The sequence below is a fragment of the Nonomuraea mesophila genome (assembly GCF_004352805.1).
Taxonomy (GTDB): domain Bacteria; phylum Actinomycetota; class Actinomycetes; order Streptosporangiales; family Streptosporangiaceae; genus Nonomuraea; species Nonomuraea longispora.
In genome coordinates this window covers 1-56797 of the sequence record NZ_SMLD01000039.1, presented here as the reverse complement: position 1 = coordinate 56797, position 56797 = coordinate 1, and the positions used below count along the sequence as shown (strand labels likewise).

The 56797-nt window shown below is 70.9% G+C and carries 51 protein-coding genes and 1 pseudogene (1 of these 52 cut by a window edge); 29 read left to right on the top strand and 23 right to left on the bottom strand.

All coding sequences use genetic code 11. From position 1 onward, the window contains the following. Together E1295_RS17425 and E1295_RS17420 are read left to right on the top strand one after the other, a co-directional pair. Positions 1 to 771, top strand: the 3' portion of a protein-coding gene (locus E1295_RS17425) for a DMT family transporter (protein WP_132631360.1). The gene continues 105 nt to the left of window position 1, outside the view; 771 of the gene's 876 nt are visible here — the last part of the coding sequence; its start codon lies off the left edge, out of view; the stop codon is at positions 769 to 771. A gap of 45 nt (positions 772 to 816) precedes the next feature. Then, on the top strand, positions 817 to 2469 hold the full coding sequence (locus E1295_RS17420) for a fumarate hydratase (RefSeq protein ID WP_132631359.1): 1653 nt from the start codon (positions 817 to 819) through the stop codon (positions 2467 to 2469). A gap of 149 nt (positions 2470 to 2618) precedes the next feature. Here E1295_RS17420 and E1295_RS17415 read toward each other — a convergent pair whose 3' ends face one another. After that, a complete protein-coding gene (locus E1295_RS17415; RefSeq protein ID WP_132631358.1) occupies positions 2619 to 2807 on the bottom strand; it encodes a DUF5999 family protein in 189 nt (62 codons plus the stop codon). 580 nt (positions 2808 to 3387) lie between these two features. On the opposite strand from E1295_RS17415, the gene E1295_RS17410 reads away from it, so the two are divergent. From E1295_RS17410 to E1295_RS17395, 4 genes are all read left to right on the top strand, one after another. Then, positions 3388 to 3996 (top strand): superoxide dismutase, encoded by a 609-nt coding sequence (locus tag E1295_RS17410; protein ID WP_132631357.1) that lies wholly within the window; start codon positions 3388 to 3390, stop codon positions 3994 to 3996. Between the two features lie 70 nt (positions 3997 to 4066). Then, the gene (locus E1295_RS17405; protein ID WP_132631356.1) at positions 4067 to 5176 is read left to right on the top strand and encodes a serine/threonine-protein kinase; all 1110 of its coding nucleotides are present in this window, start codon (positions 4067 to 4069) and stop codon (positions 5174 to 5176) included. A gap of 35 nt (positions 5177 to 5211) precedes the next feature. Then, a complete protein-coding gene (locus E1295_RS51870; protein WP_132631355.1) occupies positions 5212 to 7689 on the top strand; it encodes a serine/threonine-protein kinase in 2478 nt (825 codons plus the stop codon). Between the two features lie 48 nt (positions 7690 to 7737). Beyond that, complete coding sequence (locus E1295_RS17395) at positions 7738 to 9123, top strand: class II fumarate hydratase (protein WP_132631354.1); 1386 nt, start codon at positions 7738 to 7740, stop codon at positions 9121 to 9123. Here the strand turns inward: E1295_RS17395 and trpD are convergent. Beyond that, entirely contained in the window at positions 9120 to 10187 is a 1068-nt protein-coding gene (trpD, locus tag E1295_RS17390; protein ID WP_132631353.1) for an anthranilate phosphoribosyltransferase, read from the bottom strand. The genes E1295_RS17395 and trpD overlap by 4 nt on opposite strands. A gap of 243 nt (positions 10188 to 10430) precedes the next feature. Here trpD and E1295_RS17385 point away from each other — a divergent pair, with 243 nt between their 5' ends. Genes E1295_RS17385 through E1295_RS17375 form a run of 3 tightly spaced genes read left to right on the top strand, consistent with a single transcriptional unit; the run spans position 10431 to position 14462 of the window. Then, positions 10431 to 11183, top strand: a complete 753-nt coding sequence (locus tag E1295_RS17385; protein ID WP_132631352.1) for a 3-hydroxybutyrate dehydrogenase — start codon at positions 10431 to 10433, stop codon at positions 11181 to 11183. After that, the gene (locus tag E1295_RS17380) at positions 11180 to 13144 is read left to right on the top strand and encodes a helix-turn-helix domain-containing protein (protein ID WP_246080104.1); all 1965 of its coding nucleotides are present in this window, start codon (positions 11180 to 11182) and stop codon (positions 13142 to 13144) included. Before E1295_RS17385 ends, E1295_RS17380 begins: the two co-directional genes overlap by 4 nt. A 31-nt stretch (positions 13145 to 13175) precedes the next feature. After that, a complete protein-coding gene (locus E1295_RS17375) occupies positions 13176 to 14462 on the top strand; it encodes an MFS transporter (protein WP_132631351.1) in 1287 nt (428 codons plus the stop codon). Here the strand turns inward: E1295_RS17375 and E1295_RS17370 are convergent. Then, a complete protein-coding gene (locus tag E1295_RS17370; protein WP_132631350.1) occupies positions 14452 to 16449 on the bottom strand; it encodes a glycosyltransferase family 2 protein in 1998 nt (665 codons plus the stop codon). The genes E1295_RS17375 and E1295_RS17370 overlap by 11 nt on opposite strands. 70 nt (positions 16450 to 16519) lie before the next feature. Continuing rightward, entirely contained in the window at positions 16520 to 17248 is a 729-nt protein-coding gene (locus E1295_RS17365; RefSeq protein ID WP_246080103.1) for an aggregation-promoting factor C-terminal-like domain-containing protein, read from the bottom strand. A gap of 263 nt (positions 17249 to 17511) precedes the next feature. Here E1295_RS17365 and E1295_RS17360 point away from each other — a divergent pair, with 263 nt between their 5' ends. From E1295_RS17360 to E1295_RS17350, 3 genes are read left to right on the top strand one after another with little or no spacing between them, the layout of a single operon-like run. Continuing rightward, positions 17512 to 18186 carry a response regulator transcription factor gene (locus tag E1295_RS17360; RefSeq protein ID WP_132631349.1) on the top strand — a complete coding sequence of 225 codons (675 nt, stop codon included), beginning with the start codon at positions 17512 to 17514 and terminating at the stop codon, positions 18184 to 18186. Beyond that, entirely contained in the window at positions 18183 to 19595 is a 1413-nt protein-coding gene (locus E1295_RS17355) for a sensor histidine kinase (RefSeq protein WP_132631348.1), read from the top strand. Before E1295_RS17360 ends, E1295_RS17355 begins: the two co-directional genes overlap by 4 nt. Beyond that, positions 19592 to 20095: a hypothetical protein gene (locus tag E1295_RS17350; protein ID WP_132631347.1), complete on the top strand. Its 504-nt coding sequence runs from the start codon at positions 19592 to 19594 to the stop codon at positions 20093 to 20095. The genes E1295_RS17355 and E1295_RS17350 overlap by 4 nt, the downstream gene beginning before the upstream one ends. Here E1295_RS17350 and phoH2 read toward each other — a convergent pair whose 3' ends face one another. The 10 genes from phoH2 to E1295_RS17305 all read right to left on the bottom strand — a co-directional run bounded on the left by phoH2 (position 20096) and on the right by E1295_RS17305 (position 29850). Further along, complete coding sequence (phoH2, locus tag E1295_RS17345; protein WP_281284756.1) at positions 20096 to 21415, bottom strand: RNA 5'-3' helicase PhoH2; 1320 nt, start codon at positions 21413 to 21415, stop codon at positions 20096 to 20098. 206 nt (positions 21416 to 21621) lie between these two features. Then, positions 21622 to 22383, bottom strand: a complete 762-nt coding sequence (locus tag E1295_RS17340) for an isoprenyl transferase (protein ID WP_132631346.1) — start codon at positions 22381 to 22383, stop codon at positions 21622 to 21624. A 155-nt stretch (positions 22384 to 22538) separates the two neighbouring features. Further along, positions 22539 to 22988 (bottom strand): SCO6045 C-terminal-like domain-containing protein, encoded by a 450-nt coding sequence (locus tag E1295_RS48745; protein ID WP_166427269.1) that lies wholly within the window; start codon positions 22986 to 22988, stop codon positions 22539 to 22541. Beyond that, complete coding sequence (locus E1295_RS17335) at positions 22985 to 23800, bottom strand: MbnB/TglH/ChrH family RiPP precursor modification enzyme (protein ID WP_132631345.1); 816 nt, start codon at positions 23798 to 23800, stop codon at positions 22985 to 22987. Before E1295_RS17335 ends, E1295_RS48745 begins: the two co-directional genes overlap by 4 nt. Before the next feature lies 1 nt (position 23801). Beyond that, positions 23802 to 24767 carry a TIGR04222 domain-containing membrane protein gene (locus E1295_RS17330; protein WP_132631344.1) on the bottom strand — a complete coding sequence of 322 codons (966 nt, stop codon included), beginning with the start codon at positions 24765 to 24767 and terminating at the stop codon, positions 23802 to 23804. Between the two features lie 72 nt (positions 24768 to 24839). Further along, entirely contained in the window at positions 24840 to 26705 is a 1866-nt protein-coding gene (locus E1295_RS17325; protein WP_132631343.1) for a phosphoenolpyruvate carboxykinase (GTP), read from the bottom strand. 248 nt (positions 26706 to 26953) lie between these two features. Continuing rightward, the gene (locus E1295_RS17320; RefSeq protein WP_132631342.1) at positions 26954 to 27475 is read right to left on the bottom strand and encodes a hypothetical protein; all 522 of its coding nucleotides are present in this window, start codon (positions 27473 to 27475) and stop codon (positions 26954 to 26956) included. A 72-nt stretch (positions 27476 to 27547) separates the two neighbouring features. Next, positions 27548 to 28816 (bottom strand): C40 family peptidase, encoded by a 1269-nt coding sequence (locus tag E1295_RS17315; protein ID WP_132631341.1) that lies wholly within the window; start codon positions 28814 to 28816, stop codon positions 27548 to 27550. A 5-nt stretch (positions 28817 to 28821) separates the two neighbouring features. Beyond that, entirely contained in the window at positions 28822 to 29322 is a 501-nt protein-coding gene (gene greA / locus E1295_RS17310) for a transcription elongation factor GreA (protein WP_132328896.1), read from the bottom strand. 108 nt (positions 29323 to 29430) lie between these two features. Beyond that, a complete protein-coding gene (locus tag E1295_RS17305; RefSeq protein ID WP_132631340.1) occupies positions 29431 to 29850 on the bottom strand; it encodes a DUF4307 domain-containing protein in 420 nt (139 codons plus the stop codon). Between the two features lie 130 nt (positions 29851 to 29980). Between E1295_RS17305 and mca the strand changes: the two genes are divergently transcribed. From mca to E1295_RS17295, 3 genes are read left to right on the top strand one after another with little or no spacing between them, the layout of a single operon-like run. After that, positions 29981 to 30865, top strand: a complete 885-nt coding sequence (gene mca / locus E1295_RS17300; RefSeq protein WP_132631339.1) for a mycothiol conjugate amidase Mca — start codon at positions 29981 to 29983, stop codon at positions 30863 to 30865. A 34-nt stretch (positions 30866 to 30899) separates the two neighbouring features. Then, positions 30900 to 31064, top strand: coding sequence for a hypothetical protein (locus tag E1295_RS48740; RefSeq protein WP_166427268.1), 165 nt, complete (start codon positions 30900 to 30902; stop codon positions 31062 to 31064). Continuing rightward, entirely contained in the window at positions 31065 to 31349 is a 285-nt protein-coding gene (locus tag E1295_RS17295) for a GNAT family N-acetyltransferase (RefSeq protein ID WP_132631338.1), read from the top strand. It abuts the gene before it with no gap. A 3-nt stretch (positions 31350 to 31352) separates the two neighbouring features. Here E1295_RS17295 and E1295_RS17290 read toward each other — a convergent pair whose 3' ends face one another. Beyond that, positions 31353 to 32498 carry a hypothetical protein gene (locus tag E1295_RS17290; protein WP_132631337.1) on the bottom strand — a complete coding sequence of 382 codons (1146 nt, stop codon included), beginning with the start codon at positions 32496 to 32498 and terminating at the stop codon, positions 31353 to 31355. A 191-nt stretch (positions 32499 to 32689) separates the two neighbouring features. On the opposite strand from E1295_RS17290, the gene E1295_RS17285 reads away from it, so the two are divergent. Together E1295_RS17285 and E1295_RS17280 are read left to right on the top strand one after the other, a co-directional pair. Further along, positions 32690 to 33874 carry an RNA-guided endonuclease InsQ/TnpB family protein gene (locus E1295_RS17285; RefSeq protein WP_246080102.1) on the top strand — a complete coding sequence of 395 codons (1185 nt, stop codon included), beginning with the start codon at positions 32690 to 32692 and terminating at the stop codon, positions 33872 to 33874. 152 nt (positions 33875 to 34026) lie between these two features. Beyond that, on the top strand, positions 34027 to 36015 hold the full coding sequence (locus E1295_RS17280) for a thioredoxin domain-containing protein (protein WP_220448763.1): 1989 nt from the start codon (positions 34027 to 34029) through the stop codon (positions 36013 to 36015). A 93-nt stretch (positions 36016 to 36108) separates the two neighbouring features. On the opposite strand, the gene E1295_RS17275 is transcribed toward E1295_RS17280, so the two are convergent. Both E1295_RS17275 and E1295_RS17270 read right to left on the bottom strand, forming a co-directional pair. Beyond that, the gene (locus tag E1295_RS17275) at positions 36109 to 38157 is read right to left on the bottom strand and encodes a transglycosylase domain-containing protein (RefSeq protein ID WP_246080101.1); all 2049 of its coding nucleotides are present in this window, start codon (positions 38155 to 38157) and stop codon (positions 36109 to 36111) included. A 216-nt stretch (positions 38158 to 38373) separates the two neighbouring features. Further along, positions 38374 to 38853 (bottom strand): Lrp/AsnC family transcriptional regulator, encoded by a 480-nt coding sequence (locus E1295_RS17270; RefSeq protein WP_132631335.1) that lies wholly within the window; start codon positions 38851 to 38853, stop codon positions 38374 to 38376. A 103-nt stretch (positions 38854 to 38956) separates the two neighbouring features. On the opposite strand from E1295_RS17270, the gene hppD reads away from it, so the two are divergent. The 5 genes from hppD (at position 38957) to E1295_RS17245 (ending at position 43267) form a co-directional block, all read left to right on the top strand. Next, the gene (hppD, locus tag E1295_RS17265) at positions 38957 to 40066 is read left to right on the top strand and encodes a 4-hydroxyphenylpyruvate dioxygenase (RefSeq protein ID WP_132631334.1); all 1110 of its coding nucleotides are present in this window, start codon (positions 38957 to 38959) and stop codon (positions 40064 to 40066) included. A gap of 34 nt (positions 40067 to 40100) precedes the next feature. Next, positions 40101 to 40544: an RDD family protein gene (locus E1295_RS17260; RefSeq protein WP_132631333.1), complete on the top strand. Its 444-nt coding sequence runs from the start codon at positions 40101 to 40103 to the stop codon at positions 40542 to 40544. 46 nt (positions 40545 to 40590) lie between these two features. Continuing rightward, complete coding sequence (locus tag E1295_RS17255) at positions 40591 to 41982, top strand: M1 family metallopeptidase (protein WP_132631332.1); 1392 nt, start codon at positions 40591 to 40593, stop codon at positions 41980 to 41982. 80 nt (positions 41983 to 42062) lie between these two features. Next, positions 42063 to 42608, top strand: a complete 546-nt coding sequence (locus tag E1295_RS17250) for an RNA polymerase sigma factor (protein ID WP_132631331.1) — start codon at positions 42063 to 42065, stop codon at positions 42606 to 42608. Further along, positions 42605 to 43267 (top strand): hypothetical protein, encoded by a 663-nt coding sequence (locus E1295_RS17245; protein ID WP_132631330.1) that lies wholly within the window; start codon positions 42605 to 42607, stop codon positions 43265 to 43267. Before E1295_RS17250 ends, E1295_RS17245 begins: the two co-directional genes overlap by 4 nt. 60 nt (positions 43268 to 43327) lie before the next feature. On the opposite strand, the gene E1295_RS17240 is transcribed toward E1295_RS17245, so the two are convergent. After that, entirely contained in the window at positions 43328 to 44344 is a 1017-nt protein-coding gene (locus tag E1295_RS17240) for an ROK family protein (protein WP_132631329.1), read from the bottom strand. Positions 44345 to 44363: 19 nt separating this feature from the next. Next, positions 44364 to 45539, bottom strand: coding sequence for an FIST signal transduction protein (locus E1295_RS17235; RefSeq protein ID WP_132631365.1), 1176 nt, complete (start codon positions 45537 to 45539; stop codon positions 44364 to 44366). 172 nt (positions 45540 to 45711) lie between these two features. Here E1295_RS17235 and E1295_RS17230 point away from each other — a divergent pair, with 172 nt between their 5' ends. The 4 genes from E1295_RS17230 (at position 45712) to E1295_RS17215 (ending at position 50423) form a co-directional block, all read left to right on the top strand. Next, on the top strand, positions 45712 to 47103 hold the full coding sequence (locus tag E1295_RS17230) for a sigma 54-interacting transcriptional regulator (RefSeq protein ID WP_181958004.1): 1392 nt from the start codon (positions 45712 to 45714) through the stop codon (positions 47101 to 47103). A gap of 61 nt (positions 47104 to 47164) precedes the next feature. Then, positions 47165 to 47917: a hypothetical protein gene (locus E1295_RS17225; RefSeq protein ID WP_132631327.1), complete on the top strand. Its 753-nt coding sequence runs from the start codon at positions 47165 to 47167 to the stop codon at positions 47915 to 47917. A 30-nt stretch (positions 47918 to 47947) separates the two neighbouring features. Further along, a complete protein-coding gene (locus tag E1295_RS17220; protein ID WP_132631326.1) occupies positions 47948 to 49921 on the top strand; it encodes a vWA domain-containing protein in 1974 nt (657 codons plus the stop codon). A 31-nt stretch (positions 49922 to 49952) separates the two neighbouring features. After that, on the top strand, positions 49953 to 50423 hold the full coding sequence (locus E1295_RS17215) for a GNAT family N-acetyltransferase (RefSeq protein WP_132631325.1): 471 nt from the start codon (positions 49953 to 49955) through the stop codon (positions 50421 to 50423). Positions 50424 to 50478: 55 nt separating this feature from the next. Here the strand turns inward: E1295_RS17215 and E1295_RS17210 are convergent, their stop codons facing one another. Continuing rightward, positions 50479 to 50901: a DUF6292 family protein gene (locus tag E1295_RS17210; protein WP_246080099.1), complete on the bottom strand. Its 423-nt coding sequence runs from the start codon at positions 50899 to 50901 to the stop codon at positions 50479 to 50481. Positions 50902 to 51040: 139 nt separating this feature from the next. On the opposite strand from E1295_RS17210, the gene E1295_RS51865 reads away from it, so the two are divergent. Next, the gene (locus E1295_RS51865; protein ID WP_281284755.1) at positions 51041 to 51166 is read left to right on the top strand and encodes a hypothetical protein; all 126 of its coding nucleotides are present in this window, start codon (positions 51041 to 51043) and stop codon (positions 51164 to 51166) included. A gap of 10 nt (positions 51167 to 51176) precedes the next feature. Then, entirely contained in the window at positions 51177 to 51608 is a 432-nt protein-coding gene (locus tag E1295_RS17205) for a hypothetical protein (RefSeq protein WP_132631323.1), read from the top strand. Here the strand turns inward: E1295_RS17205 and E1295_RS17200 are convergent. Further along, complete coding sequence (locus E1295_RS17200) at positions 51605 to 52744, bottom strand: cystathionine gamma-synthase (protein WP_132631322.1); 1140 nt, start codon at positions 52742 to 52744, stop codon at positions 51605 to 51607. The genes E1295_RS17205 and E1295_RS17200 overlap by 4 nt on opposite strands. A 126-nt stretch (positions 52745 to 52870) precedes the next feature. Continuing rightward, the gene (locus E1295_RS17195) at positions 52871 to 53065 is read right to left on the bottom strand and encodes a hypothetical protein (protein ID WP_132631321.1); all 195 of its coding nucleotides are present in this window, start codon (positions 53063 to 53065) and stop codon (positions 52871 to 52873) included. Positions 53066 to 53201: 136 nt separating this feature from the next. On the opposite strand from E1295_RS17195, the gene E1295_RS17190 reads away from it, so the two are divergent. Further along, positions 53202 to 54344 (top strand): sensor histidine kinase, encoded by a 1143-nt coding sequence (locus E1295_RS17190; protein ID WP_132631320.1) that lies wholly within the window; start codon positions 53202 to 53204, stop codon positions 54342 to 54344. Positions 54345 to 55724: 1380 nt separating this feature from the next. On the opposite strand, the pseudogene E1295_RS52795 reads toward E1295_RS17190, so the two are convergent. Further along, positions 55725 to 55949 (bottom strand): annotated as a pseudogene (locus E1295_RS52795) (winged helix-turn-helix domain-containing protein); the annotation flags it as partial. Positions 55950 to 56797: the final 848 nt, after the last annotated feature.

Below are 56797 nucleotides of genomic sequence, written 5' to 3'. Positions count from 1 at the left end.
GTGCGCTACCTCGTGGCCGCCGTCATCCTGCTCGTCATCACGCGGGTGCTCGGCCTGCGCTTCGTCCGGCTGACGCCGCGCGAGGGCCTGTGCCTGGCCGGGCTCACCCTGCTCGGCCTGGTCGTCTTCAACGTCTGCGTGATCGAGGCCACCAACGCGTCAGGTCCCGCGCTGGTCGGCACCATCCTCGGCACCGTGCCGCTCTGGCTCGCCCTGGCCGGCGGGCGCCCCGCGCCCCGGGTGCTCGTCGGCGCGTGCGTGGTGGTCGCAGGAGCGACCCTGGCGACCGGCCTCGGCAGCGGCAACCTGCCCGGCCTGCTCTGGGCGCTCGGCGCGCTCGTGGGCGAGGTCTGCTTCTCCCTGCTGGCCATCCCGCTGCTGCCGAAGCTGGGCGCGATCAGGGTGTCGGCCTACTCGACGGCGCTCGCGGTGCCCATGCTGGCGCTGGTCGGGCTGGCCTACGAAGGGCCGGGCATGGTGCGTACGCCGACCGTGGCGGAAGGGCTGGGGCTGGCCTACCTGGCGATCGTGGTGACCGTCGGAGCCTTCTTCCTCTGGTACTCCGCGCTGCCCCGGCTCGGCCCCGGGCGGGCCGGGCTGTTCGCCGGTCTCATCCCGGTCGGCGCGATCGTCACGGGGGCGGTGCTCGGGGTCGCCATGCCGACGGCGTACGACCTGCTCGGAGCCGGGCTGGTGATCGCGGGCATCACGCTCGGCCTCACCGCGGGCCGGTCCCGGGCGAGAGCCCAGGCGGCAGTCTCCAAGGCGTGAGGCCCGGGTCACCCGTTAACCTCTTGGGTGACCGAAAGGATGGACATGGGCGAGTTCGACTACACCGACCTGCTGCCGCTGGGAGCCGATGAGAGCGAATATCGGCTGATCACCACGGAGGGGGTGCGGAAGGTCGAAGCGGCCGGGCGTACGTTCCTCGAGATCGAGCCGGAGGCGCTGCGGCTGCTGACCGAGACGGCGATCCACGACATCTCCCACTACCTGCGGGCCTCGCACCTCGCCCAGCTCCGCAAGATCGTCGATGATCCCGAGTCGAGCGGCAACGACCGCTTCGTCGCCCTCGACCTGCTGAAGAACGCCTCCATCTCGGCCGGCGGCGTACTCCCCATGTGCCAGGACACCGGCACCGCGATCGTCATGGGCAAACGCGGCCGCCACGTCCTGACCGACGGGCGCGACGCCGAGCACGTCTCGCGCGGCGTCTACGACGCCTACACGCGGCTCAACCTGCGTTACTCCCAGATGGCCCCCTTGACCATGTGGGAGGAGAAGAACACCGGCGACAACCTGCCCGCCCAGATCGAGCTGTACGCCGAGGACCCCCACGGCCGTCCCGACGAGTACAAACTGCTGTTCATGGCCAAGGGCGGCGGTTCGGCCAACAAGTCGTTCCTCTACCAGGAGACCAAGGCCGTACTCAACGAGAAGCGCATGCTGGCCTTCCTGGAGGAGAAGATCCGCTCACTGGGCACGGCGGCCTGTCCGCCGTACCACCTGGCGGTCGTCGTCGGCGGCACCTCCGCCGAATACGCGCTCAAGACCGCCAAGTACGCCAGCGCCCGCTACCTCGACTCGATCCCCACGGAGGGTTCGCCGTCCGGGCACGGCTTCCGGGACCTCGAGATGGAGGCCAAGGTCTTCGAACTCACCCAGAAGCTGGGCATCGGGGCGCAGTTCGGCGGAAAATACTTCTGTCACGACGTCCGCGTCATCCGACTGCCCCGGCACGGCGCCTCCTGCCCCGTGGCCATCGCCGTGTCCTGCTCCGCCGACCGGCAGGCGCTGGCCAAGATCACCCCGGAGGGCGTGTTCCTGGAGCAGTTGGAGACCGACCCGGCGCGGTTCCTGCCCGACACCACCGGCGAGCAGCTCTCGGACGACGTCGTCCAGGTCGACCTCAACCGCCCCATGCCCGAGATCCTCGCCCAGTTGACGAAATATCCGGTCAAGACGCGGCTCTCCCTCACCGGGCCGCTCGTGGTCGCCCGCGACATCGCCCACGCCAAGATCGCCGAACTGCTCGACAACGGCGGCGAGATGCCCGGCTACCTCAAGGACCACGCCGTCTACTACGCCGGACCGGCCAAGACCCCCGACGGTTACGCCTCCGGTTCGTTCGGGCCGACGACGGCCGGGCGCATGGACTCGTACGTCGGGCGTTTCCAGGCGTCGGGCGGGTCGATGGTGATGCTGGCCAAGGGCAACCGGTCGAAGCAGGTCACCGAGGCGTGCGCGCAGCACGGCGGCTTCTACCTCGGCTCCATCGGCGGTCCCGCGGCCAGGCTGGCCCAGGACTGCATCAAGAAGGTCGAGTTGCTCGAATATCCCGAGCTCGGGATGGAGGCCGTGTGGAAGATCGAGGTGGAGGACTTCCCCGCGTTCATCGTCGTGGACGACAAGGGCGAGGACTTCTTCACCGACACGACGGGCCCGGTCCTGTCGATCGGCCGCCGCTGACGATGGCGGTGGTGGCGCCGGCGTGGGAGGCCATCGGCGGGCGGATGCCCGCGGTGGCCACCGCGGCGAGCCGGCGGCCGGGGGGTTGAGGAGCCGGGGTCAGGCGCGGGCGGGTGCCCGGCGCTTCGGCTCCGGCCGGAGGTGGGCGGTTACGCGGCCACCGGTGACCGGTGCGGCGCCACGACGGTGCCGTCGGGCAGCAGCAGGCCGGTGTCGTCGAACAGCACGACGCCGTTGCAGAGCAGGCTCCATCCCTGGTCAGGGTGGGAGGCGATCACGTGCGACGCCTCACGGTCGGGCGAGTCGGCACTGGGGCAAACGGGGTAGTGACTGCACATCGCGCACCTCTCAGATAGCGCTCCTGGTCGTGGTTTCAATAGGGCAGCAGGCGCCCCGACGGCGTGCGAAGGTCCAGTCCGGCTCTGGCCGGCTTCTTCGGCCGGCGGCGAACCTGGGTCTGGCGCATCTTCATCACGTCCTTCTGCGATCGAACATCGGCGGGAGGACCTCGGCCTGTGCCCCCCAGTCTGGTGCTCGGCACCGACATTTCCGGCGGCTCAGGAGTCGTCCCTCCCTCATGGCTTTACCATGCCCCCAACCGCTTGCGGCACCCTTACAACCCGCTGACGACGCCCCCTAGGCCCTCGTGAGCGCGCCTGTCAAGCGCCGGAAACGGCCTTCCCTCCATCATTGACGCGGCAGCGCGGCAAGGGTGTGCCCGCGGGCACACATGCCCGGCGAGCTGCGTGAACGCGCTCCGGAAAGCCGGGAAGAGGCGCGGGCGCGGGCGGCTCACCGCCGCCCGCGCCGCCGGACCAACCTGACCTCGCCGACCGGCGGAGGACCTAGGTCGCAAGTCTGATGCAACTGCGAACAAGTTGCAATAGTGTCGTCCAGAGATCAAGAAGGAGGACACACATGGGGGACTACACCCTTCCCGACATGCCCTACGACTACGCCGCGCTCGAACCCGCCATCACCGGCGAGATCCTGGAGCTGCACCACGCCAAGCACCACGCGGCGTACGTCAAGGGCGCCAACGACACCCTCGAACGTCTCGCGGAGGCCCGCGACAAGGCCGAGTTCTCCAACCTCGTGGGCCTGGAGAAGACGTTCGCCTTCAACCTGTCCGGGCACGTCCTGCACTCGATCTTCTGGCAGAACCTGTCACCCGACGGCGGCGACCGCCCGGACGGGCCGCTCAGGGACGCCATCGACCAGCACTTCGGCACGTTCGAGGCGTTCAGGAAGCAGCTCACCGCCGCCACCTCGACGGTGCAGGGGTCCGGCTGGGGCGTGCTGGCCTGGGAGCCGACCAGCCGCAGGCTCGTCGTCGAGCAGGTCTACGACCATCACGGCAACGTGGGGATGAACACCACGCCGCTGCTCGTGTTCGACGCCTGGGAGCATGCGTACTATCTTCAGTATCGGAACGTGCGACCCGACTACGTCGAGAAACTCTGGGGCCTCATCAACTGGGACGATGTGGCCGCGAGGTTTGCTGACGTGACGAGTCAGGCGAGTTGACTTAACTTCGCAACATTTTATCGGCCACGCCTCTACTGGTCGGTTTACGCAAATAGGTAAGCTGCCAGGCATGCGTGCGCCTTCCGGTTACCTACTCGCCGCGCGCTACCGGCTCCTGGAGCCCGTTGGTCGTGGCGGCATGGGCACCGTTTGGCGGGCACATGACGAGCTGCTCGACCGCGACGTGGCGGTCAAGGAAGTACGCCTGCCCTCCGTGCTCGACGAGGAGTTGCGCGCCGAGTTGTGCGCCCGCACCGAGCGCGAGGGCAGGGCGACCGCCATGGTCACGCACCCCTCGGTCATCACCGTGTTCGACGTGGTCACCGAGGACGACCGGCCATGGATCGTGATGGAGCTGCTCCGGGCCAGGTCTCTGGAGCAGCTCATCCAGGACCGCGGGCCGCTGCCTCCGCGCCGGGCCGCCGAGATCGGCCGGCAGATCCTCGGCGCGCTGCGCGCGGTGCACGCCAAGGGCATCCTGCACCGCGACGTCAAGCCGAGCAACGTGCTCGTGACCGAGGACCGCGCGGTGCTCACCGACTTCGGTCTGGCCGCACTCGAAGGTGACGTTTCCATTACCCAGGCGGGCATCGTTCTGGGCTCCGCCGGTTACATCGCGCCGGAGCGGGTGCTCGGCTCCAAGGCCAGCCCCGCGGGCGATCTGTGGTCGCTCGGGGCCACCCTCTACACCGCCGTCGAAGGCAGGGGCCTGCACGGCCGCCGCACGGCCGCCGCCGCTCTCGCGGCGCTCACGAGCGGCGAGCCCATCCCGATGAGCAAGGCGGGCCCCCTGGCCCCCGTGCTCGACGCGCTGCTGCGGATCGACCCGCAGACCAGGCTCGACTCCGTACGCGCTTCGCTGATGCTGGCCAGGGTGGCCGCGGGAGGCTCGGCGGAGGAACCGCTGACCCCGCGCAAGCCCAAGCCCGCGCGCCCGATGCCCACCCTCACGCCGCCGTCTTTCACACGCAGGCCCGCGCATCGCGGGCTGCACAGGGCCGAGACCCAGACCGTCACCGTGCCCCCGCCGAGGCAGGAACGTAAAGCCGGTGAGGGGGTCCACAGGAAGCGGGTGGAAGCGCGCCCGTCGCCGTCGGCTTATGCCCGTTTGAAAGCTGCGGTGATAAAGTTGTGCCTTCCTCGGCGGTTCTGGCCAAGAGAACTTCGCAAGCGAGGGTAAAGCACTTCCCAAGCGAGAATCGATATCTTCTTCTCATGCCGGAACAGCAGACACGCCTGCTCGCGGAGCGCTACGAGCTCATCTCCCCGCTCGGCCGGGGCACCATGGGCACCGTGTGGCGCGCACGCGACCGCGCGCTGGGGCGCGAGGTGGCGGTCAAGGAGATCCGCCAGGACCCGGTTCTCACCGAGGAACAACGGACCGAGCTGCGCGAACGCATGGTGCGCGAGGGCCGCATCGCCTCACGGATCAACCACCCGTCCGTGGCCTCGATCCACGACGTGATCATCCACGACGACAGCCCGTGGATCATCATGGAGCTCATCGAGGCCCGTTCGCTCGAGCAGGTGATCGACGAGGACGGCCCGCTGCCACCCCGGCTCGTGGCGGAGATCGGCGTCGACCTGCTCGGAGCACTGCGCGCAGCGCACGCCCAGGGCATCACCCACCGCGACGTCAAGCCCGCCAACGTGCTCATCTCCGCGAGCGGGCGCGTGGTGCTGACCGACTTCGGCATCGCCAAGGCCGAGGGCGACTCCCGGCTCACGAGAACGGGCATGGTGATCGGCTCCCCCGGCTACACGGCCCCGGAACGTGCCAGGGGCGACTACACGGGGCCCGAGTCCGACATCTGGTCGCTCGGGGCCACGCTCTACTTCGCGGTCGAGGGGCGGCCGGCGTACGAACGCTCCACCGTCGCCGAGACGCTCGCGGCGCTGCTCACCGAGAGCGCCGACCCGCCCACGCAGGCGGGACAGCTCCGTCCCGTGCTCAACGGGCTGCTGAACAAGGACTATCGGCAGCGTCTCGGCGCTGCCAAGGCGGAGACCCTGCTGCGCATGGTCGCCGACACCCCGACGAGCGAGATGCCCGTGCTCACGGCCGAGGCTCTTATAGCGCAGGAGGCCGCTTTGCCCGATCCGTCCACCGCCCGTAAAACCCCCGCCGACCAGGGCTCCGGCCCGGACGGCCAGAGATCCGGCGCCGGCCGGCCCGGACAGGGCGGCGGGGCTCCCGGACGCGCGCCCGGCGGGCCGGGAGGTCCGCACGGCCCTGGCGGCCCCGGACAGGGCGCAGGCCGTGGGCAGGCTCCCGGCGGGCAGGGACAGGGCGCGGGAGGCCCCGGACAGGGGTCTGGGGGACGAGGACAGGGCGCAGGAGCCCCCGGACAGGGGTCTGGTGGACAAACACAGGGCGCAGGAGCCCCCGGGCAGGATCCCGGGGGGCAGGGGCAGGGCGCTGCGGCGCCGCAGGGGGCGTTCGGCGGACAGGGGAACGCCGGTCCAGGTGTCCCCGGTCCCAACGCCTTCACCGGATCAGGCGCGGGGCAGGGCGGACCGCCTCCCCAGGGCGCCTTCGCCGGTCCATCATCCGCCCAGGGCACACCCCACAACGCATTCTCCGGCCCGGGTCCTCACCAAGGCGGACCCGGACGGGCGCCGGGCGGCCCGGAAACGCCTGGGCAGGGCGCGACCAACCCCATGGGCAGCCGCCCCGGAGCAGGCGGACAGAGATCCGGCGGACAAGGACCCGGTGGACAGGGACCCGGCGGACAAGGACCCGGTGGACAGGGACCCGGCGGACAGGGACCCGGCGGACAGGGACCCGGCGGACAGGGACCCGGCGGGCACGGTCCCGGCGGGCACGGTCCCGGTGCACAGGGACCCGGCGGTCGTGGTTCCGGCGGGCAGGGACCCGGCGGACAAGGGACTCAAGGCCCCGGTGGGTATGGCGCCGGCCAGGGGAGCGGCCCTCACGGGCCGGGCGCACAAGGAGCGGGCGCACAAAGGCCTGCGGGAAGTGGGCCCGGGGCACAGAGACCTGGGGCTCAGGGACCCGGCACACAGGGACCCGGCGGACAGGGACCCGGCGGGCAAGGGCCCGGAGTGGGCGCGCCTGGGGGGCAAGGACGTGCCTCCGGTGGTCAGGGAACCGGTCCTCACGGGCCCGGCGCGCAGGGGCAAGGACCCGGTGGGCCGGCTGCGGGTGGTCCGGGGACCGGGCCGCGTACGGCAGGAGGACCGGCACGGGGGGCGAACGCGCCCACCGTCCCGCAGAACCTCGGCCGCCCGCCCCAGGGTGAGCAGCGGCTCGGCGCGCAGGGACCCTCCGGGCCGCAGGGCGCGTCCGGGACCGCCTCCCCCGAGGCGGGGTTCGACCCGGAGCAGACGATCAGCATCTCGCGTCCCAAGGGCCCCTTCCCCGCGAGCCCCGAGCAGGGCAGGCCGCCGCAGGCGCAGGGCGACGAGGGCGCGTTCATGACGACGCGCATCCCGAAGGGCGGGTCTCCGGGCCAGCAGGTCTATCCGCCGACGGACCAGGAGCCCGGCTCGCCGCCGCAGCAGCAGCCGGTGCCGCAGAGCGGAGGGCTGGGCACCGACCTGTTCGCCATCGCCGGCCAGCCGGAGCAGCGGCCGGCAGGCAACCGCAACGGCATGCTGGTGCTCATGGCGGTCGCCGCCGCCGCTGCCGTGGTGATCGCCATCCTGATCGTGGCACTCATCTCCAGCTGAACGGGGGCGCTTCCCGGCGAGCCCGGGTTCGTGGGTCAGACTGAAGTCATGAGCGAGTTCAGGATCGAACATGACTCGATGGGCGAGGTACGCGTGCCGGCGGGAGCACGGTGGCGCGCGCAGACCCAGCGGGCGGTGGAGAACTTCCCGGTGTCAGGGCGGCCGCTCGAACCGTCGCACATCGCCGCGCTGGCCCTGGTCAAGGCCGTGGCAGCGGAGGTCAACGGCGAGCTGGGCGTGATCGAGAAGGACATGGCCGAGGCGATAGCGCAGGCCGCCGCCGACGTGGCCGAGAACGAGCACGACGCCCACTTCCCGATCGACGTCTTCCAGACCGGCTCGGGCACCTCGTCCAACATGAACGCCAACGAGGTGATCGCGACGCTGGCCGAGGAGCGGCTGGGCCGGCCCGTGCACCCGAACGACCACGTGAACGCCTCCCAGTCGTCCAACGACGTCTTCCCCACCTCGATCCACGTGGCGGCGGCGACCGAGGTGACCTACCACCTGCTGCCGTCGCTGCGGCATCTGGCGGAGGCGCTGCGGGCGAAGGCGATCGAGTACGAGGGCGTGGTGAAGTCGGGGCGCACCCATCTGATGGACGCGACTCCGGTGACGCTGGGCCAGGAGTTCGGCGGGTACGCCACGCAGATCGAGCACGGCGTCGTCCGCGTCACCGCGGCGCTGGAGCACGTGCTGGAGCTGCCTCTGGGCGGCACCGCCGTGGGCACGGGCATCAACACGCCGTCGGGGTTCGCCCAGGCGGCGATCGACAAGCTGCGCGAGGCGACCGGCATCCCGTTCGTGGAGGCCCGCGACCATTTCGAGGCCCAGAGCGCGCAGGACTCGATGGTCGAGCTGTCGGGGCAGCTCAAGGTGGTGGCCGTCTCGCTGAACAAGATCGCCAACGATCTCCGCTGGATGGGGTCGGGCCCACGCGCCGGGCTGGGCGAGGTCAACCTTCCTGACCTGCAGCCGGGCTCGTCCATCATGCCGGGCAAGGTCAACCCGGTGATCCCCGAGGCCACGAACATGGTCGCGGCGCAGGTCATCGGCAACGACGCGGCGATCACCTTCGCGGGCGCGTCGGGGAACTTCGAGCTGAACGTGCAGCTGCCGGTCATCGCCCGCAACGTGCTGGAGTCCGTCAGGCTGCTGGGCAACGTCTCGCGGCTGCTCGCCGACCGCTGCGTGGCCGGCATCACGCCGAACGTGGAGCGTCTGCGCGAGTACGCCGAGTCGTCTCCGTCGATCGTCACCCCGCTGAACCGGTACGTCGGCTACGAGGAGGCCGCCAGGATCGCGAAGCAGGCCCTGGCGGAGCGGAAGACCATCCGCCAGGTCGTCATCGAGCGCGGCCACGTGGCCGACGGCACCCTGACGGAGGAGCAGTTGGACGCCGCGCTCGACGTACTGTCGATGACCCGTCCCTAGGACGGCCGCGCCTGCTGCGTGGCCTGCGCCCAGCGGGTGAGCAGGGCCGCCGCGGCGCCGGAGTCGACGGCGTCGGCGGCCCGCTTGCGCGCCGCGCCGAGTGCGGCGGTGAGCTCGTGGGCGGGCGGCACCCCGTCCGCGGCCACCATGGCGGCGGCCGCGTTGAGCAGCACGACCTCCCGCACGAGGCCCGGCTCCCCCGCCAGCACGGCCCGCGCCACCGCGGCGTTGTGCCGGGCGTCGCCGCCGCGCAGGTCGTCGGGGCGGGCACGGGGGATCGACAGGTCGGCGGGGTCGAAGGCGGTCCGGGTCACCCTGCCGCGCCGCACCACCCAGACGGTCGAGGGGCCGCACGTGGTGAGCTCGTCGAGCCCGTCGTCGCCGCGGAAGACGAGGGACGAGCCGCCGCGTTCGGCCAGGACGCCCGCGATGACCGGCGCCATCGACGGGTGGAAGACGCCGACCGCCTGCGCGGCGGGCAGCGCGGGGTTGGTGAGCGGGGCCAGGAAGTTGAAGACCGTCGGCACGCCGAGCTCGCGGCGCGGCCCCGAGGTGCGTTTCAGCGCCGGGTTGAACGCCGGCGCGAAGCAGAACGTGATCCCCACCTCCTCGGCGACGGCGACGACGGCTCCGGGCGGCAGGTCGACGACCACGCCGAGCTCTTCCAGCACGTCGGCGGCGCCGGACATGGACGAGGCGGCCCTGCCTCCGTGTTTGACCACCTTCGCGCCCGCGGCGGCGGCCACGACGGCGGCCATGGTGGAGATGTTCACGGTGCCGGCGCGGTCGCCGCCGGTGCCGACGAGGTCGACGGGGTCGCCGGACACCCTGATGGCGGCTGATCGGGCCAGCATGCCGTCGGCCAGCCCCGACACCTCGGTCACGCTCTCGCCCTTGGCCCGCAGCGCGACGGCGAACGCGGCGATCTGCGCGTCCGTGGCGGCGCCCGACATGATCTGGTCCATGGCCCAGGCGGCCTGGCGCGAGGTGAGCGACACGCCGTCGAGCAGCAGCGTGAGCAGCTGCGGCCAGCCAGTGCCGGCGGTCGTGGTGGTGCTGGTCATGGTGGGCGTGCCTTTCCGTCAGTGCTCGACGGGGGGCCGCGTGCCACACGGGAACGGCCGCCTCGTCGAGGCGGCCGTGTGCGTATGCGCTGGAGGGCCCGCCTAGGAGGCGGGCCACCACAGGAGCGAATACGCGATCATGCGACTCAAGATAGCAGACCACATCATCCACATAAGACGGCACGGTTCTATGGCGCTTCCACATATGCGTCCGTGAACCACGAACACCTAGAGTCAGGGGACATGGCGAAGGAGCTGACGGGGCGGACCGCGCTGGTGACGGGCGCGGGCGGCGGCATCGGGGCGGCCTGCGCGCGGCGGCTGGCCGCGGCAGGAGCCAGGGTGCTGGTCGTCGATCTGCGGGCCGGGGCCGCCGCGGAGGTGGCGGACGAGGTCGGCGGCGTGGCCGTCGTGGCCGATCTGAGCGAGCCCGGCTTCGTGGCCGCGCTGCCGGACGAACCCATCGACATCGTGGTCAACAACGCGGGCTTCCAGCACGTCGCGCCGGTCGAGGAGTTCCCGCCCGAGGTGTTCTCCGCGATGCTCAGGGTCATGGTGGAGGCGCCGTTCCTGATCGCGCGCAAGGTGCTGCCCGGCATGTACGCCAGGGGCTGGGGCCGGTTCGTGAACATCTCGTCGGTCCACGGGCTGCGCGCCTCCCCCTACAAGTCGGCGTACACCACGGCCAAGCACGGGCTGGAGGGGTTCTCCAAGGTGGTCGCGCTGGAAGGGGCGCCCCACGGGGTGACCTCGACGTGCGTCTGCCCCGCATACGTGCGCACCGGGCTGGTCGAGGCGCAGATCGCCGACCAGGCGAGGGTGCACGGCATCGCGCCCGACGAGGTGGTGAGGGACATCATGCTGGAGCCGGCCGCGATCAAGCGGCTGATCGAGCCCGAGGAGGTGGCCGAGCTGGTCGCCTACCTGTGCGGGCCGGGCGGCGCGTTCATGACCGGGGTGTCGCTCCCCGTGGACGGCGGCTGGACGGCGCGGTGAGCGCCGCCACGTTCCTCGAACTGCTGGCCAGGGAGGCGTCGGCGGTCGAGTTCGAGGGGCCGATCATCGCGGCGAGGGCCGCGGGCGCCGACCCGGCCGCGATCGAGGAGCTCGAACAGGCCAAGGTCGAGGCGCTCAAGGTGCGCGACCTGCTCAAGCGGCGCGCGCGGCGCGAGGCCGAGCTGTCGGCGCTGTACGACACGGCCGGCGACCTGGCGGCCCTGCGCGACCTCGACGCCGTGCTGGAGGCCATCGTGCGCCGGGCCAGGCAGTTGCTGGCCACCGACATCGCGTACATGACGCTGCACGACCCCGAGCGGGGCGACACGTACATGCGGGTCACCGACGGGTCGATCTCGGCGAAGTTCCGGGCGTTGCGGCTGGCCATGGGGGCGGGGCTGGGCGGCCTGGTGGCGCAGACGGCGGTGCCGTACGCGACGGCCGACTATTTCGCCGACGCGCGGTTCCGTCACAAGGACGACATCGACGAGGCCGTCACCGAGGAGGGCCTGGTCGCGATCCTCGGTGTGCCGCTGCGGCTGGGTCAGCGGGTGATCGGCGTGCTGATGGCGGCCAACCGCAGCGCGCGGCCGTTCCACCAGGAGGAGGTGTCGCTGCTGGCCAGCCTGGCGGCGCACGCGTCGGTCGCGATCGACAACGCCAGGCTGCTGCAGGAGACGAGGAACGCCCTGGAGGAGCTCTCCCACGCCCACAGGACGGCGCGGGCGCACGGCGAGGCCGTGGAGCGGGCCGCGCTGGCGCACGACAGGATGACCTCGCTCGTGCTGCGCGGCGGCGGGATCGAGGACGTCGCGGCGGTGGTGACCGACGTGCTCGGAGGGTCGCTGGCGGTGCTGGACGACCTGGGCAGGGCGCTCACGGGTGACGTCGGCGAGCTCGACCAGGAGGTGTTCGAGGCGGCGCAGGCGTCCAGGGCGCTGGGCCGTACCGTGCGCAGGGGCGACCTGCTGATCGCGTCGGTGGACGTCGGCGGGGAGCAGCTGTGCACGCTGGTCCTGCGCAGCGACGACGCCGACGAGCGCATCCTGGAGCGGGCGGCGCTGGTGTGCGCGCTGCTGCTGCTGTTCCGCCGGAGCGTGGCGGAGGCCGAGGGGCGGGTCAGGGGCGAGCTGCTCGACGACCTGATCGCGCGGCCCGGCTCCCCCGGCCTGGCCGACCGGGCGCGCCGGCTCGGCGTCGATCTGAACGCGCCGCACGTCGTCGTGGTGGCCAAGCACGCGGGGCAGCGCGAACGGGCGGCGTTCTGGGCGTCGTCGCAGGCCACGATGCGGCACGGGCTGGCCGCGGGGCGGGGCGAGGAGGTCGTGCTGCTGCTGCCGGGCGACGACGCGGGCGGCATCGCGCAGCGGGTGGCCGCCGAGCTGAGCGCGTCCCTGCACGGCCCGGCCACGGCGGGCGCGTCCGGGCTGCCCGGCGGTCGCGGGCCACGATCCGGACCGGAGTCAGGACCAGGGCCGGGCCCACGGCAAGGGCCGGAGACCGGGCCAGGGTCGGGGCCACGATCCGGGCCGGAGCACGTCGCCAGGGCCTACCTGGAGGCGCGGCGGTGCGCGGAGGCGCTGCTCGCGCTCGGCCGGGCGGGCGAGGGTGCGAGCGCCGCCGAGCTGGGCTTCGTCGGCCTGCTCGTCGGCGACGGCCGCGACGTGCGTGGTTTCGTGCGCGCGACGCTCGGCCCGGTGATCGAGTACGACGCCCGCAGGGGCACCGCGTTGACCGCCACGCTGGCCGCCTACTTCGGCTCGGGCGGGTCGCCGTCGCGTACGGCCGAGGCCATGCACATCCACGTCAACACCGTCACGCAGCGGCTCGACCGGGTCGGCAAGCTGCTCGGCGAGGGCTGGCTGGAGCCGGAACGCGCGCTGGAGATCCAGCTCGCGCTGCGCGTGCACCGGCTCGGCCACACATCGACCCCGCAGACTGTGGACGCCGACGCCATATGAGTGACGCCGGTCACTCCCTACCGTGACCGGCATGGCCACATCCATCAAGAAGGTCGTCGCGGCGAGCCTGGTCGGCACCACCATCGAGTGGTACGACTTCTTCCTCTACGGCTCGGCCGCCGCCCTCGTGTTCAACCGGCTCTTCTTCCCTGACTCCGATCCGCTGACCGGCACGCTGCTGGCGTTCCTCACCTACGCCGTCGGGTTCGTCGCCCGCCCGCTCGGCGGCCTCGTCTTCGGCCATTTCGGCGACCGGCTCGGCCGCAAGACGCTGCTGGTCGTCAGCCTGCTGATGATGGGCACGGCGACGTTCCTGATCGGCTGCCTGCCGACGTACGAGACGCTCGGTCCCGCCGCGGCGCTGCTGCTGACGGGGCTGCGGCTGGTGCAGGGGTTCGCACTCGGCGGCGAGTGGGGCGGCGCGGTGCTGATCGTCTCCGAGCACGGCGACAGCGAACGGCGCGGCTTCTGGGCCTCCTGGCCGCAGGCCGGCGCCCCTGGCGGCAACCTGCTGGCGACCGGCGTGCTGGCGGCGCTGGCCGCCTGGCAGTCGGACGCGACGTTCCTGGCGTGGGGGTGGCGCGTGCCGTTCCTGCTGTCGGGTGTCCTGGTGCTGGTCGGGTTGTGGATCCGGTTGTCGATCAGCGAGTCGCCGGTGTTCCAGCAGGCCGAGCCGGAGGAGCGGGCGCCGATCGTGGGCGTGCTCCGCCATCACGGCAAGGACGTGATCATCGCGATCGGCGCCCGGCTGGCGGAGAACATCTCGTTCTACCTCCTGACCGTCTTCGTCATCACGTACGCCAAACAGGTGCGGATCGACAACGCCACGGTGCTCACCGCGGTGCTGGTCGCCTCGGCCATCCACTTCGTCACGATCCCGCTGTGGGGCGCGCTGTCCGACCGCGTCGGCCGCCGCCCCACCTACCTGGCGGGCGCGGCCGGGATCGGCGTGTGGATCTTCGTGTTCTTCCCGCTCGTGGACACGGGCAACTTCCTCGCGATCACCCTGGCCGTCACCGTCGGCCTGCTCTTCCACGGCATGATGTACGGCCCGCAGGCGGCCTTCTTCTCGGAGTTGTTCGCCACGAGGACGCGCTACACCGGCGTGTCGATCGGGGCGCAACTGTCGGCCATCGTGGCCGGCGCACTGGCCCCGATCATCGCGGTCGCGCTGCTGCGTGAGTACGGAAGCAGCGTCCCGATCTCCGTCTACCTCGGCCTGGCGGCGGTGCTCACGCTCGTCGCCGTGTACGCGGCGCGCGAGACCCAGGGCAGCGACCTGGCCGAGCGCAGGCCGCAGGGCAGGCTCACTCCTTGAGGTACCGGTGCCCGCCCGCGCGCGCCAGGCGCACCAGGTGGCGCGCGCCGGGCAGCCGCCGGCCGATCCGGTGCAGCAGGGTGTCGCGGCCCATGGGCGAGCGGCGTTCCGGGTCGGCCGCGGCGGCCGGACGCACCTCGACCCGGCCCCTGCGCATCTCCAGCGCGAACCTGAGCCCGTACTCGCCGTCCGAGGAGCGCAGCGACGACACCCAGGTGCCGGGGCCGAAGTGGTCCTCCTCCGGCATGACGCGCTTGACCGGCACCTTGGCCACGAGCTGCCCCGCGATCATGCCGGGCACGCCGGCCTCGACCAGCGCGGGCGCGCTGACCTCGCGGGCCCGCCGGCCGCTGCTGCGCAACACCAGCTCCAGCGGCGGCCCTCCGCTCGGCGGCACGTACGGGACCGGCAGCACGACGTACAGGTGGCCGTCGAGGTGCTTGACCGTCACGCCCGGCGACACGAGCGCGATCGACTCCGAGAACGAGCGCGGCTCGACGACCAGGCCCAGCTCGCCCTGGTCGGTCCAGCACGGCACCACGAGCCGCATCCTGGGCCGCTGGGCCAGCACGCCCAGGCAGTTGAGCGGCCCGTCGGCGCAGCCGACGCGGCTCCTGGCCTGGTTGGCGCCGCCGAACATGCGTACGTGCACCTCCCACTGACCGGGCCTGAGCGGCTCGCCCAGCGCGGCGCTGGTGACGTCGAGTCTGGCCTCCCCCTTGATCCGCACGCGGAAGCGGCGGCGGCCGTCCTGGATGCGCTCCACATGCTGGGTCAGCGGCAGGAAGTGCACCAGCCCCGTCTCGGTGTGGCGGACGTAGACCTCGATGCGCGCCCGTTCGACCACGTCGGTGACGTCGGTGACGCTCTCCGGCAGGCGCCTGGTGTCGATGGAGCGCGGCGGGATCCAGTGCAGACGGTCGCCGTCGGTGCGGTACCTGTCGGGGGTGCCGTCGCTGCCGTGGACCTCCACGCTCAGCCCGAGCACGAGGACGTGGGCGTCCCAGCGCACCTCGGTCAGCTCGGAGCGCAGGCCCGCCCGCCTGGTGGAATTGGCGAGGAGCACGATCTGGTCCAGGCGTCCCGTGCGCACGTACGCGGCCACCACCCGCATCTGCACGGGCAGGTGGGCGTCGAGCCGCTCGGGGAAACGCTGGAAGACCAGTTCCTGGACTGTCCGGAAGTGCATGCCGCGGTCGACGGACGAGTCGGCGAACTTGCTGGTCAGCAGCGGGCGCAGGACGACGGAGCGCAGCCAGTGGGCGTACATGCGGTCGCGCCGGCGGCCCTCGCCGACGTAGACGTCGATGTCGTCGAGCAGCGCGTTCAGCTCCTTGACGATCGTGCGCGGCTCGTCCTCCGTGACGGGCCGCGGGCCGAGGTGGCAGCAGACGTGCTCGGCCAGCACAGCGATGACCTTGGCGTGCAGGTACGCCCGCATCACGAACGCCTGCTCCCCCATCAGCCCGCCGGGCACGGAGAAGCCCAGCTCGTACTGCTCCAGGAAGGCGCGCCGGTAGAGCTGCTGCGGCAGAAGCAGCGTGAGCAGCTTGTCGCGCAGGACGTCGGCTCGGGCGGTGCTGCGGCCGAACGCGGTCGTCGGCGGCCCGTAGTCGCGGACGAGCCGGCCGATCAGCACGTCGGCGTCGGTCTCGATCGCACGGTCGTGCATGCGCTCGACGGCGTCACGTTCGAGGCGGTCGCCCTGGTCGAGGAAGTAGACGTAGTCGCCGGCGGCGGCGGCCAGGCCGACGTTGCGGCCGCGCATCGGCGTGCCCGTGTGCGGCAGGTGCAGCGTGCGCACGTTGGGGCGGGCTGAGGCGATGGTGTCCAGCCGCTCGCCGATGCCGTCGGCCGACCCGTCGTCGACGAAGATCACTTCGTAGTCGTCCGCCGGCATCGTCTGCTCCAGCGCGGAGCGGATGCACGCGTCGGCGGTGTCACCCGGATTGCAGACAACGACGATCACACTGACCTTCACACCCATGCGGCCAGCGTGCGCCGATATACCCGTTCAGGCGCGGCGGCTTGCCGATTAAGGGGGGAAAGTTGACCTGTTAGTACCAGCCCACCGACTGTGAATGGGCCCACGCGCCGCACGGCGTGCCGTAACGGCCCTTGATGTAGCCGAGGCCCCACTTGATCTGGGTGGCGGCGTTGGTCTGCCAGTCGCTGCCCGCGCTGGCCATCTTGCTGCCGGGCAGCGACTGCGGGATGCCGTACGCGCCGGAGTAGCGGTTCATCGCCCGCTCGTTCCAGCCGCTCTCCTTCTGCCAGAGCCGTTCCAGGCAGCCCCACTGGTCGTTGCCCCAGCCGCTGGCGGCCAGCATGGACTTGGCCGTGGCCTTGTTGCTGCCCGGGGAGGGGTTGCTGCCGGGCGGGAAGTTCGCCTCGGGGAACCCCTCACCGCCGGGGGCCCGCTCGGGGACGACCCAGTCGAAGTCCTTCTCCTTGTCCTTGCCGGACCGGCCCTTCTTGAGCTGGTCGGCGCGGTAGGCCTGCTCGGCGGCGTTCTTCAGGGCGTCGGTCTCGGGGTCGGGCCCGGACAGGTCGCCGCCGGCCAGCTTGGCGAAGTCGTCTACGGAGAGTGCGGCCTGCTGCGGTCTGTTGGCGTTCTCGACCGCGCGGTAGGCGACGAACCCGCCGCCGCCGAAGACGATCACCAGGGTGACGGCGGTGATGACGACGCGCTTGGGCGTGACACGCGAACGCCGTCGCGCCGAGGGAAGGGATTCCTTCGGAGGGCGCGCTCGGCGGCGCTCTCTCAACTGCGGACCGGGGCTCACGATCCCTGAGCTTGCCCTGTCCTGGGGGGTGGTCCGCAACCGAAACGCGGGAATCGCTTGGCGTAAGTTTGGCTGACTGTCGGGTTAGCGTGGCGTTTCCCGATCATTGTGATATTCGTCACATCGACGTGACGCCTGCGGCAGCTCGTTCACGACGGGATGCCTCGCAGAGCCGTCCGCCGGAGTTCCCGGACCAGGGCGACGGAATGTCACAGTTTGGTGACGGAACACGGATATTTCAGACATGCAACAATAATATGCGCGTGGCTGGCATCCTCCTTGTTGAAGACGACCCCTCCGTCCGTACGGCACTCGAACTGGCGCTGACCCGGCAGGGGCACTCCGTCACGTCCTACGCGACGGGCGAGGAGGCGCTCGACCACATCAGGTCCCGCCGCCCGGAGATCGCGATCCTCGACGTCATGCTCCCCGGGATCGACGGCATCGAAGTGTGCCGCCGCGTACGCAAGCTGGACCAGCTCCCCGTCATCCTGCTCACCGCCCGCGGCGACGACCTCGACGTGGTCGTCGGGCTGGAGGCCGGAGCCGACGACTACGTGGTCAAGCCGGTCGAGCCCAGGGTCCTGGACGCCCGCATCCGCGCCATCCTGCGCCGGGCGGAGTCGGCCGCCTCCGACCGCATCTCCTTCGGCGACCTCGTGATCGACCGGGGCGCGCTCAAGGTCATGCGCGCCGGCAAGGAGATCCACCTGACGCCGACCGAGCTGCGGCTGCTCCTGGAGCTCATCCGGCACCCCGGGCAGGTGCTCAACCGCCGCTACCTGCTGCGCGAGGTGTGGGACCACACGCACATCGCCGACTCTCGGCTGGTCGACGCCTGCGTGCAGCGGGTACGCGCGAAGATCGAGCCCAAGCCGGGCGAGCCCGTGTTCATCCACACCGTGCGCGGATTCGGCTACCGGTTCAGTCCTCCGTGATCCCCCTGCCGACCGGCCTGCGCGCCCGCCTGGTCATCACGTTCACGCTCGTGGCCGTGGCCGCCTCACTGCTGGTGGCCACGATCGGCTTCGAGCTGGCCAAGACCGCGCTCGTCACCCGGGCCGAGACCACCGCGCTCGACCAGGTCACCAGGGAACTCGGCAGCATCACCTTCCCCATCGGCCGGCTCAGGCCGGGCGAGGCCGCCCCCACCGCCAGGGACCTCGGCCGCGTCGCCCACGCGCTCAACGGCCCCGGCCGCAGCGTGCTCATCGAGTACGGCGCCCAGATCGCCTCCGAGGGCCCGATGTCCATGAGCGACGTGCCCAACGAGCTCCACGGCCGGGCCAAGCAGAGCGTCGTCACCCAGCGGAAGATCATCCGTGGCGAGCTCTGGCTCATCGTCGGCGCCGAGGTCTACCGGGAGGCCGGCAAGCGGATCGAGGCGACGGGCCTGCGGGCGTTCGTCTTCTTCCCGCTGAAGGACGACGAACGCCAGCTCGCCAGGCTCAGGATCACCTTCACCCAGATCGGCGTGGTCGTCGTGCTGATCGCGCTCGTCGTGGCGCTGCTGTCGGCGCGGCAGGTGCTCCTTCCGGTACGGCGGCTCAGCGCGGCCGCGCAGGCGCTCGGCGAAGGACGGCTGGACACGCGGCTGCCCGTGCACGGGCAGGACGAGCTGGCCGAGCTCACCAGCAGGTTCAACGACGCCGCCGCGGCGCTGGAGCTGAGCGTGTCGGAGCTGCGCTCGCTCGAGGCCATGTCACGCCGGTTCGTCGCGGACGTCTCCCACGAGCTGCGCACGCCGCTGACCTCGATGACGGCCGTCGCCGACATGCTCTCCGAGGAGGCGGGCCGGCTGCCCGAGGCGCCGGCCGAGGCCGTACGTCTGGTGCTCAGGGAGATCGAGCGCCTGCGCGAGCTGGTCGAGCACCTGATCGAGGTCAGCCGCTTCGACGCGGGCACAGCGACGCTCAACCTCGAACCGGTCAACGTGGCCGAGGCCGTCGACGGCTGCCTGGACGTACGCGGCTGGAGCGACCAGGTGACCGTGAAGGCGCCCCAGGGCCTGGCCGTGAACCTGGACCCGGCACGGTTCGACGTGATCGTGGCCAACCTCGTCGGCAACGCGCTCAAGCACGGGGCTCCACCGGTGCTGGTGAGCGCCAGAGCCACGCGCAGCGGCCTGGAGGTGAAGGTGCGCGACCACGGCCAGGGCATCCCCCGGGAGGCGCTGCCGCACGTGTTCGACCGGTTCTTCAAGGCCGGCGCGGGCCGGTCGCGCAGCCAGGGCAGCGGGCTCGGCCTCGCCATCGCCAGGGCCAACGTGCACCTGCACGGCGGCACGATCTCCGTACGAGCCCAGAACCCCGGCACCCTCTTCACCGTCTGGTTGCCCCACGCATGAAAGCCCACCGTCTGCTCACCGTCGCCATGCTCGCCGCCGCCGCGGCCTGCGGCATCTCGCCCACCGACGTCCAGGACCGCGGCAACGCCCCCACCACCAGGATCCCGCCGCCGTCCAAGACGATCTACCTGCTCAAGGACGGCCGGCTCATCCTGGAGCCCGCGGACGTCGACAACGACACCGTCGGCAGCCTGCTGGGGGCGCTCTTCGACGCGTCGACCAAGCCGCTCGGCGACCGAGACACGGCGCTGCGCGGCTTCACCTACATCGGGATCAAGGACTCGCTCAACCCGATCCAGCGGGACGAGGTGCAGTTGCCGCGTACGTCGACGCTGACCGTCTACATCAGGGGCGAGGGCACGCTGACCAAGCTCGGCAAGGCCCAGATCGTCTGCACCGCCCAGCAGGACGCGGCGTTCGAGCAGGTCAAGATCGTACGCGAGAACGAGGACCGCCCCTCCAGGACGGAGGGGCGGTACACCTGCGGCGAACTCAAATGATCAGAGCGTGATGTCCTCCAGCATCTCCGTGACCAGGGCGGCGATCGGGGAACGCTCGGACCGCGTCAGCGTGACGTGGGCGAACAGCGGGTGGCCCTTGAGCTTCTCCACCACCGCCACCACGCCGTCGTGCCGGCCGACCCGCAGGTTGTCGCGCTGGGCGATGTCGTGGGTGAGCACGACCCGCGAGTTGGCGCCGATGCGGCTCAGCACCGTGAGCAGCACGCCGCGTTCGAGCGACTGGGCCTCGTCCACGATCACGAACGCGTCGTGCAGCGAACGGCCGCGGATGTGCGTCAGCGGGAGCACCTCCAGCATGCCCCGGTCGAGCACCTCCTCGATCACCTCGGGCGAGGTGATCGCGCCCATCGTGTCGTAGACGGCCTGCGCCCACGGGCCCATCTTCTCGCCCTCGGTGCCGGGCAGGTAGCCGAGCTCCTGGCCGCCGACGGCGTAGAGGGGGCGGAAGACGACCACCTTGCGGTGCTGGCGGCGCTCCAAGACGGCCTCCAGGCCCGCGCAGAGCGCCAGCGCCGACTTGCCGGTGCCGGCCCGGCCGCCGAGCGAGACGATGCCGATCTCCGGGTCCATCAGCAGTTCGAGCGCGATGCGCTGCTCGGCCGAGCGGCCGTGCAGGCCGAACACCTCGCGGTCGCCGCGGACGAGCTTGACCGACTTGTCCGGCAGCACCCTGCCGAGCGCCGAGCCCTTGGCCGACAACATCCGCAGACCGGTGTGCGTGGGCAGGTCTCTCGCCTCTTCGAGGTCGGCGGTGCCCTGGTCGAAGAGCGTCTCGACGTCTTCGGCCGTCACCTGGAGCTCGGCCATCCCCGTCCAGCCGGACTCGTGCACCAGTTCCGCGCGGTATTCCTCGGCCGACAGGCCGATCGAGGCGGCCTTGACCCGCAGCGGCAGGTCCTTGGACACCAGGACGACGTCGCAGCCCTCGGCGGCCAGCGAGCGGGCCACCGTGAGGATGCGGGTGTCGTTGTCTCCCAGGCGGAAGCCCACGGGCAGGATGGACGGATCGCTGTGATTGAGCTCAACCCTGATGGTGCCATCCCCTGTCGGCATCGGCTCGTCGAGCCTGCCGTACTGGATGCGCAGCTCGTCGAGGTAGCGCAGGGCTTTCCTCGCGAAGTAGCCGAGCTCGGGATGGTGCCGCTTTCCTTCCAGCTCCGTGATGACCACGATCGGAAGGACGACGTCGTGCTCGGCGAAGCGGGTCATCGCCGCAGGATCGGCCAGCAGGACCGAGGTGTCGAGCACGTACGTGCGCTTGGCCGGCTTGGTCGTAGGGTTGCTCGAGGACACTGCCACACGTTCTCCCCCGGGCGCCCATAGGTGCGGGCACCCTGCAGACGAGGCGGGAATCGGACCGGACCCGCGTCCCGACCGTTACGTGCCGTCGGCGCCGGGATCCGGCCCCCCTCGGCAGTTCACGATGCAAAGGCGGGCCCTCTCCGAAATGTCCGTCCTGTGGCCGGACATTTCCAACGTTACGTCCTGAATACCCAGATGTCGCGTCAGGAACCGTAACGCCGGTGTCTCGCAGCGTAATCGCGCAGCGCTCGAAGGAAGTCGACCCTGCGGAAGTCCGGCCAGTAGGCCTCGTGGAAGTAGAACTCCGAATGGGCGCTCTGCCAGAGCATGAAGCCCGACAAGCGCTGCTCGCCCGAGGTCCGGATGAGGAGGTCCGGGTCGGGCTGGCCGCGAGTGTAAAGATGCTCCGCGATGTGCTCCACATCGAGCACCTCGACGAGGTCCTCGATGCTCGCCCCCTTGCTCGCATGCTCCTGGAGGAGTGAGCGCACCGCATCGGCAATCTCACGCCTTCCTCCATACCCAACTGCAACGTTCACAATCAGGCCGGGACGGTGCGATGAGAGTTCTTTTGCCTCTTTGAGGACATTCGCCGTGTGGTCCGGCAGCAGGTCGAGCGCTCCGACCGGGCTGATCCGCCATCCCTCGGCCACGAGTTCCCTCGTCACGTCCTCGATGATGCGTAGCAGGGGCTCCAGTTCGTCTCTCGGCCGGTTGAGGTTGTCGTTGGACAACATCCACACGGTGACGACCTCGACCCCGAGCTCCCGGCACCAGCCGAGCAGTTCCGAGATCTTGTCCGCCCCCCTGCGGTGACCGCTGGCCACGTCGCGCATGCCCATGGCCCGCGCCCAGCGGCGGTTGCCGTCGATGATGACCCCGACATGCCGGGGGACGCTGTCCTTGGACAGCTTGGCCTCCAGCCGGTGCTCATAGAGCCGGTAGACCAGATTGCGCAGGCCCACGGACGTGCCTCCCAGCGGTGCTATGACCTAACAGGCAATTATCACCGTGATTCGCCCGTGCCCGCCCCCTGGACCGGACTTCTGTCCAGGTCTCTGCCTGCCAGGCAACCCTCGGCCTCCGTGCCGTCGCGATGCGGAACGGGCGAGGTCCCCGGTCACTCGGGCCACCCGTCCGGCCGTGACCGCCCCCGAAGCCGGGACAGGAGACGCGACCACCAGCGGACCTTCCCGGGCGGGTCGGGCATGCGGCCACCGGCGCGCAACCAGCCGGCGAAGTCGTCGGCGTCCGCGCGGTAGCCGGGCGGGGGCGTGGCGCGGGAACGGGCGTAGGCGGCGTACTCGGAGGCCAGGTCAGGGCCCGCGGCGGCGGCCGCGTCGGGGCGGAGCCTCGCCACGATGCCGCGCCGCTTGGCCAGCAGGCTCACCGCCTGCACCCGCATGCGCTCGGGGTCGAAGCCCTCGGGCGGCTCCGCCCCCATGACGAGCGCCGCCACCACCCTCTCCTGCGCCTGCGCCAGCCGCCGCCGCACCTCCGCGTCCACCGCCTCGCCCGCCGCCACGTCGGCCTCCGCGTCCGCCCTGCCAGGAACGTCCGCGGCGCTCACCGCGGCTCCCCCGCCAAGGACATGGCCGTTCTGATCCTGGACAGCTCGTTCGCGAGGACGGCGTCGCTCGGGTAGTCGTCGTCCCACTCCAGCAGCACGCCGGGCGGCGTGGCACGGGCGCACAGCTCGGTCAGCAGGTCGAGCACCGGCTGCGGCGCGACCTTGGTGTGCGTGTCGTGCCAGATCCCGTCGTGCTCGTAGCCGCCGGCCACGTGGACGTACGTGAGGTGCTCCAGCGGCAGCACGTCGAGCGCCGCCACGGCCGGCAGCTTCAGGTTGACCTGGTTGGTGTAGAGGTTGGCGACGTCGACGAGCAGCCCGACGCCGGTCGCCTTGACCAGCTCCGTGAGGAACTCCGCCTCGGTCAGTTCGTCGTCCGGCCAGCCGAAGATGGCGGCGACGTTCTCCAGGGCCAGCGGCACGGGCAGGGCGTCCTGGGCCCGCCGCACGTTCTCGGTGACCACCCGCAGCGACTCGCGGGTGCGCGGCACGGGCAGCAGGTGCCCGGCCTCGACGCCGCCCCCGCGTACGAACGCCAGATGCTCGCTGACCAGCGGCGCGTCGAGAGCCTGTGCGCAGGCGGCCAGATGGGCGAGCCGGGCGGGCGAAGGCGGCTCCGCGTCGCCCACCCCGAGCGAGACCCCGTGCGGGATCACCGGCAGGCCGCGCTCGCGCAGCACCCGTAACGACTCGGGCAGCTGGGCCGGCCTGATGTTCTCGGCGACCACTTCGAGGAAGTCGACGCCCTCCATGCGCTCGATGGTCAGGTCGAGCTCGCTCCGCCAGCCGATGCCCACGCCCAGCCCGGCCATGTCAGCTACCTCCTCCGCCACCGCCGCCGCAGCCTCCACCTCCGCCGCAGCCCGACGACCCGCCGCCGCAGCCCGACGATCCGCCGCCGAAGTCCATGCCGCCGAAGGAGTCGCTGCCGAAGGTGGTGCCGTCGGAGCCGCCGAAGCTGCCGCAGGCGCCGGCGCAGTCGCCCCCCGGGACGCCGGCGGACAGCTCGTCGCAGAGCAACTGATCGCCCGACTCCGTCAGCCCGTACAGCGCGACGGGGATCGCCACGGCCACGGAGAGCGAGCGCGGATCGCGTACGCCCCTCGGATGGTAGGTGCGGGCCGACCGCAGCACCTCGCGGCCCTCGCGGGTGACGACGTTGCGCAGCCTGCGGCGCTGCCGGTAGAGCGCGATGAGACCGGTGGCGACGGCGAACAGCGCGAAGAACACGGCCCCCAGGTACACCGTCTCCTTGCCGGCCAGGCCCATGACGGCCAGCACGATCACCAGCACCAGGTAGGCCGCCGCCCCGGCCACCACGAGCCGCAGCCGGTCACAGAGCCGCCGGGCCCTGTCGAACGCCGACTCCGGCACGATCAGCCCCCTGCGCTCCAGCTCGGCGGCGAGCTCGGTGAGCGCGGGATGCGACTCCAGCTCGCGGCGCAGCTCGCTCGCCTGGTAGCCGCCGGGCCGCGCCGCCAGCGCGTCGAGCACCGCCTGCTCAAGCGGCACCGTCGAGGGCGAGGCGCCGTGCACGCCGGTGACCCGCGAGCCGCGCGAGACACGGATGGCTCCGGCCGAGGCGAGCACGGCCAGCGCCGTGTTGAGCGCCCGGCGCGGCCCGCCCGACAGATAGGCCAGCTCGTAGGGGCCCAGCTGGTGACCGGCCTTGCCGGGCAGGGCCCCGCTGACCCGCGCGCGCTCGCGATCGATGCGCCGCTCCACCGCGCCGACCAGGGCCACGACGGCGATCGAGGCAACGATCAGTACGAAGTCCACGTGCGGCTCCCCCCGCGGTACGGCAGGCCGCCAAGGTAGACGGCGCCGCCGTACCGCACAAGGGGGTTTCGCTCAGCCGAGGCGGTCGACCAGGGCGTTGTACTCCTCCCACAGCTCCTTCGGCAGGTGCGAGCCGAACGTCTCGAAGTGGGCCGGGATCAGCGCGGCCTCCTCGCGCCACACGTCGCGGTCGACGCTCAGCAGCGTCTCCAGGTCCTCCTCGGACAGGTCGAGGCCCTCGGTGTCGAGGTCGGCGGGCAGCAGGCCGATCGGCGTCGGCACCGCCTTGGCCTCGCCGTTGAGCCGGTCGACGATCCACTTGAGCACGCGGCTGTTCTCGCCGAAGCCGGGCCAGATGAACGTGCCGTCAGCGTTCTTGCGGAACCAGTTGACGTAGTAGATCCGGGGCAGCACGGCCCCCTCGCGGCGCCCGATGTCCAGCCAGTGGCCGAAGTAGTCGCCCATGTTGTAGCCGCAGAACGGCAGCATGGCGAACGGATCGTGGCGCAGCTCGCCGACCTTGCCCTCGGCGGCGGCGGTCTTCTCGGAGGCGACGTTGGCTCCGAGAAAGACGCCGTGCTCCCAGCTCAGCGACTCCGTCACCAGAGGGACGGCGGTGGCGCGGCGGCCACCGAACAGGATCGCCGAGATGGGCACGCCCTTGGGGTCCTGCCACTCGGGTGCGATGATCGGGCACTGGGACGCGGGAGTGGTGAAGCGCGCGTTCGGGTGGGCGGCGGGCTCGTCGCTGTCAGGCGTCCACGAGCGGCCCTTCCAGTCGGTCAGGTGGGCGGGCGGCTCCTTGGTCAGCCCCTCCCACCACACGTCGCCGTCGTCGGTGAGGGCGACGTTGGTGAAGATGCTGTTGCCCCAGAGGGTCCTGACCGCGTTGGCGTTGGTCACCTCGCCGGTGCCGGGCGCGACGCCGAAGAAACCGGCCTCCGGGTTGATGGCGTAGAGGCGGCCGTCCTCGCCGAAGCGCATCCAGGCGATGTCGTCGCCGATGGTCTCGACCTTCCAGCCGGGGATCGTGGGCTGGAGCATGGCGAGGTTGGTCTTGCCGCAGGCGCTCGGGAAGGCGGCGGCGATGTAGCGGGCCTCGCCGGAGGGCGGCGTCAGTTTGAGGATGAGCATGTGCTCGGCCAGCCAGCCCTCCCCATGGTCGCGCTTGCTGCGGCCTTCGTTGGCTCGTCCCTCGCTCTCTCCGGCCTTTCGCGCCGCTCCGGCGTCGCGGGCCATGGCGCTGGCGATGCGCAGCGCGTAACACTTCTTGCCGAGCAGGGCGTTGCCGCCGTAGCCGGAGCCGTAGGACCAGATCTCGCGGGTCTCGGGGAAGTGGCTGATGTACTTGGTGGAGCTGCACGGCCACGGCACGTCCTCCTGGCCGGGCTCCAGCGGCGCGCCCACGGAGTGCACGGCCTTGACGAACGAGCCGCGTTCCTCGATGAGCCGCAGCGCCCTGTCGCCCATGCGGGTCATGACACGCATGGACACGGCGACGTACGCGGAGTCGGTGATCTCGACACCGAGCTGGGAGATCTCTCCGCCCAGCGGGCCCATGCAGAAGGGCACCACGTACATCGTGCGGCCGCGCATGCAGCCCTTGAACAGCTCGCCGAACGTCTCGCGCATCTCGCCGGGCGCGATCCAGTTGTTGGTGGGCCCGGCGTCCTCCTCGCGCTCCGAGCAGATGAACGTGCGGTCCTCGACCCTGGCCACGTCACTCGGGTCGGACGTGGCGTAGAAACTGTTGGGCCTGGCGGCCAGGCGCGTGAACGTCCCCTGCTCGACCAGAAGGTTCGTGAGGCGCGTCCACTCCTCCTCTGACCCGTCACACCACTCGATCCGGTCGGGCTGGGTCAGGGCAGCGATCTCCTTTACCCACCCGGCCAATTCTCTATTGCTGGTCGGTGCGGGCACTTCCACGGAAACGGACACGACGTTGACTCCTCCACTCTCTCAGGGCCCAGTCATCATTAACGACGAAGCGGTCGGAAAGCCAATTGGCATAGACCTGTCGGCGCGGCCGTCGTCGCAGGCAGCGACCCTGACGATTGGGGGAGCCTACCCAACGGGAACGGATTTAAAAGAAGCAATTTCCGGCAGTGGTCCAGTCCAATTCCGCTGGTCTAAACCAATTCCCGCAGTGGTTTAGTCCATTGCTCCGTCCGTTTCCGCTGGGTGGTCTAGGAATTGACGTCGGGCCCTTCGGAGCGAACTCGGTCGACGTGCTGGAGCGCCTGCCTCAGATCACCCAGCCACGTGTCGGCGTTCTTGCCGACCAGGCGTACGCACCAGGCGAGCGCGTCGCTGCGGCTCCTGGCGACGCCCGCGGCCACCAGAGTGTCGAGCACGCGGCGTTCCGACTGGCGCAGCCGGGTCATCACGGGCACGGAGAGTGTGGTGAACATCACAGTCTCGCCGCCGCACACCACACCCCAGGAGACCTTCTGGCGGAACTTGTGCTCGGCCTCCCTGGCGATCTCGATACGGCGTTCGCGCGTCTCCTCCCTGAAGCGGCGGGCCAGCCCGTCGATCAGGGCGGACCGCTCGGCCTCGGCAACGTCGGCCGGCGGGTCGGGCAGCGGGCCGAGCACCGCGATCTCCTCGCGGTCCCTGACGATCTCGGGCGCTCCGGTGAACCAGTCACCGGGCAGCCGCCCCGCGAACCACCCGTGGATCTGTGCCGTCACATCATCGCTAGCCATGTAATCATCATTACACTGTTGCTCGGAAGATCGCACCCATTCGGTACGGAGCACTGTGCGCGAAGGAAAGGCCTAGCGGACCCTGGCCGCGGCCACGGGACTGACGCGGACCACCCCGGCGAGGTTACGCCTGGTCACCGGGACGATTTTGACCACGTCCCCCGTGCGGGGCGCGTGCAGCATCTTCCCGTCGCCCCAATAGATCGCCACGTGGGAGATGTAGGCGGGGTTGGTGGGGTCGTTGCGCCAGAAGAGCAGGTCGCCGGGCTGCGCCTGCGACAACGGCACCTGCGGCCCCGTCACCCACTGCTGGTGGGTCACCCGGGGCATCCGCACCCCCGCCTGCGCGAAGGCCCACTGCACCAGCCCGGAGCAGTCGAAGGTGTCAGGGCCCTCGGCGCCCCACACGTAGGGCCTGCCGAGCTTGGACACCGCCGCCTTAAGCGCCGCCGTGAGCTGCTCGCCCGTCATGAACGAGCCGGCCGGCCAGTTCTGCTTGGCCTTCTGCGGCGGCGGCAGGACCGGGTTGACCATGACCGCCTGCGTGCCCTTGGGCAGCTTGCGGAGGATCTTGTCGCGCAGCTTGGCGGAGTTGGTCTTGGGCGCGCTGACGATGAGCGCGTTGTCGCGCGGCAGCCCCAGCGTACGGCCGACATCCTTGGACACGACCGCGTCCACCGCGCCGAAGCCGGTGGTGGCGTAGGCGCCGATGCGCAGCGGCCCCGCCGGGCCCGCCACCCGCCGGTGCAGGGAGAGCCCGCCGTCGTTGCCCAGCACGAACGACACCGCCACGTCACCGGCCGCGACGTTCTGCCACAGCGGGTCGGAGGCGGCGGTCACCTTGGGGGTGAAGGAGCGGAACGTGGACGGGTCGACCGCGAGCGTCTGCACCCGCTTGCCGTCGAGCGTGACGGAGGCCGCGTCGGCCAGCTCCAGCGCCCGCACGCCGCGCACCTTGGCCACCTTCTCTAACTGCTTCTGCGTGAAGGGCTTGCGGGAGAGCACGAAGAGGTTGGGTTTGTGCAACTTGCTCAGCGGCGCCACCGGCCGGACCGTGCCGACCGGCTGCTGCGGCGGCTCGCTGCGCCGGGGCCGCCGCTGCGCCATGAGCGTCTGCTCCGGCTCGGCCGCCCGCACGCCGGCGGGGTCGTCCCGCGGCGGCTGCACGAGCAGCAGCACGTCGGCGGTCAGCACCGCGACGAGCGCCACCACGATGAACGGCACCAGTTTGTACGTGTCACGCCGCTTCCGCGACTTGACGAGAAAGCTCAGGTCCTGCCGGATTCCGGTGGAACGCGAAAATTCCGCCGGGCCAGCGTGGGCCCGGCGGTTGTCATCCATGGGAGTCAGTTGCCGATGTACGGCACAGCCTCGAGGATCTCGACGGTGTTCTGGCGCCCGTTGGGCAGGGCGTAGGTCGCCTTCTCACCGATCTTCTTACCGTTGATCGCCGCCCCGAGCGGGGACTTCGGCGAGTAGACGTCGATCGGCGCTCCGCTCTCCTCGCGGGAGGCGAGCAGGAAGGTCACCTCGTCGTCGTCACCCACGAACCTGATGGTGACGGTCATGCCGGGGCCCACCACGCCCTCGGCCTTGGGAGCCTCTCCGACCTGGGCGTTGTCGAGGATCTGACGGAGATGGAAGATGCGGGCCTCCATCTTGCCCTGCTCGTCCTTGGCGGCGTGGTAGCCGCCGTTCTCGCGCAGGTCACCCTCTTCCCGGGCGGCCTCGATCTTCTTGGCGATGTCGACGCGCCCGGGGCCCGAGAGATACTCGTACTCCGCCTTCAGGCGGTCGTACGCCTCCTGCGTCAGCCATGTGACGTTCTCATCGCGAGAGTCGGCCACGGGTTCTCCTTGCTTGCCTAGGGGGCCCTGAGGTCACTTGAGGTTACGTACGGTTGAATTGCGAAAGGCTAACAAGTCAGTCGCTCCCACGCTTCCCCAAATGTCTCACTATACGAGATTGCAGTACTGGATGTGGACAGAAGTGGCCCGACCACTGGTGTCGAGGCTCTCCTTGAGCTGCTTACTACCCTCACCAGCCGGGATTCTTACTTCCTTGCTGCCGACTTCCCCGTGATTGACATCCAGCGCCCGCAGGCGGCAGACGGCCACTCTATCGTCTGGCTTGTACACCTCAAAGGTGATCTCCGCGCGGGTCGGGCCCACCACGGTGAACGTCACGACCTGCGACGGTGCCTCCGAACCGCCCGCCGTCATCGACCACATCACGTAGCCCCAGCCACCGGCGATGATGGCCACCAGCACGCCGATCACGAGGTGCACGACGAGCCGGCCCCTTCGCCTGGGACGATCGGGGAACTCGTCGGGTGTGCCGAGAACGGGCCCGTTCTCGACATCTCTGGTGGCCATGGCGGAATCTCCCTGCACTCCCTCGGCGTTATCCGAGACAATTGTCGCCCGCGAGGGGAGTGCCCTCGCGACCGCCCAGCTGAAACTAACCTCTCTGGGCGACTGACCGGTCCTTGAGGAGATCTCGCCCGTGAGTGCACCGTTGAGGTTGATGGCCGTCCACGCCCACCCAGACGACGAGTCGAGCAAGGGCGCCGCCACGATGGCGCGCTATGTGCGTGAAGGCGTTGACGTGCTGGTCTGCACGCTGACCGGGGGTGAACGCGGATCCGTGCTCAACCCCAAGATGGACCGCCCTGAGATCGTTGCCAACATCGGGGAGGTGCGCAGGGCCGAGATGGCGCGGGCGCGCGAGATCCTCGGCGTGGAGCAGCGTTTCATGGGCTTCGTCGACTCCGGCCTGCCGGAGAACGAGGAGGAGGAGCTGCCGGAGGGCTGCTTCGCCGTGCAGAAGCTCGAAGACGCCGCCGCGCCGCTCGTGGCGGCCGTGCGCGACTTCCGGCCGCACGTGATCATCACGTACGACGACGACGGCGGCTACCCCCACCCCGACCACATCATGACCAACAAGGTCTCCGTCGAGGCGTTCGAGGCGGCCGGCGACCCCGACCGCTATCCCGGAACCGGCGACCCGTGGCAGCCGCTGAAGCTCTACTACCACATGGGGTTCACCAAGGAACGTTTCGAGGCGCTGCACGAGGCGATGAACGAACGCGGCCTCGGCTCCCCCTACGCCGACTGGATCTCCCGCTGGGAGGACCGCCCCGCCAAGTGGCCGGTGACCACGCGCGTGCCGTGCGGCGACTACTTCCAGATCCGCGACGAGGCCCTGCTGGCGCACGCCACCCAGGTCGACCCCGACGGCTTCTGGTTCGTCTGCCCGCGGGAACTGCAGCAGGAGATCTGGCCGACCGAGGACTACCACCTGGCGCGCTCGCTGGTCGGCACTGAGCCGCCGGAGGATGACCTGTTCGCGGGCATCCACGCCGACGACGTCTCCCCCGCCTGCCACTGACCGGAGCACGGGGTGCCGGTGGCAGACTGGACGTGTGACCGTACTAGCAGCTGGTGATGTGAGCCCGGGTGTGCTCGGCTTCGTCGTCGTGGCCGCCATCGGGCTGGCGCTCTATTTCCTCATCAAGTCCATGAACAAGCAGATGACGAAGATCGAGGTGCCGCGCGAGAGCGAGCTGACCGACAAGAAGGCCGAATAGATGGCGAACGAGGTGGTCGACAACACGGCCAAGAGCCGCTTCGAGATCCTCGTGGACGGACAGGTCGCCGGGTTCGCCGACTACCGCCTGATGCCTACGAAGATCGTGTTCACGCACACCGAGGTGGCACCGGAGTTCGAGGGGCAGGGGCTGGCCGGCGAACTGGTCGGTCACGCGCTGCGGTTGAGCGCCGACACCGGCCTGCGGATCGTGCCCCTCTGCTCCTACGTGGCGAAATACATCGAGCGCCACCCCGAGTTCCAGGAGATCACCGACGCCCGCTGAGCCTCACTCGGCGGGCGACCAGGCGCGTTCGAGCGCCTTCGGCAGCCCCCACCAGCCCAGCGGGGTGAGCACGTCGTCCGAGTCGACGATGCCGAGATAACCCCACAGGGTCACCACCGGCGCGAACAATCCCTCGGTGGCGCCGAGATCGTCGCCGTCCTGCTCGTCGACGTCGATGTCCTCCGACTCGGCGATGAGCCGCGCCATCCGCTCGGGCGAGGCCAGCACCCCCGGCCCGAGCCTGGCCAGCGCCGCCACCCCGGCCAGCCAGTCGGCGCACTGGATGGCGTGCAGATGGGCCAGCGTCGCGTCCTCCATGCCGATCTCCCTGTCGAGATCGACGAATTCCTCCAGCAGGTCGCCGTTCTCCAGCAGATCGGAGACCGGGCTCACGACGCCCGCCGCCACCGTCAGCCAGAGGTCCAGGTCGTCGTCGGGCATCGGCTGGTCCTCGAACCCGGCGCAGGCCCGCAGCACGTTGGCGGGATAACCCGGCAGGGCGAGCAGCGCGCGCAGGTGTACGGCGGCCGTGTCCAGCTCGTCGGCGGGCAGGTCGGGCTGCTTGGGCAGGCCCGCGATGATGCGCCGCAGCTCCGACAGCGCGAAGGCCTCCTCCTCGTCCCAGGCCGAGAACAGCTCCTCGTCCTGCTCGTCGCTGACCGCGAAGCCGGGCACCCGGCCGTCGGGCAGCGGCGTGCTCAGCCAGTGTTCCTGCAGCTCCTCATAGGCCCTGCGGGCCTCCGGGTCGCCCGCGGCCAGCGCGTCGGGGTCGATCTCCCCCGCCGCGACCCGCTCCTCCAGGAACGCCACCAGGCGGCCGAACATCTCGGCCGCCACGGGCCCGCGCTCGTTCTCCTCGGGCCAGACGAAATAGCTGGGCGTCATGAGGATCGGCTCGGTGCCGGTCGCCTCGATCCAGCGCTGGACGTCGCCCACGGTGGCCACGCCGGACTCGATCGATCGCAGCGTCTCCTTGGCCGACTCCCAGAACGGGCGGGAGAGAGGGTTTCCCGCCGACAACATCGCGCGCCGCAGATCGGGCAGCGCCACCAGCGCTACCCCGGAAGGCACGGCGAGCAGCGCCCGCGCCACGTCTCTGCGCGTGAGCGCGGTCATCGGGCGGCCCGCCTGCCGACAGACGAAATCCATGTCCAGGTCCATCAGAGTCTTCCGAGGGGACCGTCGCCTTGAGGTGACGGGGGAATCGGGAGTGGGAGGGCCGTCAAGGCCTGAGTGTGCCCTGATCTGTCAGGTCTGCGCATCACAGATGTTCTTCCTGGTTTTGTCGGTGCCAGCCGATATCGTGGCGGTGTCGTTACCGAACGTGATGGGAGGTGGGTGTGCGCAGGTCGTTCAAATTTTTGCTGCGCCCCACCACCCGGCAGGCGACGGCGCTGGCGGCGTGTCTGGAGGATCACCGGCAGCTGTTCAACGCCGCTCTGGAGCATCGCCGCACCGCTTACGGCAGGGCGGGGGTGAGTGTCCGTTACGGCGAGCAGTCGGCCGAGCTGAAACACATCCGCGCCGACGACCTGGACGGGCAGGGGCGTTGGTCGTTCTCGTCCCAGCAGGCCACCCTGCGACGGCTCGACAAGGCGTTTCGCGCGTTCTTCGACCGCGTCAAGGCCGGACGCACGCCGGGCTTCCCGCGTTTCAAGGGGCGCGGCCGGTTCGACACGGTCGAGTGGCCGAAGGACGGCGACGGCTGCCGGTGGGACTCCCAGCCCGGCCACCCCACCGCCACCTACGTGCGCCTTCAGGGCGTCGGGCACGTCCGCGTCCACCGGCACCGCGCGGTCAAGGGCCGGGTGAAGACGATCGCGGTGAAGCGGGAAGGCAACCGGTGGTTCGTGGTGCTGTCGTGCGACGACGTGCCCGCCGGACCACTGCCCGTCACCGGCGCGGTCGCGGGGATCGACATGGGTGTGGCGTCGCTCGTCACGACCAGCGACGGGCAGCATCTGAGCAACCCCCGCCACCTGGCCGCGTCCTCTGACCGGCTGGCGGACGCGCAGCGAGCCCTGGCCAGGAAGGAACGGGGTTCCAAGCGGCGGCGCAAGGCGGTGGCCCGCGTGGCCGCGCTGCACGCCAAGGTGCGCAGGCAACGTCTGGACGGCGCGCACAAGGCCGCGCTCGCCCTGGTCCGCACCTATGACGTGATCGTGCACGAGGACCTGCGGATCGCGAACATGACCCGCTCGGCGTCCGGCACGACCGAAGCCCCCGGCCGCAACGTCGCCGCCAAGTCCGGCCTCAACCGGTCGATCCTGGACGCGGGCTGGGGGGTGTTCCTGACGATCCTCGCGCACAAGGCTGAAAGCGCCGGTCGCACACTGATCGCGGTGAACCCCGCCGGCACCTCCCGCACCTGCGCCCGCTGCGGGCACAGCGCGAAGGAGAACCGCGTCACCCAGACCGACTTCGTCTGTACGGCGTGCGGGCATACAGCGCACGCCGACGTGAACGCGGCGATCAACATCATGAGGGCAGGGCTTGCCCTTCGCCAGGCTGCGCAAGCCGCTTAGCGAGAAACCGCTCCCTTCAAGGAGCGGAGGAGTCACGTCCACCATCCGTAACCTACGCCGTCAATGCCGCGTCAGTCAGCCTGGGGCGGCCGAGGGGCCCGGTGATGATCTTTTTTCTCCGTGGCGTCTATGGTGGATGGTTGGAGGTCGTGATGAACCGCTTGAAAGACGCGACGAGCCCCTACCTGCTGCAGCACGCGGACAACCCCGTCGACTGGCATCCGTGGGGCGAGGAGGCGTTCGCGGAGGCCAGGCGGCGCGACGTGCCGCTGCTCATCAGCGTGGGCTACTCGGCGTGCCACTGGTGTCACGTCATGGCCCACGAAAGCTTCGAGGACACCGCGACCGCGCAGCTCATGAACGAGCACTTCGTCAACATCAAGGTGGACCGCGAGGAGCGGCCCGACGTCGACGCCGTCTACATGGGCGCCACGCAGGCCATGACGCACCAGGGCGGCTGGCCGATGACGGTGTTCGCGACGCCGGACGGGCACCCGTTCTACTGCGGCACCTACTTCCCGCGCCACCAGTTCCAGCGCCTGCTCACCGAGGTGCGCAGGGTGTGGACCGCCGACAAGGAGAGCGTGCTGCGGCAGGGCGCGAAGGTGGTCGAGGCGCTCAACTCGCAGACCACGCTGCCCAGCGGCCCCCTGCCGGACGCCGACACGCTCGACCACGCGATCGCCAACCTCCGGGAGAGCTTCGACGGCGCCGACGGCGGGTTCGGCGGGGCGCCCAAGTTCCCGCCGTCCATGGTGCTGGAGTTCCTGCTGCGCTCGGGCGAACGCGAGATGAGCGGGAAGACCCTGGAGGCCATGGCCCGCGGCGGCATCTACGACCAGCTCGGCGGTGGCTTCGCCCGCTACAGCGTCGACACCGCGTGGGTCGTCCCCCACTTCGAGAAGATGCTCTACGACAACGCGCTGCTGCTGCGCGTCTACACCCACTGGTGGAAGGCCGGCGGCGGCGAGAGCGCCAGGCGCGTCGCGCTGGAGACCGCCGGCTGGCTGCTGCGCGAGATGCGCACGCCCGAGGGCGGGTTCGCCTCCGCGCTCGACGCCGACAGCGAGGGCGTGGAGGGCAAGTTCTACGTCTGGACGCCCGAGGAGCTGCGCGCCGTGCTCGGCGACGACGACGGCCGGTGGGCCGCCGGGCTGTTCGAGGTGACCGGCACGTTCGAGCACGGCACGTCCGTGCTGCAGCTGCCGCGCGACCCCGACGATCCCGGCCGCTACGCGAACGTGCGCGAACGGCTGCTGGCCGCCAGGGAGCAGCGCGTACGCCCCGGCCGCGACGACAAGGTCGTGGCCTCGTGGAACGGCCTGGCCATCGCCGCGCTGGCGGAGACGGGCGTGGTGTTCGAGCGGCCCGAGCTCGTCGCGGCCGCCACCGACGCGGCCGAGCTGCTCGCCGGCGTCCATCTGACGGACGGAGGGCTGCTGCGCACCTCCCGCGACGGCCGCGCCGGCGCCAACGACGGAGTGCTCGAGGACTACGCCAACCTGGCGGAAGGTCTGATCACGCTGTACGCCGTCACTGGCGAGGCCAGGTGGCTGCGGCTCGCGGGCACGCTGCTCGACACCGTGCTCGATGGCTTCGCCGACGGCTCCGGCGGCTTCTACGACACGGCCGACGACGCCGAGCGGCTGTTCCAGCGCCCCCAGGACCCGACCGACAACGCCACCCCCTCAGGCCAGTACGCCGCCGCGGGCGCACTGCTGTCCTACGGCGCGCTGACCGGCTCCACCCGGCACCGTGAGGCCGCGCACGCCGCGCTCGGCACCGTGTCCGTGCTGGCCGGCAAGCACGCCCGGTTCGCCGGCTGGGGGCTCGCCGTGGCGCGCGCGGCGCTCGACGGGCCCGTCGAGGTGGCCGTCGTCGGGCCGCCCGACGACCCGCGCACGGCCGCGTTGCACCGCGCGGCGCTGCTGGCCGACGTGCCCGGCGTGGTGGTGGCGCTCGGGTCCGGCGACGGCGAGCGCGGCACCGGCGACCCGCTCGTGCCGCGGCAGGCGTACCCGGCGCTGCTGGAGGGCCGCGAGCCGGTCGGTGAGGCGCCCGCGGCCTACGTGTGCCGGGGCTTCACCTGCCGGATGCCCGTCACCACGGTCGAGGCCCTGGAGGCCGAGCTCACCACCTGACACCGCGACGCGGTCAGCCGGCTGGTGAGCGGCCGGCGCGGTCCCTCGGAGGGTGAGCGGCCGGCTCGGTCAGCGGGTGAACGGGCGGCGCGGTCAGTCGGCGGGTGAGCGGGCGGCGCGGTCGTCGCCGCGGGCGCCACGGTCGGCGGGGGCGTCGTCCTGCCGTGACGACGGCTGCTCGGGGAGCAGCGCCGGCAGGTCGGACGGCTCGTCCTGCCGGCTCTCCTGGCGTTCGTCGTCGGGCTCCTGCGTGGCGGACGGGTCGTCGGTGAGCGGCGGCGCCGTGATCTCCGGTTCGGACGTGCCGCCGTCGTCGGGGCCGACCGGAGGCGTCGCCTCCTGCTCGGGCACACCGTCGTCGGTCGGCGCGGAGTACTCGTAGTCGTAGCCGAGGTCGGACGGCTCCGGGAACTCCTCGACCGGCTTGCCCTCCATCGCCTCGGTCATGAACGCCCGCCAGATCTGCGCCGGCAGCTGGCCCCCGAACTGTGTGCCGTAGCCGGGGATGGTGACGGTGGCGTTGTCGTCGCGGAACATGTTGACGGCCACCGCGAGCTGCGGGGTGAAGCCGTTGAACCAGACCGACTTCGACTTGTCCGTGGTGCCCGTCTTGCCGGCCACCGGACGGTCGTAGAGCCTGGCCGCGGCGCCGGTGCCGTATTTCACGACCTGCTGCATCGCGTACGTGGTGTCGGCGGCGGCCTGCTCGCCGACCACCCGCGTGGAGGCCGGCTCGACGACCTCCTCGCGCCCCTCGGCGTCGGTGACGGACCTGACCACGTGGGCCTCCATGTGCACGCCCTCGTTGGCGAACGTGGAGAACCCGGAGGCGTTCTGGACGGCGCTGACGGAGGCCACGCCGAGCGGGAACGACGCGGCGCCCTTGTGCCGGTCGAGCTGGGAGGCGGGGATGCCGGCCGCCTGGGCGACCTTGGCGACCTTGTCCAGGCCCACCTTCTGGCCGAGGTCGACGAACGCGGTGTTGACGGAGTTCTGGGTGGCGCTGATCAGGTTGATCTGCCCGTACGAGCGCCCGCTGTCGTTGGGGATGGGCTTGGACGCCGAGGCGACCTGCAGCGGCGAGTTGCCGTCGACGCGGGTGGACAGGTCGAAGCCGTTGTCGAGAGCCGCGGCCAGGGTGTACGGCTTGAACGTCGATCCGGCCATGACCTTGGCCGAGAACGCGCTGTCGTAGTAGGCCGACTGGGAGGGTCTGCCGCCGTAGAAGGCGACGACCTCGCCCGTCGCGGGGTCGACGGCCGCCAGCCCGGTGCGCACCTTCTTCGGCGTGGCGTCGGGCAGCGCTTCGGTGACGGCCCGCTTGGCCGCCTGCATGAGCTTCTTGTCGAACGTAGAGACGATCTTGAGCCCGCCTGAGTTGATGTCCTCGTCGCTGTAGCCGCGCCGGTTGAGCTCGGCGGTGACCTGTTCGAGCATGTACTGGGCCTGGCCCTTGAGCTCGAAGGGCTTCTTCGGGGTGCGCAGGTCGGGGAAGCGCTCGGCGGCGACCTGCCGGCGGGTGAGCGCGCCGGTCTGCCCCATGGCGTCGATCACCGACTTCCAGCGGGCCCTGGCGGCGACGAGGTCGGAGCCCTTGGGGTCGGCGAAGCGGCTGGGCTGCTGGATGACGGAGGCGAGGTAGGCGCCCTCGGCCACGCTCAGCTCGCCGACGTTCTTGCCGAAGTAGGCCTGCGCGGCCGACTGGACGCCGTTGGCGCCCCTGCCGAAGTAGATCGTGTTGAGGTACTGCTCCAGCACCCAGTCCTTCGGCTTGGACTGGTCGACCTTCATCGCGATGAGGATCTCTTTGAACTTGCGGGTGACGGAACGTTCCTGGCTGAGCCCGCTGTAGTAGTTGCGCACGAGTTGCTGGGTGATCGTCGAGCCGCCCTGGAGCTGCTGCCCGGTGAGGGTCGACCAGACGGCCCTGGCTGTGCCTTTGACCGAGACGCCGGCGTCTTGGTAGAACGAGCGGTTCTCGGCGGCGATGACCGCGTCGCGCACGTGTTTCGGCACCTGGGCCAGTTCGACCTTCTTGCGGTCGACGCCCTGCCGGGCGAGCACGGTCCTGCCGTCGCGGTAATAGATCACCGAGCCCTGCGCGGTGGCCTCTTTCTGGGTGCTGTCGGGAATTGGCGTCATCGCCCACGCAATGGCGAAAAGCCCGACAAGTACGAGGATTGCTGCGCCGATTGAAATGGTTACCAGTCGGAGAATCCGCCGTTTTCGCATCCTTTTTCCACCACCGCTCCGCACCCTCGACCCCCCTCGATCATGCGCCGCCCGACCCCCGTAAGCAGGGCGAATGCCAAGGTTAAACGATCGATGACGGTGCCTCGTCCCTCAGCGATAGTACGGCTAGCGCACCCCATGTCGCGGAACATCGGCGACCAATGGCAACACTCGGTAGGGAACCGGGGTGTCAAGGGCGATGATCGAATTAGTTCTCAGCACGCCGCGCACATCGACGATTTGATCGATGACGCGCTGCAGATCGGCATTGGTCCGCGCCACCACGCGGCAGAGCAGATCGCTGTCGCCGGTGATCGTGTGCACCTCCAGGACCTCCGGGATGCGGGCCAGCCGGTCGGCCACGGGGTCGTGCCCGGCGACCTGCCTGATCTCCATCGTGACGAACGCCGTCACGTCATATCCGAGCGCCGCGGGTGAGACGTCGGGCCCGAACCCGGTCACCACGCCGCGGGCGACGAGCCGGTCGAGCCGGGCCTGGACCGTGCCACGGGCCACGCCGAGCCGTCGCGAACATTCGAGCACGCCCAGCCGGGGCTCGGCCGTCAGGAGGGCGATCAGCCGGGCGTCCAGATCATCGATCGTCATACTGTACAGATCTACCGGACCCTTCCCAGAAAAGCTAGGCAGATTGTCCACCGGATAAGGCAACTCTTGCGCAACTCGTCTAGGAATATCGAGAGTTGGAGCTATGAATGATGTTTTTCCGGTCAACGGCATGGACGCCGTGGTGTTCGCCGTCGGCAACGCCAAGCAGGCGGCCCACTACTACTCGACCGCGTTCGGCATGAAGCTGGTGGCCTACCGGGGGCCGGAGAACGGCAGCCCCGACGTGGCCGCGTACGTGCTGACCTCGGGCAGCGCCACGTTCGAGTTCCGCGCCTCCATCAGGCCGGGCACCGGCATGGCGCGGCACGTCGCCGAGCACGGCGACGGGGTGATCGACCTGGCCATCCAGGTGCCCGACGTGGAGGCGGCCTACGCCCACGCGGTCGCCAACGGGGCCAAGGGGCTGGCGGAGCCGTACACGCTGGAGGACGAGCGCGGCAAGGTGCTGCTCGCGGCCGTTGCCACCTACGGCGAGACGCGGCACACGCTGGTCGACAGGTCCAACTATGGCGGCCCCTACCTGCCCGGATACGCCCCGGCCGAGCCGCTGGTCGCGCCGCCCGCGACCAAGGGCGGACGGTTGTTCCAGGCCGTCGACCACTGCGTCGGCAACGTCGAGCTGGGCAAGATGGACGAGTGGGTGGAGTTCTACCGCAAGGTCATGGGCTTCACGAACATGGCGGAGTTCATCGGCGACGACATCGCCACCGAATACTCGGCGCTCATGTCCAAGGTCGTCGCCGACGGCACGCGGAAGGTCAAGTTCCCGCTGAACGAGCCGGCCGTCAGCCGCAAGAAGTCGCAGATCGACGAATATCTGGAGTTCTACCGCGGCCCCGGCGTGCAGCACATCGCGCTGGCCACGAACGACATCCTCACGACGGTCGACCACATGCGGGCCGGCGGCGTGCAGTTCCTCGACACGCCCGCCTCCTACTACGACGACCCCGAGCTGCGGGCGCGCATCGGCGAGGTGCGGGCGCCGATCGAGGAGCTGAAGAAGCGCGGCATCCTCGTCGACCGTGACGAGGACGGCTACCTGCTGCAGATCTTCACCAAGCCCGTGCAGGACCGGCCCACGGTCTTCTTCGAGCTCATCGAGCGCCACGGCTCGCTCGGGTTCGGCAAGGGCAACTTCAAGGCGCTCTTCGAGGCCATCGAGCGCGAACAGGAACGCAGGGGCAACCTTTAGTTTGTCCCGACCCGGTGGTGGCCATCAGAACTGCATGGGATCGCCACCACCGGGGCTGGCGGGACGGTGGCGGCGGTTGTTCGCCGGCCTTCTCGACTGGCTCATCGTCAACGTCGTCACCGCCCCCTTCACCTGGACCAGCTGGGAATATGCCTGGAACGGCGCCAGAGGCGGCTGGGACCGCTATCCGGTGGAGCACACCTTCGCGGCCGGACTCGTCGCGTTTCTCTACTTCTGGCTCCTGCACGCCTTCTGGAATGGTCAGACGCTGGGCAAGAAGGCGTTCGGCATCCGGGTCGTACAGGAGAACGGGGCCAGGATAGGCGTGGGACAGGCCGCGGTCAGGCAGGCCGTGATGAGCGCGCTCGCCTGGGTCTGCTGCGTCGGCCTCCTCATCGACCTCGCCTGGATCCTCTTCGACCCCCGGAAGCAGGCCATCCACGACAAGGTCGCGAGGACGGTCGTCGTCATGGCCTGACCCACCGTAGGATTCTGGTCACACTGTGAAGGGGGCTCGTTCGCCCATGCGACAAAACAGGCGCGCGATCGCGTTGCTGGCGGCGTTCGCCAGCCTCCTGGCCTGCTCACCCTCCGACGCGCCGGCGGCGGCCGCGCACCGGGCGGGCGCGGCCGGCATCGGCGACACCGACTTCCCCACCGACGGCAACGGCGGCTACGACGTCAGCCACTACGACCTCGCCGTCGACTACACCCCGTCGACCAAGCGGCTGGACGGCGTGGCCACCATCAAGGCCGGCGCCACCCAGGGGCTGTCCAGCTTCAACCTCGACCTGGCCGGGCTCCACGTGCGCCAGGTCTCGGTCAACGGCTCCCCCGCCACGTTCACCCACCAGGGCGGCGAGCTGACCGTGCGGCCGGCCGAGCCGATCGACGAGCGCGCCACGTTCACCGTCCGGGTCCACTACTCCGGCCGGCCCCAGCCGGCCACGAGCACCACCAACCTCGGCACGTTCGGGTTCATCCCGACCGCCGACGGCGCGTTCGTGGCCTCCGAGCCCAACGGCTCCAAGACCTGGTTCCCCAGCAACGACCACCCCGCCGACAAGGCCACGTTCTCCTTCACGATCACCGTGCCCGCCGGGGTCACGGCGCTGGCCAACGGCGAGCTCACCGGCGAGCCCACGACGACCGGCGGCAGGACCACCTACCGCTGGAGCGAGCGCCACCCGATGGCGACCTACCTCGCGACCGCCACCATGGGCAAGTTCGAGCTGCGCAAGGGCAGCACGGCCGGGGGCGTGCCCAACCTCGCCGCCGCCGACCCCCGGTTCGCCTCCTCGCTCGACAAGCTCTACAAGACCTCCGGCAAGATCACCGACTACTGGGCGACCGTCTTCGGCCCCTACCCGTTCGGCTCGACCGGCGGCGTGGTCGACGACTACGCCGCCGGCTACGCGCTGGAGAACCAGACCAAGCCGCTCTACGGCGGCTTCGAGCCCGACGAGGGCATCATCGCGCACGAGCTGGCGCACCAGTGGTTCGGCAACAGCCTGACCATCCGCCGCTGGAAGGACCTCTGGCTCAACGAGGGATTCGCCACCTACGCCGAGTGGCTGTGGTCCGAGCACAAGGGTGAGAAGACCGCCGAAGCGATCTTCAAGGACCATCACAGCCGCCCCGCCGGCGACCCGATGTGGAAATACCCGCCAGGGCGTGCCAAGCCCGACGACCTGTTCAACCAGTCCGTCTACACCCGTGGCGGCATGACGCTGCACGCCCTGCGCCGGGCCGTCGGCGACGACACGTTCTTCAAGCTGCTCAAGTCGTGGGCCGCCGACCACCGCTACGGGCACGTCACGACGGAGCAGTTCATCGAGCTGGCCGAGCGGATGTCGGGCAAGGACCTCAAGCCCCTCTTCGCAGCCTGGCTCTACCAGCCCCGCCGCCCGGCCTGAACCCGGGCCGGGCGGGAAACGCTTCTCGTCGCTCCGTCCAAGTACGGATGTAAGGGCGAACGACGAAGGGAGCGAGGCCAGTGCGCCTCAACGAAGACCCTGAGGCCTTTGAGGCCTTCTATCGCCGCCACATCGATGCCGTCATGAAGTTCGTGGTCCGGCGGGTGAGCGATCCTCACCTCGCCGCCGACCTGACGGCGGACATCTTCCTGGCGGCACTCGACTCGGCGCACACCTACGTGCCCGGCAGAGGCAGCGAGATCGCCTGGCTGTACGGCGTCGCGCGCAACGTCGTGTCGGCCCGGCATCGCCAGGCGGCCAGAGAGGCGCGGGCGGCCGGCCGCGTCGCGGGCCGCCGGCTGATGGACGACGACGATCTCGTGCGGATGGAGGAGAGGGTCGACGCAGAGCGCCGGATGCGCGGCGCTCTGGAGGCGATGCAGGGCCTGCCGGACGGCGAACGCGCGGTGCTGGAGCTCGTCGTGATCGATCAGCTCACCGTCACCGAGGCCGCGAAGGCTCTGGGCATCAAGCAGGTGACCGCACGAGTCAGGCTGCATCGGGCCAGACGTGCCCTGGAGAACGTCGCTTCGCCATCCACCGTGTACCTGGAAGGACACGCATGAACACCTTCGAGGAGCGCCTTCTCAGTGCACTCAAGGAAGAGATCACGAAGACGGCGGAGGACACCATGACTTCTGTGACACCGGTCCGGCGGGGCTCGCGGCGGCGCTTCTTCGGGCTGTCGGCCGCGGTGGCGGGGGCCGCGGCGGCCACCACGGCCGTCGTGATGCTCACCGGGATGACCGGCAGCCCGGCCTACGCGGTGACCAAGGCCGCCGACGGTGGAGTGCGGGTGCAGATCAACGAGCTGGTCGATCCGGAGGGACTGCAGTCCGAGCTGGCCGGCGCCGGCGTGAAGGCCGTGGTCGACTACCTGCCGTTCGGGCAGACCTGCGAGGGGTCCCGTGGCCGGACGGGATCGACGACGGGGCAGCTGGCGGTGAGCGTCGGCAAGGCGGGTGACGGCATCGCGTTCACGATCGAAAGGGGGCAGGTGCCCGCGGGCGGGACACTTGTCCTGTCCGTCACCAAGGCCAAGGAGGGCGACGACCAGCCGCCGGTCGCGACCCGGCTGCAGGTCGTCCAGGGCTCCGTCGCCCCCTGCCGGGCGACCCCGATGTCCATCCCGTCCCCCGGTGCGAACGAGGACGAGGGACCGAACCTCTCGACCAGGACGGAGGGCCCGGACGCGGGTCCCGGCCTCGACCACAAGACCGGGTAGCACCGTACGCTCACGCTGAGGCCCGGCGGTTCCCCCTCTGAGGGGGCGCCGCCGGGCCTTTCACGTGCTCCAGTAGCTGTCCGTCGCGAGGATCAGCGCGGCGGCGCCCACCAGCCCGGCCTCCTGGCCGAGGGCGGCGGGCACGACCTTGACCCGGCGCGCGAACTCGACCCTGGCGTGCTCGCGCAGCGCCTCCTCCAAGGGGCCGAACAGCAGCTCGCCGGCCTGGGACAACCCGCCGCCGATGGTGACCAGGTCCAGGTCGCACAGGTGGGTCGCGGAGGCGATGGCGATGCCGATGGCACGTCCGGCCCGGCTCATCGCCCGCAGCGCCACCGGATCCCCGGCCAGCGCGTCGGCCGCCAGCGCCTTCCCGGTAACGGTCCGATCCTCCCGATAAGCCGCCTGAACGTCCCGCGCCACCACGCCCTCACCTGACTCCGGCACCTGCCCACCGGCTCTTCGGGGCGGGCCGGGAGTCGTGGCGCTTCCCGGGGCCCAGCCCTGGGACAGGGCCCAGTCGGTCAGGGCGGGGCCCCGGGCGACGGCCTCCAGGCAACCGTGGCCGCCGCACCCGCAGCGCGGCCCGCCCACCGGCTCGACCACCACGTGCCCGATGTGCCCGGCGTTGCCCGTCCGGCCGTTGACCAGCCGCCCGTTGAGGATCAGCCCGCCTCCCACGCCGGTCGAGACGACCATGCCGAGCATGTCGGCGACGCCCCTCCCGGCCCCTTTCCAGTGTTCCGCCACGGCCAGGCAGATCGCGTCGTTGTGGAGGCGTACCGGTAAATCGGGGAAGCGGGCGGCCAGCCGGGCGCGCAGCGGGAAGCCGCGCCAGGCGGGGATGTTGAGCGGCGAGACCTCGCCCTGCGGCCAGCGCATCGGCCCGCCGCACCCAACCCCGACGCCTTCGGCCCGCCGCGCGAGCGGCTCGATGAGCTCCGTCAGGGTCTCCCACAGGGTGGCGGCGTCGGCGTGCTGCGGGGTGGCGGTCCGGCGAGCCTCGACCACCGTGCCGTCGCGGGCGACCAGTCCCGCGGCCATCTTGGTGCCGCCCACGTCGATCGCGAGGATCACGGGCGGCCCGCCGTACGGGTCATGGCCCGCCCGCGGTGTGGGAGAACACCAGGACGGAGGCCGTGAAACCGTGTACGTGGTTGTGGCCCGCGACGGGGCCGACCTCGCCGGCGGCGAAGAAGCCGGCCACGCCGATGGGCCCGAGCGTGTCGCGCAGCGCGACCGGGTCGTGGTCGGCGGTGCCGAACATGGCCGAGCCGCGGCCGTTGCAGGAGAACAGCAGTGCCCCGTCGACCTTGCCGATCTCCTCACGGTGGGCGTCGAGCAGGTCATAGAGGTCCTCGTCGGCGGTGGCCGCGTCGCGCACCTGGAAGCGTACGGTCCTGCCGATCTCCACGATGTCGCCGATGGCCACGGCCTCGCGTTCCGGGTCGATGCCGATGACGCCCCTGATGAGGAAGTCGCCGCGTTCGTGGCGTTCGGCGTACTCGTCCATCGCGACGCCGATCTGCAACCCGGAGGCGACGAGTTCGCGGTCGTCCTCGTCCAGGTCGCTGACGATGTCCTCGAGCCGGGCCAGCGCGGGCTGGCCGGCGAGTTCCAGCAGCAGGTTCTCCTCGGCGGCCGTGACGACCATGCTGGGGCCGATCGGGCGGCAGCCCTGGCTCACCACGGTGCTGATCTTGACATCTCCGCTGATCAGCACGCCGATCGCGCCCTCGGAGTAGATCTCACCGTCGGCGAACAACCGTACGGATCCCCGGCCCTGCAGCCCGTTGGCGAGCCCGCCGATCAGCGGCAGGTCGCCCAGCACGTCGGCCGAGCGCTCGACGAAGGCGTCGGTCGGGAACGTGTACGGATCGGCCAGCAGGATCGCCACATGGTCGTCCCCGTTGCGCTCCGGCAGCCCGACCACCACGAACCTGTCCTCGGCGGACAGCGTCTCCAGTGCGAACGTGGTCAGTCTGGCCCCGTCCAGGGTCGCGGCCCAGGCGCTCACGGAGGGCGTCAGCTCCACCCCCTGCCCGTCGCCGATCACTCCTGTGGCGCTGCATCCGATCACGTGTGCCTCGGGTGCGAGCTTCATCGCGGCCTCGCCGGCGCGTGCGACGTCGTCAGGATCGTCGCCGCAGATGAAGAAGCAGACCAAGTCGGCCTGGCCGCTGAGCCTCGACAGTGCCCGGCCGACGGCGTTCTCCGCGGCCTCCACCAGGTCGGAACCCACGGCGAGGCCGTCGGCGAAGCGGCTTGTCATCAAGGCCACGCGTCTCGCCTCCCCTCGACATGTCCAAGTTCCCTAGGCCCGATTCTCCCCACTAAAGGGACAAGCACGCACACGAACCGTCACGCAATAGTCAAGATCCGAAATCTCCGCCAGATGCGAAAGACTCTGCCGCATTCCGCGCAGGGGACGTAGTCTCGATCCCGTGCATCAGCCACGTATTCTCCGCACGTTGCGAGAGAGCGGCCACGTTCATCGCACCGTCAAAGCCGAGGTCCGGGACAATCTGCTGGCCAAGCTGCGAGCGGGTGAGCCCCGCTTCCCCGGCATCGTGGGCTTCGACGACTCCGTGCTCCCCCATCTCGAGCGGGCCTTGCTGGCCGGCCACGATCTCGTCCTGCTCGGCGAGCGCGGCCAGGGCAAGACCCGGCTCATCCGCACCGTCACCGGCCTGCTCGACGAGTGGACGCCGGTCGTCGAGGGCTGCGAGATCAACGACCACCCGTACGCACCGGCCTGTACGCGCTGCCAGGCGCTGGCGCGCGAGCTGGGCGACGAGCTGCCGGTCGCGTGGAAACACCGGGACGAGCGCTACGGCGAGAAGCTCGCCACGCCCGACACGTCCGTCGGCGACCTGATCGGCGACGTCGACCCCATCAAGATCGCCGAGGGACGCACGCTCGGCGACCCCGAGACGGTCCACTACGGCCTGGTCCCGCGCACCAACCGGGGTGTGTTCTCCGTCAACGAGCTGCCCGACCTGGCCGAACGCATCCAGGTGTCGCTGCTCAACGTGCTGGAGGAGCGCGACATCCAGGTGCGCGGCTACAACCTGCGGCTGCCGCTCGACATCCTGCTCATCGCCAGCGCCAACCCGGAGGACTACACCAACAGGGGCCGGATCATCACGCCGCTGAAGGACCGGTTCGGCGCCGAGATCCGCACCCACTACCCGCTGACGATCGAGGACGAGCTGACGCTGATCCGCCAGGAGACCATGCCCGACATCGGGGCCGACATCCCCGAGCACCTGGTCGAGGTGATCGCGCGGTTCACCCGGCTGGTCCGCGAGTCGACCTCGGTCGACGCGAGGTCCGGCGTGTCCGCGCGGTTCTCGATCGCCGCCGCCGAGACCGCCGCGGCCTCGGCGGTGCGCAGGGCGGCCCTCGCGGGCGAGGAGCAGGCCGTGGCGCGCGTGGTCGACCTGGCCTGCGTGGTGCACAGCCTGCGGGGCAAGGTCGAGTTCGAGGTCAGCGAGGAGGGCAGGGAGACCGAGATCCTGGCCCACCTGCTGCGCAGGGCGACGGCGGAGACGTTCAGGAGCCGGCTGGGCGGCATGGACCTGTCGCCGGTGACCGACAAGTTCGCCGAGGGCAACCAGGTCGAGTCGGGCGAGCTGGTCCCCGCCGGAGAGCTGCTGCACCGGATCGGCCCGGTCACCGGGCTGGCGAAGGTCATGTCGAGGCTGGGCATGGGCGCGGGCGAGGAGTCGCCCGGCCATGCGGCGGCGGCCCTGGAGTTCGCGCTCGAAGGGCTCTACCTCATGCGCCGCCTGTCCAAGGAGGACGTCGACGGAGTGACCGTCTACCGCACGTGAACATCTGGGCGGTCTCCCGCGTCTTAAGTGACAGCAGCTCACGACGTCGGGGAGACCGTCCATGCGCACCCTTGCCTGTGCCACCACCGCCGCCGCACTCGCTCTGTGCGGCCTCGCCGCGCCCGCGGAAGCCACCACCGCGGCCGGCACCGTCTACGGCTACGCCTGGTCCGACGGCCAGGGCCGCCTGCGCATCGCGCCCAAGTCCGCCTCGTTCGTCAAGCGGAAGGGTTTCCTGGGCTACCGGCTCAAGGCAGCCGCGGGCGCCAGGGAGGTCAGGCTCGACTACTCCAGGGCCGCCTACGGGCGGATCACGGTCGCCTGCGACCTGAAGGAGACCGAGGGCCGGGTCGCCCTCGACCGCAAGGGGCTCGGGCGCACCCGGTGCTCCCCGCGCGACCTGACCACCGAGCTGGCCCGCGGCCCCGTTCCGGTGCGCGTCGAACACCGTGGGGGCAGGGCCGTCAGGGTCAACGAGTTCGTCGTCGCCGACCGGCCCGGCCAGCGCTCCGCGCGCGGCACGATCAGGCGGATCGACGACACGACCGTCGAGTTCGCCTCCGGCGGCAAGAAGATCAGGCTGCGTCCCACGTACGCCACGGGCTTCTCCCGCACCACCGCCCGGTGCACGAGCGGCTGGCTCACGGGCCGGCCGGTCAACGCCGACGCGAACGGCCTCGGCACGAAGCCGTGCACCCCGTCCCACCTGGCGAAGGTGCTCAGGACGGTCCGCCACCCCGTTCTCGTGAAGATCGAGTACACACCGGGGGCCGACTCCCTCGACCAGGTGTGGGAGGTTTTCGGGGACGCGTGACCGCGCTTTCGGGGTTAGCGTGGTTTCGTGATGGCCTTTCGCTATGGCGAGTACCACGACGGCCCCGACCCCCTGGCCCCGCCCTACGACGTGCGGGCGGCGCTCGACGAGATGGGCGATGCGATCCTGTCGGGCTCGACGCCCGTCCACGCGCTGCGCGACCTGCTCAAGCGAGGCCTGCCCGGCGCGCAGGACCGCCGGGGCCTCGACGACATGCTCAAGCAGGTCCGCAGGCGCCGCCGTGACCTGCGCGAGCGGGGGCGGCTCGACGGCACGCTGGAGAAGGCTCGGGCGCTGCTGGACAAGGCCATCGGGCAGGAGCGGGCCGAGTTGTTCCCCGACCCCTCCGACGAGGCGCGGCTGCGGGAGGCGGGGCTCGACGCCCTGCCCGAGGACACCGCCGCCGCCATCCAGGAGCTGAGCACGTACGAGTGGCGTTCGGCCGCCGCGCGCCGCACCTTCGAGGAACTGCGCGACCTGCTGCGGCGGGAGGTGCTCGACAGCCAGTTCAAGGGCCTGCGCGACGCGCTCGCCAACCCGGACCCCGAGGCGATGGAACGGGTCCGCCAGATGATGTCGGATTTGAACGACATGCTGGACAGGGACGCCCGCGGCGAGCACACCCAGGCCGACTTCGACGCCTTCATGGACCGATACGGTGACCTGTTCCCCGAGAAGCCGCGCAACCTCGAAGAACTCGTCGACATCCTGGCCCGCCGCGCCGCCGCCACCCAGCGCATGCTGGCCTCGATGACGCCACGCCAGCGCGAGGAGCTCGCCGGCCTCATCAACCAGACCCTCGACCAGGCCGGGCTGTCCGAGCAGATGCGCCGGCTCGGCGAGGCCCTCCACGCCCGCCGCCCCGACCTCGCCTGGAACTCCCCCGAACGCCTCACCGGGGAGGAGCCCCTGGGCATGGGCGACGCCGTCACCGCCCTGGAGGAGCTGGCCGACCTCACCCAGCTGGAGACCGCCCTGCGCCAGGACTACCCGGGCGCGCGGCTCGACGACATCGACGAGGCCGCCGTACGCCGTGCGCTGGGCCGCTCCGCGGTCGACGACCTGGAGGCGCTCAAGCGCATCGAACGCGAGCTGGAGGAGCAGGGCTACCTCCTGCGCCGGCGCGGCAAGCTGGAGCTCACCCCGAAGGCGGTGCGGCGGCTCGGCGAGACGGCGCTGCGCCGCGTCTTCTCCTCACTCGACGCGGGCCGTCGCGGCGACCACGACCAGCACGACGCGGGCTCGGCCGGCGAGCTCACCGGCTCGTCGCGGCCGTGGCGCTTCGGCGACGAGCAGCCCATCGACGTGGTCCGCACCCTGGTCAACGGCGTACGCAGCGGCGGTGTGGCCGTCCGTACGGGGCAGGAGAGCAGGCGGGCGGGCGTGCGGTTGTCGGTCGACGACTTCGAGGTGGCCGAGACCGAGCGGCGCAGCGCGGCGGCCGTGTGCCTGCTCGTCGACCTGTCCTACTCGATGGCCCTGCGCGGCACCTGGGCCGCCGCCAAGCAGACGGCGCTGGCGCTGCAGGCGCTGGTGGCCTCGAAGTTCCCGCAGGACGCCGTACAGATCATCGGTTTCTCCAACTACGCCAGGGTGCTGCAGCCCGACGAGCTGGCGGGGCTCGACTGGGACATGGTGCAGGGCACCAACCTGCACCACGCCCTCCTGATCGCCGGCCGCCACCTCGACCGCCATCCCGACTTCGAGCCCGTCGTGCTGGTGGTCACCGACGGCGAGCCCACCGCGCACCTGCTGCGCAACGGCAAGTCGGCGTTCGAGTGGCCGCCGTCGAGCGAGACGCTGGAGCTCACGCTGTCCGAGGTCGACAAGATGACGCGGCGGCGGGCCACGCTCAACGTCTTCATGCTGGCGGCCGACGACCGGCTGAAGGAGTTCGTGGACGAGGTGGCCCGCAGGAACGGCGGCCGCGTCTTCTCCCCCGACGCCGAGCGGCTGGGCGAATACGTGGTCAGCGACTTCCTCCGGCTGCGCAGGGCCCGCTGAACTGTCGGTGGGCTCTGGCACACTCGCGGCCATGAGCGAAGAAGTGCGCCTGCGCGACGTGGAGACGGCCGACCTCGAGGTGTTCCTGGCCCACGAGCACGATCCCGAGGCCGCGCGGCGGTCCAGGTTCCTGCCCAGGGAGCGGGAGGCGTTCATGCGCCACTGGACCACGCAGATCCTCGGCGACCCTGCCGTGTTCGTGCAGGCGGTCACCGTCGACGGCGATCTGGCGGGCAATCTCGTGGCCTGGTGGGAGGACGAGCGGCGCTTCATCGGCTACTGGTTCGGCCGGGAGTTCTGGGGGCGCGGCATCGGCAGCCGGGCCATGGAGTTGTTCCTGCGCCAGGAGCGCATCCGCCCGCTGCACGCCGACCCCTTCCACGCCAACACCGGCTCGGTCCGGCTCCTGGAGAAACACGGGTTCGAGCGTGAGGGCACGCTCATGCACGGCGACGACGAGCACATCCTGCTGGTCCTCCGCGCGGCGCCCGCGCCCCTCTGAGGCGGCGTCGCTGCGGGGGCGGAGGTCAGGCGGCGGCGCTGCGGGAGGGCGAAGGTCAGGCGTCGACGAGGCGGCAGTAGAAGTCGAGGGCGACGTCGAACCCGTCGCGGCAGTTGCGGTGTGAGCGGTAGCACGGCCGCCAGGCCGAGCTGGCCCCCACACCCGCTCTGGCGTCGCTGAGCGCCGACGGCACGCGCTCGGGCCTGGGCAGCAGCCCGTGGCCCAGATAGCGCACCCCGGCCAGGTCGCTGCGCCGACCGGGCCCGCCGGAGACCAGCGTGCCGAGGCGCCAGCCGCTCTCCTCGTCCCAGACCAGTGCGCTCCCGTCGGCGAGCTTCAGCGTGGCGTCACGCGGGTCGCACGGGCCCTCCCACCAGTCGGCCACCTCTGATCCCAGCACGTCGATGACCCGCTGCACGTAGCTGATCGGCTGTTGCAGCCACTCGTCGCTGTACGGCTCGGCATGCCTGATGGCCACGGACGGCACCCCCTTGTGCCTTTGCGGTAAGAGAAAACGAACGGTGACCAACCATACCCGCACCGAACTTATTCCGTTGCGGGCTCGTCTAGTCATTACGGACGATATTTACGGTCCAGACGGGGAAGGAGGAGGTCGCATGATTGCCATGGTTCTCCTCATCGTGCTCATGGTCGTCGCCGTGGTGATGACCGAGCTGATCATGCGCTGCGCGGGAGACGGCAAAGAGAGTGTCGAGTCCCCGGCCGAGATCGCCGGGGACTAGTCTCTCCCGCATGTCGTCCCTGCTTCTCTGGCTGCATGTCGGTTTCTCGATCTTCACGATCGGACCGATCACCGCCGCGACGATGGCCGCTCCGCGCGTCATCCGCAACAAGAACGTGCCCGTGCTGCAGAACATCCAGCGTATGACGAGGGTCTACAGCCTCGGCAGCCTGGGCGTCTTCGTGTTCGGGCTGATCCTCGGCATCGTCCTCGGTGGCGGGCTGCTCGGCCGGTGGTACATGACGGCGTCGATGACGTTGTTCATCGTGGCCGTCGTGCTGCTCGTCATCATCGACCGCGACCTGCGCGCCGCCGTCCGCGCCCTCTCCAGCGAGAGCACGGACGACGACGCGAAGGTGCAGAACGGCCGGATCGCCGCGATCAGCGGGCTGCTGTCGGTGATCTGGCTGGTCATCCTGTTCCTGATGGTGGTGCCTGGTTAGCCGAGCGCCTGGGTGAGGTCGGCCAGCAGGTCGTCGACGGTCTCGATGCCGACCGACAGCCGCACCAGGTCGGCGGGCACCTCGAGCGGGGATCCGGCCGCGGAGGCGTGGGTCATCCGGCCGGGGTGCTCGATGAGCGACTCGACGCCGCCGAGCGACTCGCCCAGCGTGAACAGCTTGGCCCTGTCGCACACCGCCACGGCCTCCGCCTCGCCGCCGGCGACGCGGAACGACACCATGCCCCCGAACCGCTTCATCTGCTTGACCGCGACCTCGTGCCCGGCGTGCTCGGGAAGGCCCGGGTAGAGCACGCTGGTGACCCGCGGGTGGGCGAGCAGCAGGTGGACGATGCGTTCGGCGTTGTCGCAGTGGCGGTCCATGCGCACGCCGAGGGTCTTGAGCCCGCGCAGCGTCAGCCAGGCGTCGAACGGCCCGGCCACGGCGCCGATCGCGTTCTGGTGGTAGGCGAGCTCCTCTCCGAGCCCTCGGTCGGCGGCGATCAGCGCTCCGCCGACCACGTCGGAGTGCCCGCCGACGTATTTGGTGGTCGAGTGCACGACGACGTCGGCGCCTAGCGACAGCGGCTGCTGCAGGTAGGGCGAGGCGAACGTGTTGTCGACCACCAGCAGCGACCCGTTGTCGTGAGCCAGTTGCGCGAGCGCCGCGATGTCGGCGATGCCGAGCAGCGGGTTGGTGGGCGTCTCGATCCACACGATCTTCGTCTTCTGCGTCATGGCGGCGGCCACGGCGTCGAGGTCGTGCAGCGGGACCGGATCGTAGTGGAGGTCCCAGCGCTCGTTCACCTTGGCGAACAGGCGGTAGGTGCCTCCGTAGGCGTCGTTCGGGATGATCACGTGGTCCTGCGGCTTGCACACAGTGCGCAGCAGGGTGTCCTCGGCGGCGAGACCCGAGGCGAACGCGAGCCCGCGAGCCCCGCCCTCCACCGCCGCCAGCGCCTCCTCGAGCGCGGTCCTCGTGGGATTGGCGGAACGGCTGTACTCATATCCGGAACGCAGGCCGCCCACGCCGTCCTGCTTGTAAGTGGACGTGGCGTAGATCGGCGGCACGACCGCGCCGGTCAGCGGGTCGGGCTCCTGGCCTGCGTGGATGGCCAGGGTCTCAAAACCGTTGCTCATACCAGCCACGTTAACGGAAGTCGGCCCGCGATCCGTTCCCCTCCGGATCGCGGGCCGATGGCGTGACGCCCTCCCCTAGGACGCCCGCCTGGGCCCGCGCACCATGCCCGCGCGGGCCACGATCGGTCAGGCGGCCCAGGGCTCCTGACGGTCCTCGCCCGACCTGGACGGGAGCCGTACGACGTCCGCTTTGACGAACCGGCCGCTGCTTCCCTCCGCGTGCTCCCCGTTGATGCGGGAGAGCAGGACGGGGTCGGCCACTGCGAGCAGCACCCCGACGACCAGCCCGATACCCAGCAGTGTGAACCCGATGGCCACCATTTCCTGTCCCCTTCCGACCTCTTCAGCATCGGCGACAGGCCCGGGTTCGCGCCTCGGCCCTAGGTCTGGTCTCGTACGGAGCCGCTCGGCCGAATGGTTGATACGACCCTCCGACCGGCGGCCTAGGCTCTGGGACGTGGGGGATTCCAAACGCATCGTGTACTGGGTCCGCCGGCTCAGCGAGCTGGCGATGCTCGGCTGGCTCGGCATGATGTACCTGATCGACCTGGTGCTCGCCTACAGCATCGGCGGGTTCCAGTGGCTGGTCCCCGTCTGCGGCGCGGCGGGCATCGCGGCCGTGGTGCTGCGCCACAAGCACCGCCTGCGGGGCTTCGGCGCCGTGCTGGCCACCTCGTTCGGCGCCTCGCTGACGATCGGCTTCACCGGGTTCGCGGGCGTGCCCGGCATGGCGGAGACCGGGTCGATGCTCGTCCTGCTCATCGGCGTGCTGCGGCACGTGGAGCCGGTGCGACGGGCGGCGGGTCTGGCCTGCGTGTCGTTGGTCGTCCTGATGGCGGAGTCCATCGGGCGAGACCACAACAGCTCGGGTCTGGTGTTCTCGTTCCTGCTGTTCGCGGGCTGGTCGATGACGGCCGGCATCGGCGGCTACCTCCGTTTCCAGCTCGAGCGCCGCAGGGAGGCCGTCCACTCGGTACGCAGGGCCGAACGCCTGGAGCTGGCCAGGGAACTGCACGACCTGGTCGCCCACTACATCACCGGCATCGTGGTCCAGGCCCAGGCCGCGAGGACGGTCGCCCAGACCAACCCCGACGCGGTGGCGCCCGCGCTGGACGCGATCGCCACGGCGGGTTCCGACGCGCTGACCTCGATGCGGCGCATGGTGACGGTGTTGCGCACGGAGGACGACCCGTCCCGCAGGCCCGGCGTCACGCTGGCCGACCTGCGGATGCTGACCGAGCAGTTCTCCTCCGACGGGCCGAAGGTCGCGTTCGAGATCGGCCAGGGGATCGACGATCGCACGCTGCCTCCCGAGGTGATGACCACCCTGCACCGGGTGCTGCAGGAGGCGCTCACGAACGTGCGCAAGCACGCCTTCCACGCCGCCTGGGTGGAGGCCGGCCTGCGGCGTCACGCGAAGGCGGTGACGCTACGGGTGCGCAACGTGGGGGCCGCCTCAGACCCGCGGGTCGCCCGCCTCGGCGGCGGGTTCGGGCTGGTCGGGATGGCCGAGCGGGTCGAGGCGCTGGGCGGCAGGCTCTACGCCGGCCCGTCCCCCGAGGGCGCGTGGGAAGTGATCGCCGAGTTCCCGCTGCCCTGACCGCAGGGCCCGCTCGTACGCCTCGTCGCCCAGGGCGGCTCGCAGGCGCCGGGTGATCCGGTCGACGTCCCACCGCTCGCCGGACGGCAGCGGCGTCCCCACGGCCTCCCTGACGGCGCTGGCCGCCCCGATCAGCCTGGCGGCCTCGTGGCCGTGCCCGCCGAGTTGCCGGCCGAGCTGCCCACCGAGTTGCCCGGAGGGCTGCCCACCGGGCTGCTCGCCGGGCTGCCCGCCGCGTTGCCCGCCGGGCCATATCGACAGGGCGCCGGCCAGCCCTTCGAGGGACAGGGCGATCGCGCGGGGATCACGGGTCGCCCGCGCCGCCGCGTACCCCTCGCGCTGCCTGGCCAGCGCGAGCTCCGCGTCGCCGCGCTGCTCCGCGGCGAACCCCAGCTCGGCCATGACGAACGCGATCCCGGGGGTCCCCCGCACCTGCCTCAGCCAGCCGAGCACGGGCTCCAGGTAGGACTCCGCCTGCTCGTAGTGGCCCCGCCGCCTGGCGCTCATGGCCAGGCCGAGCAAGGCGTTCTCCTCGGCGGGCTTGTACGACTGCTCGACCGCGAGCCGCCTGGCCCGCTCGTGGTAGTGGTCGGCCCGCTCGTGGTCGCCCGCCAGCAGCGCGAGCCGCCCGAGCCCCGCCAGCTTGAACGAGACCTCGAACCCCAGCTCCTCCGCCAGCCGCAGCGCCTGTTCCCGCAGGCCGGCGGCCCTGGCGTAGTCGCCGCGGATCTCGGCCGCCCGGTCGAGCGCGTCCATGGCCTCCATCTGCCCCCACGCGTCGCCCAGCTCCCCGAACAGCGCCAGCCCGCGCTCCGCGTCGCGCTCCATGGCCGCCAGGTCGCCGCGGCCCACAGCGAGCTTGGCGCGCAGGCACAGCGCCGCCGCCACACCCCACCGATCCCCCAGCTCCTCGTACGCCGCCAGCGCCCGGTCCGCCGCCGCCTCGTGTGCCCCCCGGTCGCCGTAGGCCCAGTGGACGTGGCTCAGGAACCAGTCGGCCAGCGCCCTGCCCGCCCGGTCGAGCCCGGCGTACCGTACGGGCGAGGCAGGCACCCCGATCAGCCGTTCGATACCCGCCAGCCAGACCGACGCCCGCGCCACCTCGCCGGCCGCTCCCCCACCCGCGATCGCGGCGGCCAGGCAGCGGCGGGCCTCGCGCAGGCGGCCGCGCAGGACCCAGTACCAGGCGAGGGCGTTCACCAGGCGCAGCGCGTACGGTCCCTCTGCCGCCGAACGCAGGCTGGCCCGGTCGGCGTCGAGCCTGGCCAGCCACTCCCGCTGCCCGGGGCCTCGGAGGTCGGCGCGCTCGGCCAGGGCGGTGTAGTGGCGGGCGTGGCGCTCACTGACCAGCTCGTGCTCGCCCGCCTCGCGCAGCCGCTCCGCGCAGTAGGCCGCGACGGACTCCAGCAGCCGGTAGCGGGGACCGGGCACCCGCACCACCAGCGACCGGTCCACCAGCCTGGCCAGCGTGTCGAGCACGTCGATCCCGGGCTCCGCGCACACCTCCTCGACGGCTTCCAGCGTGCACCCGTCGGCGTGCACGGCGAGCCGGCGCAGCACCACCCGCTCCTGGCCGGTCAGCAGCTCCCAGCTCCAGTCGATCATCGCCCTGAGCGTGCGCTGCCGGGCGGGCACGCCCCGCATGCCGACGTCGAGCAGCCTGAACCGGTCGTCCAGGCGGTCCGCGAGTTCCCGCACCCCGAAGGCTCGTACACGGGTGGCGGCGAGCTCCAGGGCCAGCGGGATGCCGTCAAGGCGCCGGCAGATGGTGTCGACGGCCTCGCTCGGGCCCACGCCCGCCCTGGAGGTGAACAGCCGCGCCGCCTCGGCGAGGGGCAGCGGCGGCACCACGTGGACACGTTCGCCGCTCACCCCCAGAGGCTCCTGGCCGGTGGCCAGCACGCGCAGCCCGGGAGCGGACCGCAGCAGGGCCGACGTCAGCTCGGCCGCCCGCTCCACCAGGTGCTCGCAGTTGTCGAGCACCAGCAGCGCACGTTTGCCCGCCAGCGCGCCGGCCAGCCGATGAGCCGGGGGCACGGCGTCGTCGTCGCGCAGGCCGAGCACGGCGGCGACCGCCTCGGCGGGGTCCACCGCCCCGGCCAGCTCCACCCACCACACCCCGTCGGGGACGCTTTCCGCCAGGGCGTGGGCGGCGGCCAGGGCGAGCCGCGTCTTGCCTACGCCGCCCGTGCCCGTAAGCGTCACCAGGCGGTGCGCGGCCAGCAGCCCACGCACCTCCGCCAGGTCGCCGTCCCGCCCGACCAGCTCCGTGAGCGGCGCGGGCAACGCCCCGGGCCCGGCCGCCGCATCCGGGACCGGCTCACCGGCCGGACACCCACCCGCAGGGAGGACCGCGCCGGAGGCAACCGGGTCTGAGGCCGAGCGAGCGGCACGAGGGACCGAGTCGCAGGCACAAGCGCCCGGGTCGCAGGCGGCCGGGGCGGGAACCGGGT

Bases quoted from the DNA above. Each gene is read 5' to 3' on its own strand.
- E1295_RS17420 (WP_132631359.1), top strand. From the start codon at position 817: ATGGGCGAGTTCGACTACACCGACCTGCTGCCGCTGGGAGCCGATGAG.
- E1295_RS17415 (WP_132631358.1), bottom strand. From the start codon at position 2,807: ATGTGCAGTCACTACCCCGTTTGCCCCAGTGCCGACTCGCCCGACCGT.
- E1295_RS17410 (WP_132631357.1), top strand. From the start codon at position 3,388: ATGGGGGACTACACCCTTCCCGACATGCCCTACGACTACGCCGCGCTC.
- E1295_RS17405 (WP_132631356.1), top strand. From the start codon at position 4,067: ATGCGTGCGCCTTCCGGTTACCTACTCGCCGCGCGCTACCGGCTCCTG.
- E1295_RS51870 (WP_132631355.1), top strand. From the start codon at position 5,212: ATGCCGGAACAGCAGACACGCCTGCTCGCGGAGCGCTACGAGCTCATC.
- E1295_RS17395 (WP_132631354.1), top strand. From the start codon at position 7,738: ATGAGCGAGTTCAGGATCGAACATGACTCGATGGGCGAGGTACGCGTG.
- trpD (WP_132631353.1), bottom strand. From the start codon at position 10,187: ATGACCAGCACCACCACGACCGCCGGCACTGGCTGGCCGCAGCTGCTC.
- E1295_RS17385 (WP_132631352.1), top strand. From the start codon at position 10,431: ATGGCGAAGGAGCTGACGGGGCGGACCGCGCTGGTGACGGGCGCGGGC.
- E1295_RS17375 (WP_132631351.1), top strand. From the start codon at position 13,176: ATGGCCACATCCATCAAGAAGGTCGTCGCGGCGAGCCTGGTCGGCACC.
- E1295_RS17370 (WP_132631350.1), bottom strand. From the start codon at position 16,449: ATGGGTGTGAAGGTCAGTGTGATCGTCGTTGTCTGCAATCCGGGTGAC.
- E1295_RS17350 (WP_132631347.1), top strand. From the start codon at position 19,592: ATGAAAGCCCACCGTCTGCTCACCGTCGCCATGCTCGCCGCCGCCGCG.
- E1295_RS17335 (WP_132631345.1), bottom strand. From the start codon at position 23,800: ATGGCCGGGCTGGGCGTGGGCATCGGCTGGCGGAGCGAGCTCGACCTG.
- E1295_RS17320 (WP_132631342.1), bottom strand. From the start codon at position 27,475: ATGGCTAGCGATGATGTGACGGCACAGATCCACGGGTGGTTCGCGGGG.
- E1295_RS17315 (WP_132631341.1), bottom strand. From the start codon at position 28,816: ATGGATGACAACCGCCGGGCCCACGCTGGCCCGGCGGAATTTTCGCGT.
- E1295_RS17305 (WP_132631340.1), bottom strand. From the start codon at position 29,850: ATGGCCACCAGAGATGTCGAGAACGGGCCCGTTCTCGGCACACCCGAC.
- E1295_RS17295 (WP_132631338.1), top strand. From the start codon at position 31,065: ATGGCGAACGAGGTGGTCGACAACACGGCCAAGAGCCGCTTCGAGATC.
- E1295_RS17290 (WP_132631337.1), bottom strand. From the start codon at position 32,498: ATGGATTTCGTCTGTCGGCAGGCGGGCCGCCCGATGACCGCGCTCACG.
- E1295_RS17280 (WP_220448763.1), top strand. From the start codon at position 34,027: ATGAACCGCTTGAAAGACGCGACGAGCCCCTACCTGCTGCAGCACGCG.
- E1295_RS17275 (WP_246080101.1), bottom strand. From the start codon at position 38,157: ATGACGCCAATTCCCGACAGCACCCAGAAAGAGGCCACCGCGCAGGGC.
- E1295_RS17270 (WP_132631335.1), bottom strand. From the start codon at position 38,853: ATGACGATCGATGATCTGGACGCCCGGCTGATCGCCCTCCTGACGGCC.
- hppD (WP_132631334.1), top strand. From the start codon at position 38,957: ATGAATGATGTTTTTCCGGTCAACGGCATGGACGCCGTGGTGTTCGCC.
- E1295_RS17260 (WP_132631333.1), top strand. From the start codon at position 40,101: ATGGGATCGCCACCACCGGGGCTGGCGGGACGGTGGCGGCGGTTGTTC.
- E1295_RS17255 (WP_132631332.1), top strand. From the start codon at position 40,591: ATGCGACAAAACAGGCGCGCGATCGCGTTGCTGGCGGCGTTCGCCAGC.
- E1295_RS17245 (WP_132631330.1), top strand. From the start codon at position 42,605: ATGAACACCTTCGAGGAGCGCCTTCTCAGTGCACTCAAGGAAGAGATC.
- E1295_RS17235 (WP_132631365.1), bottom strand. From the start codon at position 45,539: ATGACAAGCCGCTTCGCCGACGGCCTCGCCGTGGGTTCCGACCTGGTG.
- E1295_RS17225 (WP_132631327.1), top strand. From the start codon at position 47,165: ATGCGCACCCTTGCCTGTGCCACCACCGCCGCCGCACTCGCTCTGTGC.
- E1295_RS17220 (WP_132631326.1), top strand. From the start codon at position 47,948: ATGGCCTTTCGCTATGGCGAGTACCACGACGGCCCCGACCCCCTGGCC.
- E1295_RS17215 (WP_132631325.1), top strand. From the start codon at position 49,953: ATGAGCGAAGAAGTGCGCCTGCGCGACGTGGAGACGGCCGACCTCGAG.
- E1295_RS51865 (WP_281284755.1), top strand. From the start codon at position 51,041: ATGATTGCCATGGTTCTCCTCATCGTGCTCATGGTCGTCGCCGTGGTG.
- E1295_RS17205 (WP_132631323.1), top strand. From the start codon at position 51,177: ATGTCGTCCCTGCTTCTCTGGCTGCATGTCGGTTTCTCGATCTTCACG.
- E1295_RS17200 (WP_132631322.1), bottom strand. From the start codon at position 52,744: ATGAGCAACGGTTTTGAGACCCTGGCCATCCACGCAGGCCAGGAGCCC.
- E1295_RS17195 (WP_132631321.1), bottom strand. From the start codon at position 53,065: ATGGTGGCCATCGGGTTCACACTGCTGGGTATCGGGCTGGTCGTCGGG.